Raw genomic sequence first — 56,221 nt, forward strand, 5'->3', positions numbered from 1 at the left:
CCAGCGCTGTCATGCCCATGGATTTTCTGAAGCGGCCTGAAGCGGTGGGATGCGACGCAGGGTGGGGCGGATGGGCTGTATTTGTTGTTGTATGCATTGCTGACTCCTGGTTCTGGATGCAGGACGCCGCAATATGCGAGCAGGCTCGATACTGTTGATGGCGTTGGATCAGGGGCAGAGCTTGAGGTGGGACGTGGGAATGCTCCCACACTCGCGGCGCACCCGAAATCACCCTTTGGGGGGAGCCTGTACGGTACCCACACGCAGGTGACGCGCTAGGCCAGCAGGCTTTCCAGGTTGTGCAGGATCGAGGCTGCGTCGTAGGGCTTGCGCACCACCGGCACATGCTTCAAATGGTCGGGGATGTTCATGCTGTCGCCATAGCCGGTGGCGAACAGGAAGGGGATGCCCAGGCTTGTGAGCGCTTCGGCCACGGCAATGGAGGTGCCGGTGCCCAGGTTGATGTCCAGCACTGCGACATCCGGCGTGTGGCTGGCAAGCAGCTTCAGGGCTTCGGCTTCGGAGCTTGCGGTGAGCACATCCTGCACCTGCGCATCGGCCAGAATCTGCTCAAGGCCAACCGCAATCACCAACTGGTCTTCGAGTATGAGCACACGCGCATTGACCAGGCTGCTGCAGTCTACCTGTGGCTGCTGTGCAACCGCCGGGGTATCGCTGGCGAGCTCTTCGGCCAGCGTCAGGTGCTTTGCCGGAATCCGGAAGAACCCTTGCAGGCCCTCTGGCCGGTATTCAAGGGTGCTGCTGCCACCGAGGTCGAACGGGATGCTTCGTTCGATCAGAACCGAGCCGAAACCGCTGCGCGTCGGTGCCCGTACGGTTGGCCCGCCGCTCTCGCGCCACGTGATGTCGCAGGCCCCGCCCGTGTCGACAACCCAGTTGACGGTCAACTTGCCGCCCGCCCTGGACAGGGCGCCGTACTTTGCCGCATTGGTCGCCAGCTCATGAAGCACCAGAGCCATCACCGAATAGGCGCGGGCATCGAGCAGCAGCCCGGGGCCCTTGAGCACCAGTGCATCGGCGCTGGTGCGGTACGGCGACAGCTCAGCCTCCAGCAAGCTGGCAAAACGGCCGCCACCGTCACCCCGGACCACCTGATCATGTGCCAGGGACAACGCCTGGATACGCCCCTTGAGCGTCGCCACATAACCACTGAGCGTCTGGTTTTCCGAGGTGGGGTGGGCGACCAGCGCACCGATGAGCGCAAGAATGTTCTTCACCCGGTGGTTGAGCTCCTCGTTGAGCATCCGCTGGCGAACATCCGCCCTGGAACGCTCATCGGCCAGCAGCTCACTGTTATGCAGCGCGACCTCGACCACCGCCGCACGGATGGCTTCGCCAAACTGGCGGTCTTGCTCGGACCAGGGCAGGCAGTGGTGGTGGACTGTCTGCTTCCACACGGCGAAGCTCTTGCGGGGGGTGAGGCGGTCACCCAGGGGGCCGTTCTCGTAGGTCTTGTTGGGGTCACCGGCCCAATCCAGGGTTTCGATCACCTCCTTGCGAAACAGCATGAGGTAGTCCCGTGGGTGCTGCGACATCGGGATGATCAGTACCCCCGAGACCTCCGTGGCATAGTCCTGGGCTGCAGGGTGCGCCAGCGACAGGCAGTTCGACGCCCAAGTGCGGCCTTCGGCGACACCCTCGGCGAAGCTGAGCAGCCCGGGCACCGCCTGCCTTGGCGGCGTCAGCCCGGCTACGGTCCATTGGCCTTGCAACGACATGCCAATGCCATCGCAGGGTATGAGGGCCTGGAAGTCGCTCAGGCGAGCGCGCAGCAGTTCATCGATGGCCGTTGTGCGGTGAGCATCGTGCAGCAGGTTGTCCAGCACCTGCCGGGCGTGGGCAGCGGCCTCCAGGGTTTGCCTGGCCTGCAGTGTCTGGATATGCAGGGAAAAGAACTCGCCGAACATTTCTGCGGCCACCCGTTGGCCCATGCTCAGCGTGCGTGGTGCGTAATGGTGGCAGGCGATCAGCCCCCAAAGGGCACCGTCGACGATCACTGAAATGGACATGGATGCGCCCACGCCCATGTTGTTCAGGTATTCGCAGTGAATCGGTGAAACGCTGCGCAGGTGCGCGTAGGACAGGTCGAGCGGCTCGCCAGACAAATCCAGCACCGGCTCGAGCGGCACGGTCTTGAAGTTGGCGTCGGCAATCACCCTCACAGGGTTGCGCAAATACAGTGCACGGGCCTGCTGGGGAATATCCGATGCCGGAAAGTATTGCCCCAGAAAGCTTTCAAGCCCACTACGCCGGGCTTCGGCTACAACCTTGCCCGCGCCGTCGGCGCCGAGCTGATAGATCATCACGCGGTCGTAACCCAGCAGTGCACGAACACGCTTGGCGGTATCGGCCACAAGCCTGTCGGAGCGGTCGATCTCGCGCAACTGGGCGATGACCGTGCGCACCAGTTCGATCGGTTCGGCGATGCTCTGGCTGGCGGGCTCGAACTCGAGGATGACAGTGCCCTTGAACAGGTGGGCAGACACATCGAACGCCTGGCCTGAAGCCAGCGGCACGCCGAATGACAGCGCTGGCCGGGAAGCTTCCTTCACACGTGCCAGGGAGTTGCGAACCGTGTGGGCAGCCTCTACACCGATGATCGCCTCCAGTCGTTGACCATTGACGCCGCCGGCCACGCTAAGCATTTGGGGGGTATTTGCGGAGTGGCGCAGGACCAGGCTGGCAGAGGCGTCGCAAGCGAGCAGACAGCCGTGTGGCTGAATGCTGCCCGGTATCTGGATCGGCTCGCGATCACAATTGGTCAAGTTGACGTGAGGTTGCAAGGTCATGGGTTCCCGCCGGCAGTGCATAGGCCGGCTGCCTGTGTGACCGCCGAGCATGTTCAAGCAAACGCAGTGTTTACAGTCGTATTCATGGGCGAGTCTAGCCTGCGCCTATGGCTTAGTCACCTTGGCGTCGTAGAGGTTTCGCGAGCTTTTGCCCAAATGGCCATCAGTGGGCACCGGTGTGTTGGCGTGGATGTGCAGGCTTGAGCCAAGCACGCCGGGGCGGGCCTACCTATGCCAGAAAGTCCGGTTCGTTGGGCGCATCATTGTGTGCATCCTGGCGGATGTCGAGGTAAACGGCAGCTCCACATACGCCGACCAGGCCTACCGTGGCGATCACGATGTCACCCAGCAACATGCCAGCGAGCAGGGTCAACAAACTCAGCCTACAGAACAGCGCCATGGCCACCTCCTTGGCAGTTGGGTTGCGCAATGCCCCGTACCTTACCGCCCAGGGCTCAGGGATGCAGCCTGGCCTGGCTGCCGTGGCACTCCTTGCGCCTGCTTTGGCAGAATGAGCGCCTTCGGGGCACAGCAGTGATGCTCCCATGTGATCCGGTATCCGGGTGGCCAACACGCCGATGCACATCATCACCGGGTGCTGCAGTTTTGCCATGAACCTTTGGTTCAGAAACCTTCCAGCACGACCTTGCCGCGGGCCTTACCGCTTTCGAGCAGGGCATGGGCGCGCCTGAGGTTGTCAGCGTTTATTGCACCGAAGTGCTCGCCTACGGTGGTTTTGAGCACACCCTCGTCGACCAGGGCCGATACGCGCTCGAGCAACTGATGCTGTTTGATCATGTCTTCAGTCGTGTAAAGCGAACGCGTGAACATCAGCTCCCAGTGCAGGGACAGTGACTTGCGTTTGAGCGGCACGACGTCCAGTTGTGCGGGGTCATCGATCAGCGCAAGCTTGCCTTGCGGCCGCAGCACTTCCACCAGTTGCGCCAGGTAAGTGTCGGTGTGCGTCAGGCTGATCACGTAATCCACTGGCTCCAGCTTGAGTTCCGCCAGTTGTTGTGGAATCGAAACCGTGTGATCGATGACGTGGTGGGCGCCCAGTTCGCTGACCCATTGCTGAGTTTGCGGGCGGGAGGCCGTGCCGATCACGGTCAGTTGGGTGAGCTGCCTGGCCAGTTGCACCAGGATCGAGCCGACGCCGCCAGCGGCGCCAATGATCAGCAGGCTTTGCCCCTTGCCACCGTGCTGCTCGACGCCCAACCGGTCGAACAGCAGTTCCCAGGCGGTGATGGACGTCAGCGGCAAGGCTGCAGCGCTGGCATTGTCCAGGCTGCGGGGTTTGCGCCCGACGATGCGCTCATCCACCAGATGATACTCGCTGTAGCTGCCAGGGCGGTCGATGGCACCGGCATAGAACACCTCGTCACCTGGCTGGAACAGTGTCACGGCATTGCCCACCTCGCGCACGATACCTACCGCATCCCAGCCCAGCACCTGGGGTTGGTCGGCGCTGCGTGACGCGCGCACTTTGGTATCGACCGGGTTTACCGCAATGGCCTTGATTTCGACCAACAGATCACGGGCACCCGGAGTTGGGTTGGGCAGGTCTGCCTCATACAGCGATTGCGGGTCTTGAATCGGCAAACCGGGTTGGGTGAAAACAATGGCCTTCATTGCCATTACCTCGATAGTGGAAGGAGTGCTGGTCAGGCTATCTGCATTGTGTTGAGTCAAAAACAGGGGGAATTGGATAAGACTTTCACTTTTGCAGTGAAAGTCAGGCGGGCCCCGCATGTTTCGCTTGGTGCGGATCAAAGCCTCTGCAGTGCCGGCGTTGGCTCACCGCAGAGTGACAGCACCCCTCGTTCTGGCGAGTTGAACATCGACTTGAGGTTGCTTTCGATATTGCGGCAAAAGTCTTCGGTGCGGATGCGGTGCTGGCTGTTGCCGAAAGGCGCCTGAAGGTCCGTGCCGATGCGCTCCATGGCCAGCAGCATGCAGCCCACGACCGTCGACACCACCGGTGTGAACCAGCCCAGGGAGGGGACGAGGCTCAGCGGCATGATGATGCAGAACAGCGTGCCGAACAGCCTTGGGAAATACACATAAGGGTAGGGCAGCGGTGTATTGGCGATACGCTCCATGCCACCTTGCCAGTTTGAAAGGTCTACCAGCGTCGACTCGATGCGCGCCAGCCTGATGCTGTCCAGCCGGCCTTCGTTGAACTCGCGCGTGATCAGTTCTGCCGAACCGCTGAGAATGTCGTTGGGCAAATTGCTGGTTCCCGCCAGGCGGGCCCGTTCACTTTCAGTGAGCAAAGCGGCCAGCGCTTCAGGGTTCCTGTCACCGCCAAGGTGCATGCGCAGGGCATGCAGGTAAGCCACATGCCGCCGCATGAGTTGGGCTTTTACCGGGTTCAGGTCATGGGTATCGTCGATGAGGGTAAGTACCTGCCTGCCCAGGCTGCGGGAGCTGTTGACCATCGAGCCCCACAGTGTCCTGGCCTCCCACCAGCGATTGTACGCACTGGAGTTGCGAAAGCTGATAAGCACCACCAGCGCGGAACACAAGAGCGTCAGGGGCATCAGGGGCAGCTCAAGCCCGTAGCCTGTGACCAGCATGGCATCAAACGTAACAACTACGTCCCACAGCAATAACCAGAGCAGCGACCAGCCGACGTATGTCACCGTCCTGGCCAGGCATTTCCATTTCATATCCAGTGCATGGGTCATGGCAGAACTCCTTGTAAGCCCAAAAAGGCGGGGGAAAGCGCCTTTGCTGGGGACAGGTTAAGGTGCCAGACTTAATCGCAGCTTAATCTTGAGCCTAAGTATGGTGAGCCTTCCGGCGCTTGGCGCAGGTATGCGACCATGGCCGACAGTTGCCATTAAGAGACAGGTTATGGATCGCGAACGTCCTGGCATTTACAGCCCTACTGGCGCATCTGCAGCGCAGAGCCAGGAACATGCGTTTCCAACCAATACTGCCGAGCGATTGCAGCTGGCGCTCGATGCAGGCGCGATCATCGGCACCTGGTTATGGGATATCCCCAATAACCAGGTCACAGCCGATGAACGCTTCTCCCGATCCTTCGGGCTGCCCGCCGACAGGTGCATGGCGGGCATACCGATCGAAGAAGCGTTTGCCTCGATTCACCCGCACGACCAAGAGCGTGTCTGGGCCGACATCCAGCAAGCGATGGGCCGCGGTGGTGCGTTCAGGTGCGAATACCGGGTTAGACACGATGATGGCGGCTATCGATGGGTCGAGGCCAATGGCCGTGCACAGCTCGACCCACAAGGTGTGGCAGTGAGGTTCCCTGGCATACTCATGGATATCGAATCGCGCCGCTCGGCAGAGGCTGAGCGCGACAGGATGTCGGCCCTGCTGCGAACATTCACGGCAGCGGTGCCAGGGGTTGTCTATGCCAAGGACCTGGCAGGACGCATGCTGGTGGCCAATCATGGTGCCACGCAACTGATCGGCAAGCCGCCGGAGTTCTACCTGGGAAAGACCGATATCGAGTTCCTGGAGGACAAAGCCCAGGCTCGCCAGGTGATGGAAACAGATCAGCGCATCATGCATGGTGGGGTAGCCGAGCAGATCGAAGAGCAGGTGGACATGCCCGATGGCTCGGCAACTTACTGGCTTTCCATCAAGGCCCCGCTGTTGAGCGACACCGGAGAAGTCATGGGGCTGATCGGGTCCTCTATCGATGTAACGGCCCGGAAAAATGCTGAATCCAAGTTACTTGAGCTCAACCGCACGCTGGAAGCACGCATCGAGCAAGCCGTTGCCGAACGTGAAGCGGCGCAGGCGGCACTTCGTCAGTCACAAAAGATGGAAGCGGTCGGCCAGCTGACCGGGGGGATTGCCCACGACTTCAACAACCTCCTGGCAGGTATCACCGGCAGCCTCGACCTGATCAAGCTGCGCCTGAAACAGGGTCGAGTCGCCGATGTGGAGCGCTACTTGTCGGTGGCGCAGGGGGCGGCGCAGCGGGCTGCCTCGCTCACGCACAGGTTGCTGGCCTTCTCTCGTCGGCAGACGTTGCTGCCCGAGCATACAGATGTGAATACGTTGATCAGCGACATGGAAGAGCTGATTCGTCGGACGGTCGGCCCTTCGATTCACCTTCAGGTGGAATTGGGTGCCCAGGCAAGCACCTGCCTGGTTGACCCGGCGCAAGTCGAAAATGCGCTGCTCAATCTTTGTATCAATGCCCGTGATGCCGGTGGCAGCGAGATAGCCGTCACTACTTCAAACCAGTTTCTGCCGCAGGGGCCTGGGCTGGATCCAGAGCTCAACGCCGGAATGTTCCTGACCATTTGCGTGGCCGACGATGGTATCGGCATGAATGCCGAGACACTCAGCCGCGCATTCGAGCCCTTTTTCACGACCAAACCAGTTGGCGCAGGCACCGGGCTGGGCTTGTCGATGATCTATGGGTTCGCCAAGCAGTCCGGGGGCCAGGTCAAGATTGAATCGCAGGAGGGCGCCGGCACACGCGTCTTCCTTCAGTTACCAAGCCACGCCGCCCAGGTCGACAGGGAGGTGTGTGAGCAAACACCGGTCAAGGTGCCAACAGCGTTGTCCGGTGAAACGGTATTGGTGGTCGACGACGAGCCCTCGGTGCGCATGTTTGTCAGCGAAACCCTGGGCAGCTGTGGTTACGTAGTGATTGAAGCCGCTGACAGCTTGGCGGGCCTGCAACTGCTGCGCTCGGATACCCGTATCGACCTTTTGGTTACGGACATTGGCTTGCCGGGCGGTATTGACGGTCGGCAGATGGCGCAGACCGTCCGCCTTTGCAGGCCTGGGTTGCCGGTGTTGTTCATGACCGGGTATGCGCAGCCGAATGTGCTGAGCGACACGCCGATGGAGGCGAATACGGCAGTGCTCACAAAACCGTTCGCGCTCGACGCGCTGACACTGAACGTGAATGTTTTGCTGAAACAGACAGGCCGGTAGTTCTGCACTCGGGCAAACCAGGCTGAGTTATTTTCCCATGCCGACTTTTCTTGCCCGGGTTGTGCGCTAGTCTGATCACGCAGATGTAGGTGAATGGGATGTCACAAGAGTTCAAGGGGTAACACCAGTCAGCCAAACGATTTGGGGCCGCTCTGCGGCCCATCGCCGGCAAGCCAGCTCCTACATGTATAACGCAGACCTCAAGAACTGCGCGCTCCGGGTGGGAGCTGGCTTGCCAGCGATGGGCTGCGTAGCAGCCCTGATAACCCTGACTGACTGGCATTGCGCCCAACGGGCCGTTTTGAGCATTGACCGTGGAGCTTAAGGATGGGGCGTTGCAACGAAGGGAAAGGCGCGTTTTGGTATTTTGGTATTGGCTGGTGTTTGGCTGTTGTGATCACGCTGTTGCTCGGCCCGAACGCGATAGCGGTTGCGGCTGAAGGCCCTGGCCAGTTACCGGGGCTTGCAAAGGAAACCGAAGGCTATGTGGCGACCGCTACATGCCTTGGCTGCCACACCACGCAGGCCCAGGCCTGGAAAGATTCGGACCACGGCTGGGCCATGCGCGAGGCTACCGAGACCAACGTGCTGGGCAACTTCAAGGACGCCGCCTTCGATGAGGCTGGGGTAAAGGCCCGCTTCTTTCGCAAGGCAGACGGTTTTTTCGTCAATACCGAGGGTGAGGATGGGCAGCCGGCAGACTTCCAGATCCTCTACACCTTCGGCCACTACCCGTTGCAACAGTACCTTGTGGCGCTGCCCAGAGGGCGCCTGCAGGCTCTGACCATCGCCTGGGACAGCCGGGCACAGGGCGAGGGCGGGCAGCGCTGGTTCTCACTGTATCCAGGGCAACGTTTTGCCCCCGACGACCCCTTGCACTGGACCGGCCGCTATCAGAACTGGAACGGTATGTGCGCTGACTGCCACTCCACGCAGTTGCTGAAAAACTACGATGATCGTCAGGACAGCTTTGCCACCACCTGGAAAGAGCAGAATGTCGGCTGCCAGAGCTGTCACGGGCCGGGGCAGGCGCATGTCGACTGGGCGAAGCAGGCCGCGCCGGGCGACCATGCTCAAGCGTCGGCCAAGGACATGGGCCTTGCGGTGGACTACAAGGCATTGGGCAGCCAGGGCCAGGTCGAACAGTGCGCATTCTGCCATAGCCGCCGGCAAACGCTGGGCGTTGGCCAGCTGCCCGGCCACCCGCAGCTTGACCAGAGTTTGCCGGCCACCTTGCGCACCGGCCTCTATCATGCCGATGGGCAGATTGACGGTGAGGTATACGAGTTCGGCTCGTTCACCCAAAGCAAGATGTACGCCGCCGGGGTGGGGTGCACCGATTGCCACAACCCGCACACCAACAAGGTGAAGGTCGAAGGCAACGGCCTGTGCCTGCAATGCCACAACGGCAATCCACCGGTGGCGCGCTTCGCCTCCCTGCAAGCCAAGGACTACGACACGCCGGCTCACCATCATCACGCGCCAGGCAGCCCTGGCGCACAGTGCGTGAGCTGCCACATGCCGACCAAGACCTACATGGTGGTCGACCCACGGCGCGACCACAGCCTGCGCATCCCGCGGCCGGACCTGGCAAGCAAGGTCGACAGCCCCGATGCCTGCACCGCCTGCCACACGGACCAGCAACCGGCCTGGGCAGCCAAGGCCATCGAGGGGTGGTTTGGCGAGCCGCAGCGGCCGGTGCTGTTTGGCGAGGCTTTCCAGGCGGTACGTAATGGCGACGGCATCCCGTTGAGCCTGTTGGGCACGGTGCTGGCCGGCAAGGGCAAGCCAGCCATCGTGCGCGCCACTGCTGCCGAACAGATGGCCGACCTCGGCCCACAGGCTCTAATCAGTCTGGGCTGGGCGTTGAAAGACCCGAGCCCGCTGGTGCGTGCCTACGCGGTGTCGGGGTTTGTCAGCGTGCCTGCGGAGCAGCGCCTCAAGCCGCTGTTGCCATTGCTTGAAGACCCCGCCCTGGCGGTACGCGATGAGGCCGTCCGGGCGTTGGCCGATGTGCCTAAGGCGCAGGTGCCTGCCCAGTCTCTGGACGCGTTCAGCACTGCTCTGGCCGACTATGAGACGCGCCTGCGTGGCAATGCGGACCTGCCCGGCGGGCGCTTGAACCTGGCGGTGCTGCTGAGCAGGCAGGGGCGGCAGGGCGAAGCCATGGACCAATACCGGCAGGCTCTGCGGCTGGACCCGTACTTTGTGCCTGCGCGCGTCAACCTGGCCAACCTTGCAACGGGCGAAAATCAGCTGGATGAAGCGGAAAAGGTCCTGCGCGCAGGCGTGGCACTGGACAAGATGCCGGCCACCGATCGGGGCAACCTGGCTTACATGCTGGCCTTGCTGCTGGTGGAGCGACGCCAGCCCGAAGAGGCGCTGGGCTGGATGGAAACCGCGGCTGTCGCGCTGCCGGGCAACACGCGCATTCGCTACAACCAAGGCCTGTTGCTGTCACGCATGAACCGTCGGGATGAAGCGTTGGTGGCTTTGGAACGGGGCCTTGAGCAGGCACCGGACAACGCCGACCTGCTGTACTCGCTGATCTACCTGCATGCCTTGGCCGGTGAGCGCAGTGAGGCCTACGCCTATGTGCAGCGCATGCGCAAAGTGGCCCCCGATGACCCGCGCCTGCAAGGCATCGAGCCCTATTGGCAAAAATATGAAAGTACCAACTGAACTGGCGCGGGCGCCGCAAGCGTCTAGCTTTACCTCGTCACCTGCAGCAGTTGCAAACATCCAGGGGCCTCCTGCCGAGACCCCGACTGACTAGGATCGGATCAGTGGATATACGTGAGCAGATAGCAGCGCTTGAAGCCAGTGTGGCCCAAAGCGTACTGGGCCAGGCAGATACCATCCGCCATGTGATCCTCGGCTTGCTGGCCAACGGTCACGTATTGCTGGAGAGCCTGCCGGGGCTGGCCAAGACGCGCACGGTCAAGGCCTTGGCCACGCATCTGGAAGCCAGCATGCGGCGCATCCAGTTCACCCCCGACCTGCTGCCATCGGACATCACCGGTGGCGAGATTCTGCAGCAGACCGCGCAGGGCAACGAAATCAAGTTTCAGCCCGGGCCGTTGTTCGGCAACGTGATTCTTGCCGACGAAATCAACCGCGCACCGGCCAAGGTCCAGGCTGCATTGCTGGAGGCCATGGAAGAACGCCAGATCACCGTGGCCGGGCAGAGCTACCCGATGTCCGGGCTGTTCATGGTGCTGGCAACCCAGAACCCGATCGAGCAAGAGGGCACGTACCCGTTGCCCGAGGCGCAGATGGACCGGTTTCTGATGAAGCTGCAACTGGACTATCCCAAAGTCGAGGATGAGACCCAGGTGCTGCGCCTGGTGCGCAACGAGGAACAGCAGGCCGGCCGCCCGCAGCAGGCACCTGAGCGCCTGGCCCAGGAGGTGGTGTTCGCAGCGCGCAGCGCTATTGCTGGCATACAGGTAGCGCCTGCGCTCGACCGTTACCTGATCGACCTGATCAATGCCACACGCCACCCCGCTGAGCATGACCCTGACCTGGCGCGCTGGATCAAGATCGGCGCCAGCCCGCGTGGCGGCATCAGCCTGGACCGGGTGGCCCGGGCCCATGCCTGGCTGGCTGGGCAAGACTTCGTCACCCCTGATGACGTGCGTGCGGTGGTGCACCCGGTGTTGCGCCACCGCCTGCAACTTTCTTACGACGCGGTGGCCGATGGTATTGGCCCCGACCAAGTGATCGACCGGTTGCTGGACACAGTGGCGATCCCGGCCTGAACGGAGCAAGCCGATGCAATCGACCCAGGACGGCTTCGTCCATGCCTCGCTCAGCCAGTTGATGGCGTTCGAACACCACGCGCGCGGCTTGAGTTTCGTTGCCCGCCAACCGCTGGCAAGCATCCTGGCGGGCAACCATGCTTCGCGCCTGCGTGGCCGGGGCTTGAGCTTCGACGAGCTGCGCCGTTATATCCCGGGTGACGACCTGCGCCATCTGGACTGGCGTGCGTCGTTGCGTTACGGCAAACCGTTCGTGCGCACCTTCACCGAAGAGCGCGACCGGCCAACGCTGCTGCTTGTCGATCAACGCATGAGCATGTATTTCGGTTCACAGCGCAGCTTCAAGTCGGTCACCGCCGCAGAGCTTGCGGCGTTGTCGGCATGGATTGCCCTGCAGGCCGGTGACCGGGTAGGCGGGCTGGTGTTCGATGATCAGCAGGTGGTGCACATCAAGCCCTTGCGCAGCCGCGCACGGGTACAAGCGCTTTGTGCGGCCGTGGTGCGCAGCAACAACCGCCTTAGCGCAGATGGCCCGGACAGCGAGCATGAGGGGCAACTCGACAACATGCTGCGCACGGCCATCGGCATCGCTGGGCATGATGCCCTGGTCTGCATCATCAGTGACTTTGCCGGGGTGTCGGAGCAGACCTTGAAGCTGCTGCGACAGTTGAGTGCGCACAATGATGTGATCGCCATGCAGGTGTACGACCCTATCGCGCTTGATGTGCCGGACAAGGGGCGGTTGAGCGTGACCCAGGGTGAAATGCAAGTCGAGCTTGAAGTCGGGCGCCGCCAGGTGCACCGGCCATTGGGCGATTTCCTCTCCGGGCGCCTGCAGGCAGTGGCCCAGTTGCTGCGCCGCAGCCAGATCCCCCTGATGATGATCAGTACCGGCGAAGAGGTGCTGGGCCAGGTGCGACGCGAACTGGGGCGGCTGTCCGGAGGTGCCCGATGAGTGTCCGGCCGCCGCCTCCCGCCATCGACCAGCTCAAGGAGCTGCCACTGCCGGTGCCGCCGTTCAGTTATACCCCGCAAACCTGGGGCTGGGCGGTAGTGCTGGCGATCGTGTTGGTGGCCGGGCTGGCCTGTGCCGCCTATGCCTGGCGCCGTTGGCAGCGCAACCGTTATCGGCGTGAAGCGTTGCTGCGGCTGGACGCGCTCGTGGCGGCACTCAACACCCCCGAGCAACGCTTGCCGGCCCTGCGTGAGTTGCCGGAACTGCTCAAGCGGGTTGCGCTTTCCATGCCAGATGCGCCGCCGGTGCAAAGCCTGTCAGGCCAGCATTGGCAGGGCTTTCTTCAGCAAAGGGCACGCTTTGCCTTGCCGGTGCAGTTTGCCGCGCAACTGCACACCTTGGCCTATGCACCTGACCTGCAGGTGCAAGCGATTGACGATCAAGAACTCAGCACCTTGGTGCACACCTGCAGGCGCTGGATCGAGGTGCATCATGTGGCAGTTTGACTACCTCTGGGTGTTTTTGCTGCTGCCCTTGCCTTGGCTGGCCTACCGCTTCATGCGGCCTTATCGCGAAGCGCACAGCGCACTGCGGGTGCCGTTTTTCTTCGCCATGAGCCGTGCAGTGAACCAGTTACCGGGCACCTCGCAAAGGTCCGGCGGGCGCTGGCAGGCGCTCATGAACCTGTTGGTATGGGGGCTCCTGGTGGCCGCCTGCGCGCGGCCGGTGCTGGTGGAGAAGGCTATCGAACACAACCAGCCGATTCGCGACATGCTGCTGGCGATCGATATTTCCCAATCCATGCAGGCCAAGGACTTCACCGATGCCAATGGCCGGCAGGTGGACCGGTTGACGGCAGTCAAAGCGGTGGTGCGCGACTTCATCGCCAAGCGCAAGCAAGACCGCATTGGCCTGATCGTCTTTGGCACCGGTGCCTACCCGCAGGCACCCTTGACCCTGGACCACGCCAGCCTGTCGCTGCTGCTGGATGAGGTCGGGGTCGGCATGGCCGGGCCGAATACCGCGATCGGTGACGCCATTGGCCTTGCCATCAAGCTGCTCGACCAGGCCAAGGAGCAGGAAAAGGTGATGGTGCTGCTCAGCGATGGCAATGACACCGGCAGCGCGATCACGCCCGAACACGCAGCGGCCTTGGCCCGAGAACGGGGTATCGTGGTACATACCATCGGTATCGGCGATCCGCAGGCCAGCGGTGAGGACAAAGTCGACCTGCAGGCGCTTGAAGGCATCGCGCGCACCACCGGTGGCAGGTTCTTCCGTGCCGATGACCGGGGCGCGCTGGCCCAGGTATATGCCACGCTCGACCGGATAACCCCGCACACGGTCAAGACCTTCAGCCATCAGCCCAAGCGTGACCTGTTCTGGTGGCCGCTGGGCGCCGCCCTGCTGTTGCTGGCCCTGAGCCACAGCCTGGCTGCGATAGCCAGCACTGTGCGGGCGCGGCCTGCGCAGGGGAGGCCGTGACATGGACATCGACCTCAGTGCATTGCATCTGCTGCGGCCATACTGGTTGTTGCTGTGGATTCCGGCGGCGCTGTTGCCTTGGGCCTGGCAGCGGCGCCATGACCTGAAACGGCAATTGCAAGGCGTCATCGCCCCGCACCTGGTGCAGCATTTGATCATCACGCCTGAACAACGCCAGCGCGTGCGGCCTGTGCATTTGCTGGCAACACTGCTTGGCCTGGGCGCCTTGGCCGCTGCCGGGCCGACATGGCAGCGGGATATCCCGGCGTTCGTCGACAACCGTGCGCCGTTGATTCTCGCGCTGGACCTGTCGCCGTCGATGGACGCCGACGATGTCCCGCCGAGCCGTCTGCAAGCGGCCAAGCACACCCTGCACGACCTGGTGATGCGCAGGGCGGGTGCGCGCACGGCGCTGATCGCCTATGCCGGCAGCGCGCACCTGGTACTGCCGGCTACCGAAGACCCGCACTTGCTCGACACGTTCTTGCAGGCGCTGAGCACTGATTTGATTGCCAAGCCCGGCAAGGACGTGGCGGGGGTGATCGAGGTAGCCAAACGCTTGCTGGCGGCCGAGCAGGTACCCGGCACGCTGGTATTGCTCACCGATGGCGCTGATGCAGGGCAATTGCCAGTGCTTGCGGACGCGCTCAAGGGCAGCGACCTGCAGGTGATGGTGTTGGCAGTCGGCAGCCACGACAGCGGTGTGCTGCACGACGCCCAGGGCCGTGCCCGAATTGCCGCCGACGGGCGCCCGCTGCAGGCCGATTTCGACCAGGATGGCTTGCGCCAGTTAGCCAAGGCTGTGAGCGCCCCGTTGGGTAGCCTGACCTTGAATGACGATGACCTGGACTGGATCGAACTGCATGCGCAGCAGCATTTTCAGGCGGCCCAGGGCGACCCGCAGCAGGTGCACTGGAAGGACGCCGGGTACTGGCTGTGCTGGCCACTTGCACTGATTGCACTGTTGTGCTTGCGCCGTGGCTGGCAGGTGCACTGGATGGCCACTGTGCTGCTGGCGCTGTTGCTGGGCATGCAGCCGCAAACGGCGCGGGCCGGGCCTGTTGCCGACGCGTTCTTCACCCCTGACCAGCAGGGGCGCTGGGCCTTTGAGCATGGTCATTACCCGCAGGCTGCCGCGCACTTCAGCGACCCTTACTGGAAAGGCCTGGCCGCCTACAGCGCCGCCGACTATGACGTTGCCTTGGCCAGCCTGGGCAAGCTCGACACCGCACAGGCGTTTTTCTACCGGGGCAACATCTACGTGCGCCAGTTCAAGTTTCCCCAGGCGGTCCAGGCGTATGAGCAGGCGTTGAAACGGCAGCCGACGTTTGCCGAGGCCAGTGCCAATCTTGCGTTGGCGCAGGCGTTGCTCAAAGACTACGAAGAACAGCAGAAAGCGGGCACGCCGGACGAAAAAGCCGACAAGGTGGTGGAGGACCAGACACCCTCCACAGGCGCCAAGCAGAAGCAGCAGCTAACCCCGCAGGCGGCGTCAGATCAGGTTTGGCTGAATAACCTGACCACCTCGCCGGCACAGTTCCTGCGACGCAAGTTCCTGCTTCAGGATGCCTCGCGGCAAACCGCGGAGGGCACACCATGAGGCGCTTGCTATTGCTGTTCACACTCTGCCTGCCATTGCTCGCGGTGGCTGCACCCGAAGCGCGGGTGCAGGCTCGCCTGGTGCCGGCCGGCGACACGGTGGTGGGTGCCACGCTCGAGTTGCAAGTCGACCTGCTGGTCGACACCTGGTTCACCCAGCCGGCGGTGCTGCCGGCCATCGGGTTGCCGGGTGCCGTGGTGAGCGCGCCTAGCGGCGAAGCGCAGCATTTGAACGAACAACTCGATGGCAAGACCTTCTTCGGCCTGCGTTATACCTACCAGATCACCCCGCAAACGGCCCAAGCCTTCACATTGCCTGCTCAAGCTTTTCAGGTATTTCCGGGCCAGTCGGACACGCCGGTCACGCTCACCAGCGAGCCGCTGGCATTCGTTGCCAAGGCCTTGTCCGGTGACACTGCCGTGCACCGCCTGGTCGCGCGCAAGGTCAGCCTTGAGCAACAGACGCAGCTGTCGCATTCACCGTTGCGTGCAGGTGACAGCATTACCCGCCGGGTGCTGACGCGTGCCGAGGGCGCCCAGGCGATGCTGATACCGCCGCCGCCACTGGTGGAGATCGAGGGCCTCAAACGCTATGTGCAAACCCCCCGTATTGCGCCGCTCAGTGATGGCAGAGGGGGCTCGAACGGTGGCCAGCGTGAAGACAGCGTGAGCTATGTGGTAGCCGCCGCAGGTGACTACCAGCTGCCCGCGATCGAGCTGCAGTGGTGGGACGCTGCGACCGGTGAGCCCAGGCGGGCGACGCTGCCCGCGATCGATGTCACCGCCATTGACGGCGGCTACAAGGCACCATTTTCCATCGACCAGGACCTGCGCGCGCTCGGCCGCGAGGCACAGTTGCGCCTGCCCGGCCACTGGCTGTGGGCGGCGGGTTTGCTGGTACTTGGCGTAGGGCTGAGCTATTTCGCACGGCCTTGGCTGCAGGCGGCATGGCGGTATTTCAAGGGCTGGCAAGCCGCGCGGCGCGAGGCGCGGTTGCAGTCGGCGGATTACGCCTGGCAACTGGCCCGCGATCAGCTTGCAGAAGACCCACCTCAACTGGGTGGCCTGTACTTGTGGGTTCGGCGCGTTACGGGGCAGCGCACGATGTCAGAATTTTCCTCAATTTTGCCGTCCTCATTGCGAATACGTCTACTAGACTGGCTCCAGAACCGCTACGGCAAAGGTCGCGAAGGCCAGCAGGCCACACCGTCGCTGAGCCCGATTCTGCCAGCGCTGCGGCGAGTGCCAGTGAGTGAACGGCAAGTCCGTCATCGCAAGGGTTTGAAACCACTCAACCCATGAGCATTTGGGCTGGACAGGGTAGGCAGCACAGAGGAGGGATACTTCATGCTCGACCTGCAACGCACACGCTGGTGGATTACGCTGTTGCTCCTGCTGCCCCTGACGGTGCAGGCCGCGAACCCGTTGCCCTCCTGGCGCGAAGGCACTTCACGCCAGGCCATCGAAGCCTTCGTCACCGCCGTGACCACCGAGGGCAGCAAGGATTATGTGCCTGAGGCCGAGCGCATTGCCGTCTTCGACAATGACGGCACCCTGTGGAGCGAACAGCCGCTGTATTTCGAAGTGCTGTTCGCCCTCGATGAGGTCAAAAGGCTGGCCCCGCAACACCCGGAGTGGGCCACCCAACAACCGTTCAAGGCGGTGCTGGAGGGCGACCAGAAGGCCCTCACTGACAGCGGTATGGATGGCATTCTGAAGATCGTTGCTGCTACCCATGCCGGGGTCAGTACCGAAGACTTCATCGCCAACTCCCGGCGTTGGCTGGCAACGGCCGTGCACCCTCGCAGCCACAAGCCGTACACCGAAATGGTCTTCCAACCCATGCTCGAACTTTTGCAATACCTGCGGGCGAATGGCTTCAGGACGTATATCGTGTCGGGCGGTGAAGTGGCCTTCATGCGTGCTTTCGCTCAAGAGGTCTACGGCGTGCCGCCCGAGCAGGTGATCGGCACCACACTCGATGCCCGCTTCATCGATGACAACGGCAAGCTGGCCATTGAACGGCTGCCCAAGCTGCTGCACAACGACGATGGCCCGGGCAAACCGGTGAGCATCGACGCCCGCATCGGTCGCCGCCCGATATTTGCCTTCGGCAATTCCGACGGCGACCTGCAGATGCTGCAGTGGACCATGGCCGGTGACGGCAAGCGCTTTGCCGGCCTGGTTCACCACACCGACGCAACACGCGAATGGGCCTATGACCGTGACAGCCAGATAGGGCGCCTGGACAAGGCCCTTGACGCTGCCAGGGCCGGTAACTGGACCGTGGTCGACATGGCCCGGGAATGGCAGCGCATTTACCCATTCGATAGCAACCAGGCTCAGTGACAAAGAAGCCGCAGGGGCACAGGGACCAGCCGAGCAGTAGGTCGAACGTGCACGTAGTCGTGGCACATGCCAGCAAACGTGATACGGAGAGATCGCCTAATGAAGTCCAGCAGAAGATGGATAACCACATTCGCACTAGCCGCCACAGCGGCGATGGGCGTGTGTACGGCCAATGCCGCGGAAAAACCCAACATCCTGGTGATATTCGGTGACGACATCGGCCAGACCAACATCAGCGCCTATGGCAAAGGGGTAGTCGGTTACCAGACGCCGAACATCGACCGCATCGGTAAAGAAGGCATGATGTTCACCGACTATTACGCAGAGAACAGCTGCACCGCCGGCCGGTCGAGCTTCATTACCGGCCAGACGCCTTTGCGCACCGGGCTGTCCAAGGTGGGCATGCCGGGCGTGCCGGTGGGCCTGCAGGACCGTGATGTAACTATCGCTCAGGCGTTGAAGGCGCAAGGTTATGCCACCGGCCAGTTCGGCAAGAACCACCTGGGTGACCGCGACGAATACTTGCCTACCAACCACGGTTTCGATGAGTTTTTCGGCAACCTCTACCACCTCAATGCCGAAGAGGAGCCAGAGCGGCCATTCTGGCCCAAGGATGACCCGGACTTCGTCAAGGCCGCCTCACCACGTGGGGTGATCAAGTCCAGTGCGGACGGCAAGATCGAGGACACCGGTGCCTTGACCCGCAAACGCATGGAGACCATCGACGATGAAACCACCCAGGCGGCGATCAATTTCATCGACAAGCAGGTCAAGGCCGACAAACCGTTCTTTGTCTGGATGAACACCACACGCATGCATGCCTTCACCCATGTGCGTGAATCGATGAAAGGCCAGAGCGGGATGATCGGCAATGAATACGCCGACGGCATGCTCGAGCACGATGGCGATGTGGGCAAACTGTTGAAGACCCTGGACGACCTGAAGGTTACCGACAACACCATCGTGGTCTACACCACCGACAACGGGCCAAACCAGTGGTCGTGGCCGGACGCGGCAACCACGCCGTTCCGCAACGAGAAAAACTCCAACTGGGAGGGCGCCTATCGCGTGCCGGCGATGATTCGCTGGCCAGGCAAGGTCCAACCCGGGACGATCTCCACCCAGATGTTCTCCGGGCTGGACTGGTTCCCGACACTGCTGGCAGCAGCAGGCGATACAGGCATCAAGGACCGCCTGCTCAAGGGCACCGATGTGGGAGGCAAGAACTTCAAGGTTCACCTCGACGGCTACAACCAGCTCGATTACCTGACGGGCAAAACCGACAAGAGCGCGCGTAAAGAGTTCTACTACTTCAACGATGACGGTGTACTGGTTTCCATGCGCTTTGCAGACTGGAAACTGGTGTTCTGCGAGCAGCGGGCACCCGGTGGGCTGCAGGTCTGGAGCGAACCGTTCACCTGTCTGCGTGTGCCCAAGATGTTCAACCTGCGTATGGACCCTTACGAGCGTGCTGATATCGTCTCGGACCAGTACTACGATTGGCTGACCAAGAACGACTATCTGATCTTCCAAGGTACCCGCAAGGCTGCAGCGTTCCTGCAGACGTTCGTGGAATACCCGCCTAGCCAGCGTCCGGCGAGCTTCAGCATCGACCAGATCCGTGCTGACGTGGACAAGAAAATCGAAGAGAAAATGAAGAAGTAACGGCAATGCCCCGCGCCCGCCCTTGGCGGGCGCATTCTTTCCTATCCGTTGCGGACCGGGCTTCAGGTCCGCTAAGGCTTAACGATGCCAGCAGCTGTGAACTCCGCTCGCGCTCATGCCCCTGAAACCACGGTAAAACAGACGCCGCTACAGCTGATGCTGCCAGCGGCGCTGTTGTTCGTCTCTGGCGGCGCGGCGCTTATCTACCAGGTACTGTGGGTCAAGCAGCTGTCACTGGTGGTGGGGGTTGAGGTGTATGCCATCACCGCTGGTATCAGTGCATTTTTCACCGGGCTGGCCCTGGGCGGCCTGGTGTTCGGGCGCTGGGCCGACCGGCTGCGTCGCCCGGTCAAGCTCTATGCTGGCCTTGAATTGGCGGTGGCAGTGCTGGGAGTAGGGGCAACCCTGGCCCTGGCGCACAGCGCCGCGATGTTTGCCCGCCTGGAGGCAGGCGCAGGCCTGCTGGCCTGGTTGTTGCCCTTCACCTTGGTAGGGCTGCCGGCCTTCTTGATGGGCGGCACCTTGCCGGTACTGGTGCGTGCGCTGACCCCCACCGAGGGGCAGATGGGCGAGGCGGGCGGTTGGCTGTACGCCGCCAATACCGCCGGGGCAATCTGCGGCACCTTGTTGGCAGCATTCGTCCTGCTGCCGCTGCTGGGGGTTACCGGGGCCGCGTGCGTGGCCGCCGTGCTGAACCTGTTGGCCGCACTGGGCGCCTGGCTTGGGCGGGCGAAGGATGAGCGTGACCTGGCCCCTGGCGCAGCGGCATTGCAACCGCGCACGCCCAAGGCCAGGCTGGCCATCGCCCTGTATTGCGTGGCAGGCGGCGTGGCGCTGGGGTACGAGGTGGTGTGGACACAATCGATCGTGCAGTTCATGAGTACCCGGGCTTTTGCATTTTCCGTGGTGTTGGCCACTTACTTGACCGGGCTGGTACTGGGAAGCGCCGTGTACGCCCGGCGAGCGGACCGTATCCGCGACCCTTGGGGGTTGTTCGGGCTGCTGATCGCCGCCGCAGGCCTGCTGGCGTTGCTGCAGGTCGCCGGGCTCGGGCGTTGGCTGATCGTGCTGCAGACCGCCCTGGAAGCACAGGTCGTGCAACTGACTGGCAACCAACTTGCAGGCATGTGCGCGCGCTTTGCCGCGGCGGCGCTGTGCGTGGTGTTCGTGCCTACCACGCTACTTGGTGCGGCATTCCCCCTGGCCTTGCGCCTGGCCGTGGACAGTGGCCAAGTGGGGCGGGACGTGGGCACGGTCGTGGCGCTCAACACGCTGGGCGGTATTGCCGGGGTCATGCTCACCGGGTTTGTGCTGGTGCCTGAAGTTGGGCTGGTACGCACGCTGTTCGTGCTCGCCGTTGTTGCGGCAGCCGTCGGCATGGTGGCGGTATGGCGTGGCCAGGCCGTGGGCAAGGGCATGCGGGTGGCCGTGCTGGTGGTTGGCGCAGCAACCGTGCTCACTGGCGTGCTGACCCCGCCACAGCGGTTGGCGCAGCTGTTGCCCGGAGCCCGCAGTGGCGAGGTGGTGTTCTACGAAGAGGGCCGGGGAGGCACGGTGGCGGTGGTCAACCAGCAGCGCCAGGGCCAGGCCTTCAACCGTTTGTACATCCAGGGGGTATCCAATACCGGTGATGCCATGCCTTCACTGCGCTACATGCGCCTGCAGGCATTGCTGCCGCTGCTGATACACCGCGGCGAACCCCGCTCGGCGCTGGTGATCGGTTTTGGCACTGGCATCACTGCCGGGGCAATGTTGCGCTACCCCGGCCTGGAGCACCCGGTGGTGGCCGAACTGTTGCCGCAGGTGCTGGCAGCGGCGCCGTTGTTTTCCGGCAATTACGATGCGGTCAACGACCCGCGCCTGGACATCCGCCTGCGCGATGGGCGCCGCGAACTGCTGCGCAGCGCACAGCGCTACGACCTGATCACCCTGGAGCCGCCACCGCCGTCCGCAGCCGGGGTGGTGAACCTGTACTCGCGTGATTTTTATCAGTTGGCGGCATCGCGCCTGGAGCAGTACGGCCTGGTTGCCCAATGGTTGCCGTTGCCTACCCAGAACGACGAGGATAGCCGCTCGCTGGTGCGCAGCTTCCTTGATGTGTTCCCCCATGCGTCGTTGTGGACCACCGAGTTTCACGAAATGCTGCTGATTGGCTCGGCATCGCCGATGGCACTGGATGTGCCGCGCATCCGCCAGCGTTTCGAACAGCCTGAGGTTGCCGCTGCACTGGCGCAGGTCGGCGTGGGCTCGGTCGATGCGTTGCTGGCCACCTGGGTGACCAACCGAGAGGGCCTGGAACGCTACGCGGGTGATGCCCAGCCGGTTACCGATGACCGGCCGCGCATCGAATATGCACCGTGGGTCCGTCCGCGGGAGATCACGCGGGTGCTCCCGGCGTTGCTTGCACTGCGCGTACCGCCGCCGCTGGAAAATGCCGGCCGCGCCCAGCAGGGTGCGGTGGAAGATGAGTGGCAGCTGCTTCGGCGGTTCTATGGTTTGTCATTGCTGGCCTACAACGGTAACCGCCAGGCCTGGATGCGTGAGGCGCGGGCATTGGCGCCGATGACCGCGCAGAACCCCTACATGCGCTGGTTCACCGGCGGTGAGCGTTAACGCACCGCCGGTGCCTCAATGGCTATCAGCGTGAGGCGGGGCAGCCAGCGTTTGGCGACATGGCCGCCTGGCTGATCATGGCCACCAAGCGCTTCACGTTGGCCTGCTGGGCGATCACCACCTCATCGATGCTGCCGCCAGCCGCGGTTTGCAGGGTGCTGCGACAGGTCAGCTGAATATTGGCCTCCCGGGCCCGCAGGCGCCACCGGGCGTCCAGCAGCGCATACTGCCCAGGCACCGAATCGAAGCGCTGTACATCCACGCGCAAGGAGAGCTTGTGTGCGGCGCGCACAGTGCTCAGCTGGTCGACCAGGGCGCTGCGCAACTCATCCACCAGGGTGGCGCCCCACCATTGGGTTTCCAGGATGGCCAGGCTGCTGTCGCCTTGACGGATGACCAGTTGGGGCCGGTCAACCTGCGGCGGTACGCTGACACCTTCGATGAGGATCTCGTCTGGGGCCGTATGAGAGGAGGGTGCCGGCTGTGCCGGCGTGAGGGTGTGGAACTGGATAGGGTCGCTGCGGCAGGCGCCCAGCGCCATCAGCGCGACCAGCAGGGTAATCCTTGGCAACGGGGTCATGCTCAACACTCCTGTGGTCATTTGCGTGGCGGCCCTTGCAGGTCCATTGGCGCGGCGTTGTCCGGGCGGCCACGGATCAGCGACTCGGGGTTGCGGCCCAGGTAGTCGGCGAGTTCGCGCAGCGAGCGCGACATACGGCCGAGCTCGTCGAGGGTTTGCGTCAGTTGCTCCCGTTGCGGCGAATCTTCTGCCAGGGTCGAGTTGGCCGATTTGAGGGTAGTGCTGACTTCGGCCAAGGTGCTCTGTACCCCCGGCAATGTCTTGCCATTGAACTGTGTCAGGCTCTTGCGCAGCTCGACCAGGTTGGCGTCCAGGTTGCTGGCGATACGTTCCAGTGGCAGCCGGTTGACCTTATCGACCATAGTCTGCAACTGCTCCTGCAGCAGCTCCAGGCTGCCAGGAACGGTAGGGATCATCACAGGTCGGGCAGTCGGGTCGAAGGCCACTTTCTCCGCTTTGGGGAAGAAGTCCAGGGCGATGTACAGCTGGCCCGTTAGCAGGTTGCCACTGCGTGCCTGGGCTCGCAGGCCGTTGTCGATGAACGTCCCCATCAGTTTGGCGGAGGACGCTTCGTCATCAGGATCGTGCTGCAGGGCCTTGAGCATCTTCTCGTGCGCACGGCCCAGGCGCTGGGGGTAGATCACGATGCCGACATTGACCGGGAAACTGCGCTGTTTCTCATCGAAGTCCAGGTTCACTGAGACTACGCGGCCAATCTCCACGCCCAAAAATTCTACCGGTGCATCCACTTTCAGGCCGCGCATCGCCTGGTCGAAACGCAGTGCCAGGTACTGCGCCTTGCCGGCAGGCGGTGCCAGCGCGCTGGTCTGGTCGGCAAACAGCTCGAAGCGCTGGTCTTCGCTGGCGACGGTGTCGTTGGGGTTGAAGTCCGGTGCACGGAAGGCGATGCCGCCGACCAGAATGGAAGACAGCGATTCGGTCTTGAGCGCGAAGCCATTGGCGCCGACCTCTACGTCAATGCCACTTGCGTTCCAGAAGCGGGTGTTGGCAGTCACGAAGGCATCGTTGGGTGCGTGGATGAAGACCTCTACATCAACCCCTCTGCCATCCTTGTCCAGGGCGTAGGCGACCACCTGGCCGACCGGGATCTTGCGGAAATACACAGGGGAGCCGATGTCCAGCGAGCCCAGGTCCTGGGTGTGCAGGGTGAAATGCTTGCCGGGCTCGCCGTAGGTGATGGCGGGTGGGTTTTCAAGCCCGGTGAAATGTTTGACGCGCGTGTTCGACTGGCCAATGTCGGCACCGATGTAATCGCCCGATAGCAGGGTGTCTATGCCCGACACACCACCGGCACCGATGCGCGGCCGGACCACCCAGAACTTCGAGTCCTCACGGGTAAAGCCTTCAGCCTGCTTGTCGAGTTTTACGGTGGCGTTGACGTTCTTCTGGTCGTTACTGAGCGCCACCTCGGTAACATGGCCGATCACGACGTTGCGATAGCGCACTTCGGTTTTGTTGGCTGCAAGCCCGGCACCGGTCTTGAAGGTGAGGGTGATGGTCGGGCCTTCCTGCATAAGGTTGTGCACCACCAGCGAGAGGCCGACAAGTACCGCCACGATCGGCACGATCCACACCAGTGAGAAGCTGAACCGACGGGTTTTAACAGGTGCCTTGCCCGGCACTGCTGGGCTGTCATTGCTGGATGGATTCATCCATGAGCTCCTTGTCAGGTGGCGTATCCCAGATCAGGCGGGGGTCGAAACTCATCGCAGAAAGCATGGTGAACACCACCACCAGGCCAAAGAACAGAATGCCGGGGCGCGGCTCGATGTCACCAAGCGCCTGGAACTTCACCAGCGCCGCAACCAGTGCTACCACCAGCACATCGAGCATCGACCAATAGCCGATCAGTTCAACGAACCGGTAGAGCTTGGAGCGCTGCTGTTGCGCCCAGGTGCTGCCACGCTGGACCGTGATCAACAACATCGTCAATGCCATGAACTTCACGCCTGGCACGGCGATACTGGCGATGAAAATGATCAGCGCGATATCCCAGGCGCCGTGCTCCCAGAACTCGATCACGCCGCTCATGATGGTGCTGTCGGCACCGCTGCCGAGCATCGTGGTGTTCATCACCGGCAGCACGTTGGCCGGTATGTAGAAGGCCAGCGCAGCAAACAGGTAGGCCCAGGTACGGCCCAGGGAGTTGGTCTTGCGCCGATGCAACGGGGCTTCGCAGCGTGGGCACTGATGCGGTTCGTCGCGCATGTCGCAGGCCAGCCCGCAGCTGTGACACAGGCACAGGTTGAGCTCGGTAGCGGTTGGCGGCCGGTTCATGGCATGTCCCACAGGTCGCGAATGTCACGCCCGGCAATGCGGATCATCAGCAGGCTCAGTGCGGCCAGTGCAAGCAGGCCGATACCCGGCAGCACATCGAGCATGCCGGCGAGCTTGAACACGGCCACCATCGCGCCGAGCAGGCAAACTTCCAGCATGCTCCAGGGGCGCAGCGTTTCCAGCCAGCGCATGCACAGCTTGAAGGCCGGTGAACGGCGGGCGGTGAGGGCGTAACCCAGGACCCAGATAAGCAAAAGCACTTGGAAAGCCGGGGCGATGATGATCGAGATGGCCGCGACCATTGCCATGAACGTGATCGGCCCCTGGCTCAGTGCCAATACCGAATCCCACAACGTGGCGCTGTTCTTCAGCCCTTTCAGGCTGATGCTCATCACTGGGTAGAAGTTGGCGAACAGCCACAGCACTGCGGCCGTGAGCGTGAGCGCCAGGCGTTGCTCCACCGTCAGGCCGTTGTGCCGCTGCAGCACACCGCCACAGCGCGAACACAAGGTCTTCTGATGCTTGGCGAGCAAGGCTTTCTCATACACACAATCGCAGTGCTCGCAGATGATCAATTGCTCTGGTGGGGGCATCAAGACGCTCTGGTCAACTTGAAATCAGGCCTTTGTGAATATAGAAGCGCTCCTGTATTAGGCAAATGTTCAGCTAACAATCTGTAAATCTGTCGGCCAGTTCATTGCGCCGGGTCTATAACTACCCTTGCCTGATTGCACTGCATCAGTGGTAGGAAGTGGCCAGTGCCACGTTACATTTTCATGTCTGTCACGGCTTGCGCACGTGCGGCCATACAGGAGTTTCGGGAATGAGATTAGCGTTTTTGGCAAGTACGCTGTGTGTCGCTTCGCTTACGCTTGTGGGGTGCTCCAGCAAGTTGACCCAGCCGGATGAATATTCAGGTTTTCTAAAAGACTACAGTCGCTTGAAAGAAGCGGAATCACCTTCAGGCGCGCCGGTGATGCGCTGGGTCGATCCTCAGCTTGATATCAACAAGTACACCGCCTTCTATGTCGAGCCCAGCCAGCTGTATCCCAAACCGCAACCAACCGAGAAAATCCCCCAGAGCACGCTGCAAGGCATCACCAGCTACTACGACACGGCGCTCAAACGTGAACTGGGCAAGTCATTGCCGCTGGCCACCTCCCCGGGTGCCGGCACCATTATCGTGCGCCCGGCCATTACCGGGGTAAGCAGCAAGACCAAGGGTTTGCGGCCTTACGAAGTGATTCCGATCGCCCTTGTGGCGGCGGGGGTCAGCGCCGCTACCGGTATTCGCGACCAGGACACGACCATTGCCACGGAGGTGGCTTTCATTGACGCCCAGACCAACAAGGTCATCGCCCAAGGGGTGCGCAAGGGGGCTGGGCAGCAACTGGACAACAGCAGCCAGGTCATGCAGGCCTCGGATGCCAAGAAAGTGCTGGACAGCTGGGCATCCGACGTCCATCAGTACTATCTGCAGATGAAAGCCAAGGCCAAATAGCCCGCTGTTTGCAGTGTACCCAGGCCTGTACTTGGACGCCGTCAATGGGTGTTGGAGTGCAGGCCTTTGCGCTTCCAGGGAGGTGCGGCAATGATCGAATTCATACTTCACGCCTTGCGTGCAAACCCGGAAATTGCCGTGTTCCTGGCCATTGCACTGGGTGTGCTGATAGGCCGGATACGCCTTGGCAGCTTCCACCTGGGCTCGGTGGCCGGCGCTTTGCTCATGGGCCTGGCCATTGGGCAGATCGGACTGGACGTTCCGCATGAGCTCAAATCGGTATTCTTTGCGCTGTTTATCTATGCGGTGGGTTTCAAGAGCGGCCCGGAATTCTTCGGCAGCCTCAACCGCGGCACCTTGAAGCTGGTGCTGCTGTCTGTGGTGTTGTGCGGCACGGCGTTGGCCACCATCCTTGCTGCGCACAGTCTTTATGGTTTCGATGCCGGCTTTACTGCCGGGCTTGGCGCTGGCGCGCTGACCGACACGGCGATCATGGGCACGGCCAGCAGCGCCATTGCCCAGCTCGCGCTCGACGAAGCCGCCAAGGCACAACTGAACAGCCACATGGCGGTGGCGTATGCCATCACCTATGTATTCGGGACGATTGGGTTGGTGGTATTCGTGGGCAGCATCGCACCGCGCCTGCTTCGCGTAGACCTTGCCGCCTCTGCCCGTGAGCTTGAGCGCTCGCTGGGTATCGAACAGGAGGACGCTGCTTTGGGCGTGCCCTACACGCGGATCGTGGTGCGGGCCCACAAACTGGCGGTGGCTGAGGCGGAGGGCATGAGCATTGCCGATATCGAGGCCTTGCACCGCAACCTCAGTGTCGAGCGGGTGGTGCGCGACGGTCGGGTGCTTGAGCGCGAAGCACACGTGCGCCTGCAGCGTGGCGATGTGCTGGGCGTTTATGCATTACGTGAAGCCGTGCCAGCGCTCAGTCAGTGGATAGGCCCGGAGGTGGATGACCCGCTATCGATGTCCTTCGCTACCCGTACGGCGCAGATTGTGCTCACTTCGCGCACCTTTGCCGGCAAAACCCTGCGCCAGATCAAGCAAGAACTGGTCGGCGCCACGCGAATGGGCTGTTACATCGTCGACATCACGCGCCAGGGCCTGGAGCTGCCGCTGTTGCCCGAGACGGTGCTGCGCCGTGGCGATGTGATTACCCTGACCGGGCGCACGAGCAGTGTCGAGGCCCTGGCGGGGCAGGTAGGCCGGGTGCGCCAGAACCTTTACAAGAGCGATATCGCCATTCATGCGCTTGGTCTGGTCGTGGGGTCATTGCTCGGCATGCTGTCCACGCACATCGGTATCATCCCTGTCGAACTCGGTGTGGGTGGCGGGGTATTGCTGGTTGGCCTGCTGATCGGCTGGTACAACTCGCGCCACCCTGACTTCGGTGCGTTACCGCCGGCGGCGCAATGGGCATTTTCGGAGTTCGGCCTTACGGCGTTTGGCGCTGTGGTAGGGTTGCTGGCCGGCCCGGCCGCACTGGCCGCGATCGAAACGCAAGGCCTTGCGTTGCTGGTTTCGGGCGCGGCAGTAACCTTGATCCCGCCCCTGGTGACCTTGTACTTCGGTTATTACGTGCTTCGTTTGCACCCGCTGATCCTGTTTGGGGCCTTGGCCGGGGCGCAAACCGAAGCGGCGTCGATGAACAAGATCCTTGAGCAGTCTGGCAGCAACACACCCGTCATCGGGTTTACTGTGTGCTATGCCATTTCCAATGTGTTGCTCGCGGTCTGCGGGCCGGTAATCATTGCGCTGACGGTCAGCTGACCGGGCCTTGCCCAGGGATTTGGGGATTGGCCGGGGCGGTATGCCACTGCTCTTTGGGTACCCATTTGGCCTGTTCCGGGTCGCCCAGGTAATGCGGCGACATGATCTGCACGCCATATTCGTTGAACACGTCCTGGATGTTGGCGTGCAACAGGCTCAGCAACAGGGCGCGTGGCCGGGGTTCAGAGGGAATGGCCTGCGCGACCAGGCGGTACTCGGGGTAAAAATCCGACAGGGCCGTCTGGAACACCTGTGGTTTGGGCTCCTGTAGTACGCCTTCGGTGCGCCGTGCGGCTTCCAGCAGCATGGCTTCTACTTGGCGCCAAGGCGTGTCGTAGCCGATGGTGACAACCGTGTCCACCACATAACCTTGCCCTTGCACGATACGTGAGTAGTTCTTGGTCACCGCCCCAGTAATCATGGAATTGGGCAGCGTCAGGACCTCACCAAGCCCGGTTCTGATCGTTGTGGTGAACATCCCCACTTCGGTCACTGTCCCTTCGTATTCGCCCACCCGGACGAACTCGCCGACCCGAAGCGTACGGGTGTAGGTAAGGATCAAACCGGCTGCACCCTGGCCGATGACGCTGGTTGCACCCAGTGAAATCATCAAACCGATCAACACAGACAGCCCTTTGAAGGCATCGGTGCCCGAGCCGGGCAAATACGGGTAGGCCATCACCAGCGCGAACAGCCAGATGGCCAGCGAGGTCAGGCGCATGGTGGGTTGTAGAGTTTCGGCTGTGAGCCACGACAAGGTACCCGGGCGGGCCATGCGCCGTAGTACGCGCTTGGAGAAGGCGCTGATGCCGCGGGCGATGAAGAAGATCGAGACGGCCACGGCAAGGCCCGGCATGGCGCGCAGAATGCCGCTGACCAGATAATTGAACAGCTCCATCAAATGGACATTGAGGCTTTCGCCCCAGGAACGGGTGTACGGGAACTGCGACAGCACGAAACCCAGCCACTGGTAGCAGAGCAACAGCACGACCAACCAGTACAACAGCCACAGTGAGCGGTCGATCAGGTAGTAGAGATTCTGCATGTCGAACAGCTGGGTATGGCCGACCTTGAGGCGTTCGGAGTGCTTGCCCATCAGCTTGGGCAACAGCCCCAGGAGCTTGCGGCGACTAAGCCCTGCGGCCTTGAGCAACAGGAAAAACACCAGGGTGGCGGCCGCCGAGTAGCCAAGGGCCGTCAACAGAAACCTGAGGCTGCGTGCCTGGCGCGTTTCCTCGACCACCAGGCGCAGGTTCTCGGCAGCACGTTCGGCAGCCTCCCTTGGCGTGATGTCGTCGGCAGCGGCATCGAGCGGAGTAACGATGAATGCCCGACGGCCGCCCAGCAGCACCAGATAGCTGTTCAGGATAGGGTCGGTCCTGACCTTGAGATCGTCGTTCTCCTGCAGGGTTTCTTCGATCAGGCTCTTTGCGCGCTGGGCGCGTGCCTTGGGAGTTTCACCCAGCAAGGTAGACCGAAAGACGAACACAGTGCGGTTGATGACCGTGAGTGCGGCTGGTTCGGCGATGACGCCCTCGACGCCTGTGGCGGGCTGAGCGCTATCCGCATGGAGGAGGGGAGAGACTATCATGTGCAACCCCAGAATCAGCCAAGCCGACCATCCTGAACAACGCTTGATCCCCATGCTCCACTCCCGGCGCCCGCGTGCGAATTGCTTCCAGCATAGTCGGATTCGCGCAACCTTCAGTGGTGTTGCAAAGGGGCGGTTTTATTGACTGATGCGGACGTCACCACGCTATAGAATGTTCATCACTGTCTTACGTGAAGGAATCAAGATGCCGTTGCACGATATGCCCCCTGCAAGCGCTGCTTGTCACGCGTTGTGCGAAGCATGAGCCGCTCGCTGTTCATTTCCATGGACGGCCCCAAGGGCACCGGCAAAACCACACTGTTGGAGGCCGTCACCCAAGCACTACGGGCTGACGGCCTGAAAGTCATCCGTATCTGTGAGCGCAAGAGCGATCCCTTCAGGGCGCAAACCATGGCCCTGGTCAACCAGTTCGTCAGAAGCCCCAGCCCGGACCTTGAGCTGGCGGTTTGTGAGCGCTTTGCCCAGAGCCGTGCCTGGATATCCCAGCAGGTGCTGCCCAGACAACCGCCGGGCAGCATCATCCTGATCGACCGCTGGTACCCGTCGGAAGCCGCGTTTCGCCGGCTGATCCCGTTCCCTGAGATCCTGCGCCTGAACATCGCCAGTAATGTGCGTGTACCCGACCTGAGTGTGGGGGTCGTCACCGCCCCGGATATTTCATGGGCGAGGGCGACGGCACGCACGCGCGGGTTGAGCAGCACGGTGATGCACAGGTTCGAAGAGCATGTGGCCTGTACCCAGGCCTTCGAGCGAGCCGTCGCAGAGAACGGCTGGCTGTTGTGCCGCAATGAAGGGACGATCGAAGACGCTACGCTGCAGGTGGTTTCAGCGATTCAAGGCGTGCTTCGATGCCCTTAGAGCGTGCCTGCTTTCAGGCGTCCAGCACCAGGCGCGCACTGCGCGACGCCGAGACGCACGGCGTGATCCATTCGCCGCTGCTGCGTTGAACTTCAGTCAGACACTCGTCACGGTGCTCTGGCTCGCCCTCGATAACCCGGCACATGCACGCACCGCAAATGCCCATCCCGCACGAGATGGGCAGGTCCACCCCGACCCGCGCAGCGGCCTGCAGCAGGCTTTCGCCGGCTTGCACCTGGACCTCACGCCCGCTGCGCTGCAACACCAGTGTGCAGCTGGAGTCGGCCTGGGCTGCAGGTTCGGCAGGCTTGAAGTGCTCGCGGTACAAGGCCGACGCTGGCCAGCCATGGGCGAAAGCGGCCTGCTCCACACTGTCCATGAACCCTGCGGGCCCACAGCAATACAGGCTGGCTTGGGGCTGCCAAACGGGCAAAAGCCCGCTCAAGGCTTGCTTGACCTGCGCGGCGCGCAAGCCGCTGAACACTTCGATCGGCAGGTTCTGGCGCTGGATCAGCGGCAGCTGTCGCGCGTCCTTGGTGAAATACAGCAGGCGCACCGCGCGCCCTTGCGCCAGGCATTGGCGGTACATCGGCAGCAGGGGCGTGATGCCGATCCCGGCCGCCAGCAATGTCACTGGGCCCGCCCCCGGTTGCAGGGCAAACAGGTTGCGCGGGGTGCCGACCTCGATCCGTGCGCCCAGACGCAGGTGCTCGTGCAACCACTGTGAACCGCCGCGCGAGGCAGGCTCACGCTTGATGCCCAGGTACAGATGGCCCTCTTCGGGCAGGCTGACCACGGAGTATTGGCGGACCAGGCCGTTGCCCAGGCGCAGGTCGACATGGGCGCCGGCCGCCCAGCTCAGCGGCAGCGGTGCGCCGCCCGGAGTGCCGAGTTCGACACCCAGCACGTCGTCAGCTTCCAGGCGCAAGGCGCGTACCTGCAACGAGGTCCAGCTCATGCGCGCATCCCCGCAGCCCGCTGCAGGCGCAGCACGGCCTCACGGGCTTGGCTACCCAGTTCGGCGAGGTCCAGGCCGGGGATCGTGTCGTTGTCCACGCTCAGGCGCCCACCTACCAACAAGGCGCGCAAGGTCGGCCGGCCACCGCCCACGACGGGCGCAATTCCCGGGTCGTGCAAGCCGAAGTAGCGGGGCTGGTCCAGGCGGTAAACTGCCAGGTCCGCTGCCATGCCAACCTCCAGCGTGCCAAGCGCGTTCAGCCCCAGCACCTGCGCGCCACCGGCGGTTCCCCACCGCACCACGTCTTCCACGCTGGCGGCATGGGCGCCGCCTTCCAGCTCGCCGCCTGCATAGGCGGGCAAAGCCCGCTCGCCAGCCTTGGCCCGTTGCATCAGCCAGGCGGCGTGGGTTTCGCTGATCATGTCGCAGGCTTCGTTGGAGGCTGCGCCGTCCACACCGATCGAAATCGGCATGCCTGCCGCTTCCATGGCAAGGATATCGGCAATGCCGCTGCCCAAGCGCCCGTTGCTCTGCGGGCAGTGGGCAATGCCGGTACCGGTGGCGCCCAGTAGCCGGATTTCCTCGGGGCTGAGCTTGACCAGATGGGCGAACCACACGTCTGCGCCGAGCCACTCGTGCTCCGCGCAGAACGCCACAGGTGACAGGTTGTAGCGGCGCTGGATTTCGTTCTGGTACTCCACCGTTTCGCTCAGGTGGCTGTGCAGGCGGATGCCCAGCTTGCGTGCGGCGCGGGCGGTTTCGCGCAGGTGCTCTGGCGGCATCGAGTAAGGCGGGCTGGTGGGCGCCATCACCACCCGGCGCCAGGCGTCGGGGGCGGGGTCGTGGTAACTGCGCACCAGCCGCCCGACGTCATCAAGGTATTGTTCGAGGGTTTCTGGGCCGGCACTGGCGGCGCCTTCGGCCTGGCGCACCTGGGTTGCGCCGCCCCGGCACAGCACGAAGCGCAGGCCCAGCCGTTCTGCCTCCTCGAACAGAATCTGCGCACTGTCGAAGGCCATGCCTGGCAGGTACAGGTAATGGTGGTCGGCGACCGTGCTGCAGCCGGAGCGGGCAAGCTCTACCAGGCCGATACGCGCGGCCAGGCGGAAACTGCGCTCATCGAACAGGCCACGGTAGCGATAGGGTACCGCGCCCAACCACGCCCCAAGGCTTTGATCGATGCCCGCCGGGATCCCCTTGAGCAGCGACTGGAACAGGTGGTGGTGAGTATTCACCCAACCTGGGTAGACCACGCAGTCGGTGGCATCGAGCACCTGCTCACCCGCCAGCGGTTGCAGGGCACCGAGGGCAGCGATGCGCCCTTGGCTGATACGGATGTCCGGCCCGGCGTGGCGGGCGGCTGGCCCGCGCAGGCCGGTGAGGATGGCACTGGCGTTGCGGATCAGCCAGCTGTCGGAATGCTTCATAGGGGGCTCCAAGGGCTTAACCCAGTTCACTTTCGTGCCAGTGGCGCAGGCTCAAGCGAGCCAGCAGGGCCATCAGGCTGAACAATGCGACGCCGGTCAGGGCGATCAGCACCAGGGCGGCGAACAGCCGCGGAATGTTGAGCTGAAAGCCCGCTTGCAGTATCTGGTACGCCAGCCCGGCGCCGGTGCCCCCGGTGCCGGCCACGAACTCGGCCACCACGGCGCCGATCAATGCCAGGCCACTGGCGATCCGCAGGCCGGCGAAGAAGCACGGCAAAGCACTGGGAATACGCAGGCGCAGCAGTACCTGCCAGCGGCTTGCGCGATTGAGGCGGAACAGGTTGAGCAGCCCCGGGTTGACGCTGCGCAGGCCCAGCACGGTGTTGGCGATGATCGGAAATACCGCGACCAGGGTGGCGCAGATCACCAGCGCCAGGGTGGTGTCGCTGCACCAGATGATGATCAGCGGTGCGATCGCCACCACGGGCGTCACCTGCAGCAATATCGCGTAGGGGAACAGGCTGGCTTCCACCAGCCGGCTCTGCACGAACACGAATGCGGCCAGTGTGCCGATGACGACTGCGAGGGCGAACGAGAGGAAGGTGATCTTCAGGGTCATCCACAGCGCACCGAGCAACATGGGGCCGTCGCTGATCAGCGTGCGGCCAATGTCGGCGGGTGACGGCACCAGGTAGACCGGTACTTGCCAGGCGATGCAGGCCAGCTGCCAGAGGCACAGCAGCACCGCGCCGACCAGCAGCGGCGAAGCGATGCGCAGTACCGTGGGGTTGTGTAGCCAGGGGGTAGAAGGTCGACTCATGTCAGGGCTCTCAGGTTGTGCTCTGAAGTTGGGCGCTCAAGCAGGTTCGCCGTTGGCCTGGGCCAGCAGCCGGGACAGGTGGGCGCACTGCGCGATGAAGGCCGGGGAGGTGCGGTAGGCCTCGTCCCGCTCCAGCGGGCCGTCGATGGGCACATCGGCGATCACCCGCCCGGGCCGCGCGCCCATCACCACCACCCGCGACGACAGATACACCGCCTCGAAGATGCTGTGGGTGACGAACACCACAGTCAGGTCGCGTTGGGCCCAGAGCTGGCGCAGGTCGCTGTCGAGCTTGTTGCGGGTGAACTCGTCCAGGGCGCCGAACGGCTCGTCCATCAGCAGCAGGTTAGGTTCGGTGGCCAGCGCCCGGGCGATCGATGCGCGCATCTGCATGCCGCCAGACAACTCGCGCGGGTAGGCCTGGCCGAACGCGCCCAGGCCTACCAGTTCCAGCGCAGCCTGTACCTTGGGCTGGCTGTGGGCTTTGGGCGTGCCCGCCAGGTCCAGCGGCAGGCGCACGTTGTCCTGCACCCTGGCCCAGGGCATCAAGGTCGCCTCCTGGAACACCATCGCCAGGCTGCGGCCCGCACCGCTGGCCTGTGGATCGCTGCCTGGGGCGTCCTTGCCCCACCAGCGCACATGGCCGGCCGAGGGTTGTTCGAGGCCGGCGAACATTTTCAACAAGGTGCTTTTGCCGCAGCCGGAGGGGCCCAGCAACGACACGAACTCGCCGCGCTGGATCGCCAGCTTGACGCGGTGCAAAGCAACGGTGCCATTGCTGTAGGTCTTCTCGACCTGGTTGGCGAACAGCGGCGTGTCGCTACCCAAGGCGTCGGCGTTGGGTGGTGCCTGCAGCTGGGCGCAGGTTTCGGACAGGGTCTGCATCAACATGGCGCTCTCCCCAAAGGTCATGAGCGGTTGTGTATGCCCCGGCACACCAGGGCGCGGAACAGGCGGTCAGTGGCTGGCGAACACTTCGCTTTCGCCATGGGCTTCGAGCAGGCCCAGCAGCTGCCGGCGGATCACCAGGCCTGGCTTGTCCGAGGGCATGTGCAGCTCGACACGCCGCCGGGTATCGACGCAGGCGTCCGGGTCGGTGGCCTCGAGGATGTCACGGTCTTCGGCGGTGATCGCCGCGTCCCAGTCGATCAGTGCCTGGGTCGGGCAGTCTGCTTCGCTGTCGTTGCGATAGAGCCACTGCACCAGCATCAACCGGCCGTCATCGATCGGTGTGGCGCAGTTGTAGATGATGTGGTGGATGCCGCTGTCCGGGTACATGCAGCCAAAGCGTCGGGAGAACGGCAGGTAGTAGCGATTGACCAGGTGACGCTCGGTGATCGGCGCGCGGGTGCCGGTAATGGCGAAGCTTTCTTCAGGGTTGCGGATAGGCACGCGGGTTTCGGCTTCAAAGCCATAATCGGTTTCGCGAAACTCATAGCTGGCCGGTTGCGGCTGGTCGAACAGGCCGAAGTTGGCCTTGTGCACGAAGGAGAAATGCGAGTTGTCGAAAGAGTTTTCCATCACCCGCAGCGGGCTGGTTTTCCACTCTTCGTAGAACTGGAAGATGCGCCGGTAGCCGGGGGCGCCGTCTTCCGGGAAGTCGGGGATCGGCTGCAGCGGATCGTCCAGCGCGACCCAGGCATAGCCATACTTTTCCTGGCAATGGTAGGCCTTGACGGCCGCGCCCGGCGGTATCGCCCCCGTCGGGTTCTGCGGGATCTTCACGCAGGTGCCGCTGCAGTTGTATTCCCAGCCGTGGTAGCCGCAGGCGATATTGCCGTCTTCGCTGACAAAGCCCTTGGACAGTTTGGCGGTGCGGTGGCAGCAACGGTCGCGCATCGCTACCGGGGTGCCATCGGGGCGCTTCCAAAGGACCAGGGCTTCACCGAGCAAGGTGAAGGGTTTTGGCCCGTCGTCCAGGGCTGTCATGGGCAGCAGGGCGTACCAGAAGCGTCGCAATACAGGTTGTTTGGTGACCAGCATGATCCAGTTTCCTCACGGTATTAAGTGTTGTTATAAGGCTCAGCGGCTAGCGGCCTGGACAGTGTCGGGCTGCACGTTCAGGCCTTGCACGAAGCGGGTGGTATAGGCCTTTTGCCAAGGGGCGGCGGCGCCGAGCAGGCCGGCCTGGACCATGAAGTCGCGGGTGGCTTGCCAGCGGGCGTCGTTCATCGTGCCGATGCCGTGGCTGGCAGCGTCGCCCCCTGTGACCAGCTGGTATTGCTTGAGCGTCGAGACGCCCCACGCCAGCAGCTCATCGCTCATGTTGGGGTTGTCGCGCTTGATCAGCGCATTGCCCGCAGCGGGGTTGTCCAGGTAGCGCTTCCAGCCCTCGAGCGAGGCGCGGACAAACCCGGCGACGCGCTCGGGATGCTGGTCGATGACGTCCTGGCGGGTGACCACGGTGGAACCGTAGGGCGGGTAACCTGCATCGGCGAACAGGAAGAAGTTGGGTTTCTGGCCTGCCTTGATGGCCTGGAACAGTTCCGAACTGGCGTAGGCTTGCTGGGTGGTGTCGGCGCCGGCGAGGAAGGGCTGCAGGTTGAAGGTGTAAGGCCGTGCCTGGCTGTCCTGAAGCTGGTACTTGCCTTTGAGCCAGGGCCACCAGGTTTGCTGGCCGGACGTGGACACCAGCACCTGCTTGTTTTGCAGGCCGTCCAGCCCGTTGACATCGGCGTGCGTCATCAAGCCCTGCGGGTCGCCCTGGAAGGGCGCAGCCACCGCGACCACCGGCAGCCCTTGCTCCACGCTCTTGAGGATCTGCAGGTCGTAGTTGACGATGAAGTCGGCTTGCTTGCTGACCAGCAACTGCATGCCATTGACCTGCGGGCCGCCCATGCGGATGGACACATCCAGGCCTTCTTTCTCATACAAGCCATCGGCCACGGCCTGGTAAAAGCCGCCCTGTTCTGCCTGGGCGTACCAGGAGGTGAGCAACACGACCTTGTCGTTGGCCATGGCCAGGGAGGCGCTGCTCAGCACTGCTGCGCCAAGCAGCGAGCGAAGCGGGTAAGTCAAAGCAAAGCGGTTTTTCATGATTGTTCTCCACCTCGATTCGAAATGCGCCAGGTGTTCGGGAACACGCCAGCGAAAACCGAGCGGAGAGAGAACGCAGCAGGAGGAGGGTGCACATAGCATGCAGCAGCCACGGCCGACATTTCTCTACTTGCCCAAGGCCGTGAGGCCGCGCGCAAATCACCCGCTCGGATGTACGCCCAATTCAAGGCGCAAGAGCAATGCCCCATGCCATTTCTGGCACTGACCGCTTCTACTCGAAGGCAGATGTAGCGAGAAGCGTGCCAATGTGCGCAAACCGCCAAAGCCGGGCTGTTCAGGGCCGGGGGGGTATTGCAAGGGCAGAGCAGTGATCCGGGAAGGTGCAAGGCAGGAGCGCTCGGCGCCATTAAAGTGCGCAATGCTGAGCCGGCTTGGTGCTCACTAATCCATTAAATTGGCCACAATCACTGAGCTAGACTGTATTCGATCAGTTGGCACGCCCCCTGCTAGGGCACAGTCGAGTAGAAGCGGTCAGTGCCGAAATGGCATGGGACATTGCTCTGGCGGCATCACGCCGCACACCCGGCAAGGGTGGCGCCACGGTTTGCGACGTGGCCAGAGGAGAGGTCTGTCCGCTGAATCCCTTGCTGGTGAATCTCACCGACCTCGACCCAAGGGATGCACATGAAACTCAACCCTCTTGCCTGCCTAAGCTACTGCTTCCTGCCCCTCTGCGCCCTGGCCAGTTCCGGCGCGCAGGCCGGCCCGCTGATGTGGTACGACAACAGCCTGAGCTACCTGTACGGCCACAACTACAAAGTCGACGGCACCGGCAACGACATTCAGCAAACCGTCACCTTCGAACACGCCAGCGGCTGGACTTGGGGGGATGTATTTCTGTTCGTCGACAACAAGTGGTCCAACGGCTTGTCGGGCAATGACGGGCACAGCTACTACGGTGAGTTCTCCCCGCGGTTGTCGCTGGGTAAGGTCAGCGGGCAGAACCTGCGCTTTGGCATCGTCAAGGATGTACTGATTGCCGCTACCTACGAGCGCGGCGAGGGGCGCACTCGCAGATACCTGTTGGGGCCTGCCGTGGACTTGACTATCCCGGGGTTCGATCGCTTCTCGCTCAATACCTATTACCGCAAGCCTGACGGGATTACCGGCAAGGCATCGGGGCAATGGCAGATCAACCCGACCTGGGCAATGACCCTACCGCTAGGGCGATCGGACATCCTGTTTGACGGGTACCTGGAGTGGTATGTGAATGACGTTGGCAGCAAGGGCACGTCGGATTACGTGGCCAAGAGTTTCCACTTCAATCCGCAGTTCAAGTACGACGTGGGCAAGGCCCTCGGGCACACGCCGAAGCGGCTTTATGCGGGGCTGGAGTGGGATTATTGGTCGGACAAGTACGGGATCGAGGATAGCCACGGATTCCCGACGGATCAGAATGCGGTGAGTGTGTTGGTCAAGGCGCATTTCTAAGCAATTACATCAGAATATTACTGTATCTCCATGTTTTTATAGGATATGAAGATCGAGCGTCGTCCGTGCGGCGCTCGATGCCTGCCACCGCAAAACCAATAATGTTCGATTATCGGGCGCTAACTCCCTTCAAGCACTCAACATTGGCCTCTGCATGCCGAACGTAATGGGTAGTACATCCCACTGCCACCCGGATATGTCCTCATGCGCTTGCGCCATCTCAACATCGCTACCCGCTCTTACCTGAGTTTCAGCCTGATCGCCGCCCTGGTCGTGGTGCTCGGGCTGTTTTCCATCAACAAGATCTCCAGCATGCGCGAAGCCGTGGTGTACACCGAGCAGGTGACCAACGTCGGCACCCGCTACCTGGGTGAAGTCCGCAGCCACATGCTGGGCCTGCGCATCATCACCCTGCGCATGGCCATTGCCCGCGAGCCCGCGCAGTTGACGCCTACCCTGGCGCGCCTGGAGGTGCTCAAAGGCCTGCTCGACAAGGGCGTCGAGGGCTACGGTGCGGTAGTGCCGGCGGCGGGCAAGCCGGCCTTTGCCGAGATGCAGCGGTTGATCGACCAGTACCGTGTGCTGCTCGACCAGTACAAGGGGTTGTCCGAGCAAAACCAGGTACCGCAGATGCAGGCGATGCTCAGCGGCGCCATGCAGGACATCTCCAACCGCATCGGCGAGCTGTACGACAACCTGGTCAAGTTCAGCAGCGACACCGCCGAACAGCACACCGCCCATGCCCGCGCCGAGTACCAGCGTGCCCTGTACCTGACCTTCAGTGTGATCGGCCTGGTGCTGGTGCTGACCATCGGCCTTGCCTGGTTGCTGACCCGCAGCATCGTCAGCCCGCTGCGTGAAGCCATTGGAGTGGCGCAGAACATTGCCGACGGCGATCTATCCCATACCGTAAATGCCACCGGCCGCGACGAGGCGACCCAGTTGATGCATGCCCTGGCGGCCATGCAGGCCAGCCTGAAGGATGCCCTGCGGCTGATCGGCGATTCTTCTCATCAGCTGGCCGCAGCCAGCGAGCAGATGTCGGCGATTACCCAGCAAACCTCCCGCGACCTCAACCGCCAGAACGACGAGATCCAGCAAGCCGCTACCGCCGTCACGCAGATGAGCGTCGCGGTGGAAGAGGTGGCGCGCAACACCGTCAGCACCTCCGAAATCTCGCGTCAGTCCGAAGACGCGGCGCGTCGCGGCCGTCAGCGGGTCGGCGAGGCGATCAGTTCGATCGGCAAGATGAGCCACGATGTGCATGAGGCGTCGCGGCAGATCGAAGCGCTGTCGGTGCAGTCCCAGGAAGTGGGTAAGGTGCTGGATGTGATCGGTGCAATTGCCGGGCAGACCAACCTGCTGGCGCTCAACGCAGCGATCGAGGCGGCGAGGGCGGGTGAAGCGGGCCGCGGCTTTGCTGTGGTGGCGGATGAAGTCCGCGCGCTGGCGGCGCGTACCCAGAGCTCGACGCTGGAGATCGAGGAAATGATCAATGCCATTCGCAGCGGTACGGCGCGGGTGGTGGAGTCGATGCACAGCAATAGCCAGCAGGTGGGGCATACCCTGCAGGTGGCTGAGTTGGCCGGGCAGGCACTGGATGAGATCACCGATGGTGCGACAACGATTCACGAGCGCAATCTGGTGGTGGCCAGTGCCACTGAAGAACAGGCACAAGTGGCTCGAGAAGTCGATCGTAACCTGTTGAATATTCGGGATCTTGCGGTGCAGACCTCCGAGGGTGCGGGCCAGATCAGCACGGCGAGCCAGGAGCTGGCCAGCTTGTCGATTGGCTTGAACGGGATGATGAAGCGGTTTCGGCTGTGACTACTTCGCAATGATGTCGGCCTGAGTCGAACCATATGCTGACCCATTGGTCAGGATACTTACCTATCCAGCATCATTGAGGTCAGCATGCACACTTACAACCTGACGTACCTGTTCAAGGGCGAACCGCGTGACCACCGGTTCGCGCTCAAGCAGCCTGGGCTTTCGCTTCATGAAGCAGCGTTGCACTTGATCCTGTTGCATTACGGGGATGGCGAGAACAGCCTGGTAATGCCTGCAGCAGACGCCTCCCCGACGGAGATTCTGCAGCAGGCCAGATCGCTTGAGATTACCCGGGTCGAAGTACATCCTGGCGAGTAGGCCCTGTGAGCGGGTTACGGGAGAGCAGGGTGCTCAGCCTGCCTTCAACCCGGCCAGCTGCTGCTGAAGCTCGGCCAGCAACCGTCGACCCGCTGCTTCCAACAGATCACCATACTGAGCGATGGCATTGCACTCCCGACAGGTGACGATCGATTTTCTGTGGAGCCTGCCCGGCTTTACCAAATCTTGCCCATCGCACTTGAGGCATTTCAGGGTGACACTCATGATCTTCCTCTCCATGGAACACGCGCAGGATCCTTCATCGCGCCTTTGAATCGACCGGCAATGATGGCGCGGTACATGGAGTGGTCAAGTGGGTAAAACGTTCATTCCGGGGGCAACGAAAACAGGGTGGCGCCTTCAAGAGTTGCCGGCGGACGCCCTGCACGTCTCTAACCCCCCAACAGAATCGGAGATCGCGAAGTGATTGACCATCTGGACCACCTGGTGCTGACCACTGTCGATGTCGACGCTTGTAAAGACTTCTATATCCGCGTGCTGGGCATGCGCCTGGAGACCTTCGGCCAAGGACGTCTCGCGTTCTGTTACGGCAATCAGAAGATCAATGTTCATGTGCGGGGGCATGAGTTCGAGCCAAAAGCCCATCTGCCTGTTCCTGGAGCATTGGATTTGTGCTTCATCGCCAGTGTCAGCCTCGAAGAGGTTATCGAGCACCTTGAGGGTCAGCATTGGCCAATTATTGAGGGCCCGATTCAGCGAACCGGTGCGACAGGCCCTATCCGTTCCGTGTACGTACGCGACCCGGATCTCAACCTGATCGAGATTTCCGAGCAGTTGTGACTGGACGTGGCAGTGGTTGAGGACGGCCTCAGCAAGCGTGACGAGACCAACGCCCGGCAAGGGTTTGAAGCGGTTGAAAAGGGTCGCTGGAATAGCGCAGTAGGAAACCGCTTTGGCGGCCATGGGCATTTTCGGCCCCTTCGCCGCCAGGCGGATGCAGACAGTTTGCGTGGCTTACTTGATCAGCGGCACACCACTGAGCTTTTGCAACTCGTCGAAGTCGATGTCAGCGCAGATCTCTACCACTTTCAGGCCGTCGGACGTCACTTCCAGCACGGCCAGGTCGGTATAGATGCGGCTGACGCAGCCGATGCCGGTCAGCGGGTAGGTGCACTCAGGCACGATCTTGCTTTCGCCGGACTTGGTCAGGTGGTCCATCATCACGAACACCTGGCGCGCGCCGGTGGCCAGGTCCATCGCGCCGCCTACGGCCGGGATCGAACCTTCGGCGCCGGTGTGCCAGTTGGCGAGGTCGCCCTTGACCGACACCTGGAAGGCGCCCAGTACGGCGATGTCCAGATGGCCGCCACGCATCATCGAGAAGGAGTCGGCGTGGTGGAAGAAAGCACCACCGGTGAGCAGGGTCACGTGCTGCTTGCCGGCGTTGATCAGGTCATCGTCTTCCTCGCCCGGCGCGGGGCTCGGACCCATGCCCAGCAAGCCGTTTTCGCTGTGCAGAAACACTTCCTTGTCACCCAGGAAATTGGCCACCAACGTAGGCGCGCCGATGCCCAGGTTCACGTATGCGCCTTCCTGGATGTCTGCGGCCACGCGCTGGGCCATCTGGGTGCGGGAAAGTTTTGTGGTAATGGTCATGGCAGGCCTCAGACAGCGTTGGCGATCGAAGAAGCAGCAGCGCCGGTAACGGCGACCACGCGCTGCACGAAGATGCCCGGGGTGATGATGTGTTCCGGGTCCAGTTCGCCGAGTTCGACGATCTGGTCGACCTGAGCGATGGCGGTCTTGGCGGCCATGGCCATGATCGGGCCGAAGTTACGCGCGGCCTTGCGGTAGATCAGGTTGCCCCAGCGGTCACCCTTGTACGCCTTGATCAGCGCGAAGTCGGCGTGCAGCGGCATTTCCAGCACGTACTGGCGGCCATCGATCTCACGGGTTTCCTTGCCTTCGGAGAGCAGAGTGCCGTAGCCGGTCGGCGAGAAGAATGCACCGATACCCGAGCCCGCTGCGCGGATGCGTTCGGCCAGGTTGCCTTGCGGCACCACTTCCAGCTCGATTTTGCCGGCCCGGTACAGTTCGTCGAAGACGTAGGAGTCGGACTGGCGCGGGAAGGAGCAGACCACCTTGCGCACGCTGCCTGCCTTGAGCAGGGCGGCCAGGCCAATCTCGCCATTGCCAGCGTTGTTGCTGATGATGGTCAGGTCGCGGGTACCGGTATCGATCAGAGCATCGATCAGCTCGGACGGCATGCCGGCAGTGCCAAAACCACCGACCATGATGGTCGACCCGTCGGTGATGCCTTCCACCGCGCTGGCGATGGACTCATAGGTTTTATTGATCAAAGCGAGCTCCTGGTTGTTCCTGGAGTATGGGTTGTGGGCCTGCCTGGCGCGCCCTTTGACATGGGGGCCAGTCAGCGCTTGGGAAATGTTTGCTGACTGTGCTAAGCGTGCCGCAAGATCGGGCACAAGTAGAGAGGGGGGAAGCGGATGGTGTGCGATTATCGAACTATTGTGCGATCTACGAGCGGTTGTTTGCATCGCGTAGTGGACGGTTTCCTGAGCGCTGGGCTCAGGGCACGCTGGGTGTGGAGGCAGCTGATCTTTCCGCGCTCAGGCGCAGTTCTGCGATATCGCGCTTTGGCGGTGTGCCGAACTGGCGCCCGTACTCGCGGCTGAACTGCGAGGGGCTTTCATAGCCGACCTTGAAGGCCGCGGTGGCGGCATCCAGATGCTCGTTTAGCATCAACCGTTTCGCTTCGTTCAACCTCAGCCACTTCTGGTACTGCAGGGGGCTCATAGCGGTCAGCTGACGAAAATGCTGGTGGAAGGTCGAGAGTCCCATCTGCACCTGGGAAGCCAGCTCGTCCACCCGCAGCGGCGCGGCGTAGTTCAGCTTCATCCAGTCGATGGCCTTGGCGATCCGGTGGCCCTTGCTGCCCACGGAGGCGATGTAGCGCAGGAGGGGGGCCTGGTCACTCAGCAGCAAACGATAGTGGATTTCCCGCTGAATGAGCGGCCAGAGCACAGGTATCGCGTCAGGCTCCTCGAGCAGCTCGATCAGGCGGCTGAAGCTCTCCAGTAACTTCGGGCCTAATTCACCCACTCCAGCGCTGGTGTGAAAGGACTGACCACTCACCGCCAAACGACCATCTTGTGCGATCAATTCCGCCAGTGTGCGCAGGTCGAGCTTGAATACCAGGCCGAGGCAAGGGGCTTGCTCGCTGGCCATCGTCACCGCCGAGTTAGCGGGGATGTTCAGCGAGGTGACTAGAAAGCGGCTCGTGTCGTAGGGGAAGACCTCGCTACCGATGACCATTTCCTTGGCGCCCTGTACCACCAGCACGACACTCGGCTCGACGATACAGGTAATCGGTGGGGCCGGTGCGTTACGTCGGTAGACGCTGAGATCTGCGATGTGTGTCGTGAAGTCGCCAGCTGTGGGCGCGTGTGCGCCTATTACCTCGCACAGCGTGGCCAGCGGGTTCGCAGGGGGGCGCGGTTGTGTGGTGGCAGGCATAGGAAGCTTCCGATCATCTTGTGGAAAACATTACGGTCGCGTTGCGTCATCTGTCCATGCCCAGCCGGTACGAGCTGGAGATTTAGGCAATAAAACTACCCGTTTGCTCTACTGATGAAGCGGTTTGTGCGACGAAGATGGCTATAGGCGAGGTGGCCAGTGTGCTGAGCAGAGCATGCCCCTCGCACCATTTCCATTTCGAGCAGACAGGAATGAGTGCATGAAGTCTTTGTTCGTAGCGTTTGCCTTGATGGCCAGTTCACTCACTGCAGGAGCCGCCGATATGTCCCATGGAGCCGACAATTTCTATAAGAGTGACCTGGTATCACTCGAACGGGTTTCCTTCAAAAACCAGTTTCAGATGAATACGGTCGGGAACCTGTTCGTTCCTGAAAACCTGAAACCCAATACCCGTTATCCCGCCATCATCGTCGGCCATCCGATGGGCGCGGTTAAGGAACAAAGCGCGAACCTCTACGCCCAGAAGCTGGCAGAGCAGGGCTTCGTTACCCTGGCAATCGATCTATCGTTCTGGGGGGAAAGTGACGGGCGTCCGCGTAACCTGGTATCGCCGGACATCTATGCCGAAGACTTCAGTGCCGCGGTCGACTATCTCGGCGCTCAGGGTTTCGTTGATCGCAACCGCATCGGCGTGTTGGGCATCTGCGGCAGTGGCAGCTTTGCCATCAGTGCGGCGAAGATTGACCCGCGAATGAAAGCCATTGCCACGGTCAGCATGTACGACATGGGCGCCGCCAATCGCAACGGCCTCAAGCACGCGGTCACGGTCGAGCAACGCAAGAAAGCCATTGCTGAAGCAGCAGCTCAGCGTGATGTCGAGTTTGCCGGCGGTGACACCCTGTACACCAGTGGCACGGTCGACAAGCTGACCGAGCACTCCAATGCCATCGAACGCGAGTTTTACGACTTCTACCGCACGCCCCGGGGGGAGTTCACCCCCAAAGGGTTGTCGCCGCTTGTGACGACGCATCCCACGCTGACCAGTAATGTCCGGTTCATGAACTTCTACCCGTTCAATGACATCGAGACGATCTCGCCACGCCCAATGCTGTTCATCGCGGGAGAGGACGCACACTCCCGTGAGTTCAGTGAAGAGGCGTATCGCCTTGCCGGCGAACCCAAGGAACTGGTGATCGTACCGGGCGCTGGCCACGTCGATCTCTATGACCGCGTCGCATTGATTCCCTTCGGCAAGCTGACGTCGTTCTTTGGCGAACACCTCAAGTAACTGACGCCATCGCCAGGCCCAGCCTCTGCCCTGGGCCTGGGCACCTGCGTCTTTGAAATTGTTAAACCGAGATCCGTTATGAGCAGCCCTGCAATACACCTTCAACATACAAGCCGTCAGGTCTGGAGCGCTGTCCTGGCGATGTCGCTCTGTGCCTTCGCCCTGGTGGCTTCGGAGTTCCTGCCAGTGAGCTTGCTCACTCCGATAGCGTCCGATTTGTCACTGACTGAAGGCCAGGCTGGGCAGGCCATATCCATCTCGGGTTTCTTTGCCGTCATCACTAGCCTGATGCTGGCCCCCATGACCCAGGGGATCGACCGCAAGCCTGTCCTGCTGGCCACGACCGCGCTGATGCTGATTTCCGGGGGGATGGTGGCATTCGCCCCGAACTACCTGACATTGATGGTGGGGCGCGCCGTGCTAGGAGTCGCCATCGGTGGCTACTGGTCGATGTCCACCGCGGTGATGATGCGCATCGCCCCCGAACCGCTCGTTCCCAAGGCTATTGCCCTGATGCAGGGCGGTACCGCGTTGGCTACGGCAATCGCGGCGCCGGTCGGGAGCTACCTGGGCGGCATGATTGGCTGGAGAGGGGCGTTCTTTTGCGTTCTGCCGTTGGCCGCCTTGGCGTTGATGTGGCAAGCCTTCACGCTGCCAGCGATGCCAAGCGAGCGCAACGCGGCGTCAGCAACCGGATCCCTGCGTTTGCTGGCAGACTCCAGGGTCGCCCTCGGCATGGCGGCAGTTGCATTCCTGTTCATGGGGCAGTTCACACTGTTCACCTATCTGCGGCCCTTCCTGGAAACGGTCACGCATGTGGACGTGCCCAGGCTCTCGCTTCTGCTGCTGATAATCGGCGCCGCAGGGCTGGTCGGTACGATGGTAGTTGGCACGCTCGTTGGTCGACACCTGAACCGCGTTCTTCTGGGAGTACCGTTGATAATGACTGCCATCGCTTTCGCCGTGATCACGGTCGGTAGCTGGGTCGTTCCAGTCGCTGTTTTGCTCGGTATCTGGGGGCTGGTCTCCACCTGTGCTCCCGTGGGCTGGTTCACCTGGTTGGCCAAGGCATTGCCGCACCAGGCAGAGGCCGGAGGTGGCTTGATGGTCGCCGTGATTCAGTTGGCCATCACGGCGGGCGCAACTGCGGGCGGGGTGCTGTACGACGGATTCGGCCATCAAGCCACATTCCTGGCCAGCGGTGTGTTTTTGCTGGCGGCAACCGCGCTAAGCGTTGTTACTAATCGAGCGTTGCCTGGTACAAGCCGTATACCCAATGGCACAAGCCAGTGAGACGCCCCCCCGGCAGACGGCATGTGCATTGGGTAAACCCTGTCTGCTGATCAAGCAGGCCGAGAGTGGGCTCCTTGCGTCCTCTTTGACGCAATTTTGTTCTTCCGCCAGCCCCTAAGGTTCATGAGGCACAGCACGAGCTGCAGCACGATCAAAGCCCACGCTTGAGCGTGCAAGCCCCAGGCCGACCACAGCAGGTTACTGGCGATGAAGCAGCAGAATCCCACTTTACGCCGGCCGGGACGGCGCGAGCCTATACACCAGGCTGCCAATACCGTGACAGCCATGGCAGGCCATTCCAACAAATCGATCCAGTCTTCCATCAGGCACAATCCCAATCGTTTCGCTGCTGTTCACACTCTGCGCAGGTACGCGAAACTCAGCCTGCCAACGCTTTGATCAACTGTTCATTGAAGGCGGGGATATCGTCCGGCTGGCGGCTGCTGATCAGGTTGCCATCCACCACTACCTGTTCATCCACCCACGTGCCGCCGGCGTTGCGAATATCATCCTGCAAGGTCTTGTAGCTGGTCATCCGCTTGCCTTTGGCCAACCCGCTCGATACCAGCAGCCAGGCACCGTGGCAGATGACAGCCAGCGGTCTGCCTGCTGCGTCGTGGCTTTTAACCAGCTTTTGCGCGCCGGGAATCAAGCGAATCGTGTCGGAGTTCTGAACGCCGCCGGGCAGCACCAAGGCATCGTAAAGATCGAGATGGGCACCCTCGAAAGTCGCGTCCACGGCGAATTCGTCGGCGGGCTTGTCATGGTTCCAGCCACGGACCGTACCTTCCTTATCCCCCAGGATGTCGACCACCGCACCGCTGTTTTCCAACGCCTCACGAGGGCCGGTCAGTTCCACCTGCTCGAAGCCGTCGGTGACCAGAAAGGCCACGCGCTTACCGTTCAGTTGTGCACTCATCATTCATCTCCTTTACCGATAGACCTTAAATAGGGGCCCGCAATGGCGAGCAAAGTTCCTGCTCGTTGCTCGGTGGTGCGCTTAACGGCGCCTGCGTTGCGAGCGGGTGACGGCCAGCCCAGCGATGACTCCGAGGGCTGCCGCCACGCCCCACAACGGCATGTTGTCGTTGCTGGATTTCCAACCACCATCCACGCTGCGCCGGCCACTCGGTGGCTCGAACAGGTTGCCGGAAGAAACCTCTACATTGGGGCTGCGGTTCAAGGCCCTGCGTGTCAGCCACCCTGAAACCAGCGCCAGGCGCGGAACGACGTAGCTCGCCAGATGAGCAAGGCGAGCGGCAGCGCCCACCGTGGTGTTGGCGCGTGGGGAGATGGCGGTAGCTACCATGGCCTTGGCTACCCGCTCCGGATCGTAGATCGGCCCGGGTGGCGTGAGCGCATGGCCGGTGTAATTGCCGCCATCCCTGAAGCCTGGGGTGTCCATGACCGCTGGATAAATGTCGCAGACGTGGATGTCGGGGAACTCCGTCAATTCTCCGCGCAGCGCTTCGGTCAGGCCGCGCAGGCCGAATTTGCTTGCCGAATAGGCCGCCGCGTAGGGCTGGGCAACCCAGCTGCCCAGTGACAGTGTGTTGATGAGGATGCCGCTGCGTTGGGCCTTGAAATAGGGAAGGGCCACGTGGGCCCCGCGCAGGTAACCGATCAGGTCGGTCTGAATGACCTGTTCATGTGCCTCCAGGGGCGTTTGCTCGAAGTTGCCCACCGCGCCAACGCCTGCGTTATTGACCCAGATATCGATCCGGCCATGGCCAAATTCGGCCGCCTGGGTGGCCAGCGCTTGCACCTGGTCGCTACGGGTGACGTCGGTAATGATTGCCACGGCGTCTGTTCCACAGTCGGTGCATTCGTCCAGCACGTCGAACAACGCCTGCTCATCGCGTGCGGCGAGCACCAGCCGCGCGCCTTTGCAAGCGAAGGCATGCGCGGCAGCCCTGCCTATACCACTCGATGCGCCAGTGATGACCACGACCTTGCCGCGCAACGGGCCCTTTACCGGTGCTGGAGCTTCAGGTTCGTCAGGTTGTGAGGCTTGCTCGATGTTGCCAGCCGTAGGTAGGAGGGTATCACTGGCTGCTATCTTCGAGAGCTGCAGTGCAGTGCCGTCGACCAGCACCAGCTTCATGCCCTCAATGGTGCCCGCCACCCGCTCCGGGAAGACCGGTTCACCTTGCGCATCCAGACTGTCATAGATGAACTTCGTCCCTTCAAGCCAGCCGACTGCCGTGAGCAGCTCGGGGCCAAGGTAATACTTGCCGTCCTGAAAAAAACCAGGGAACTGATGAGCGCGTTCGACGTTCTCCACGCAGTAACGTTCGCCTGGTTTCATGCCTGTCGCTTGATCGATCATGGTACAAACCCCTTCGCATGAATGCCTGCAATATGCTGTGTGCCTAAGCAGCTGAATGCTGGAGATGCAGCAAAGTTCAGAGGAGAGGGCAGGCGGTATCAGCTAACGGTTGCGCACCGTATGCAGTGCTGGAGACCAGACAGCATGGCCACAGCGTTCACACGCGCTCGAATCGTGCGAATCATGGTAGCTAGGGGAGCCACAGCCCACGCAGCAATAGAGGCCAGCCTGGGGCGGTGTTGTGTATTCCGGCCGATGCTCGAATGGAAGGACTGACAGGCCCGCCCTGGTGTCCTCCGGCCCATAGAAATACACGCTGAGTTCACCGTCGGTTTCCAACAAGCCTAAACGTACCTGGCCCAAGTGCTCGACACCTCGCTGGCGTAGCTCCATGAAGAGCTCATTCGACGAAATGTTCATATTGCGCAGCGAGTGGATTTCGTAAATGCCGTCCTTCACTACTGTAATCGGCAATCCATCGATCCAGGCTTCGCAAGCCTTGCTTCGTTTCATGAGGTAGACGATACCCCGATACAGCAGCAGGAGCGTCAGGAACACCAGTGCCACCGGGAGCAGGGGGACGTCCTCGTAGAAGGTCACATCGCCGGCAGCGGAGCCAAGGGTCAGAATGACGACCAGCTCGAAGCGGGAGAGCTGTTTGATCCCGCGTCGGCCACTGAATTTGAGAAAGAAGAATACGGCCGTAAAAGCCGCCAAGACCCTGAAGGCGACTTCGAGAAGAAAGGCGAGAGGCAGCTCGCCGAGGAGCATCCGTTGAAGGTCGAACGGTACCATTCGAGTTCCTTTCCTGCAGGCTGGTGGGTCAAAGGTTTACGGTAAGGGCATCATCACCCATCCCTACCTGAGACACTTCAATGAGGATCAAGATCCCCACCGGGGTTCCAGCGAAGAACTGTAGAACTTTCGGAAAACTATACAAAGTATTGAGGTTGTATAGTTTTTCTGCCGATAGTCAGATTCAGTTCTCAATTCACGGACTTTCGATTGTCTGCCTGAACAGGTTCGCTATTTTAAGTATCTAGTAAGAAGGACAGGCCGAATACCGAGGGAGGCTTTATGAGAACTCGAGGACATGTGTACTGGGACTGGGCAGACCCTAGTCTTCACAATCGCAGCCATGACGAAATTCTTGACGATGGAACTCACATCGACGTGCAAGTCCGGTTATCCCGCACCGGAAACACGCAGATGTTCATAGGCGTCTACGCACCCTCTGGGGCCGCGCTGCACGAAGAAGCTTTCGACTCTCGGCCTGGAGAGTCGATGACCCGGGCATTGGCCTGGGGTGTGGGACGTGCCCGCGAATTTGCTTGCGAACCATCGCTTCTCAAACGTGAGTCAGCTTCGGCGAGTGGAAGATGAACTACGCGCTGCCAATCCACGCGCGGGATTGTCGATTCAATTGTTGACGGGCGATTTCATTTTGCAGTCTGACTGTAGTGCTCGCCCTGATACGGACAGAGTTTTGAACGTACCGAATATTCCGGTAGTCCACCGTTACTCAAGAATGGGTAAAGGAGGTGACCATGCCTAAACAAGGCGAGCTTCGAGCAAGAGCTACAGTGCTTTGCTTTCGCAGCGGCAGGCTATTGCTGGTGCGCCGCAAATCGCGCAAATGGAATTTCCCGGGGGGCGGCGTCAAACCGCACGAGCCTCCTCACAATGCGGCCATACGCGAACTCCAGGAGGAAACAGGTATTCGCCGCCGGCGTCTGGTAGCACTGTGCACTGTCCGTGCGGGTCGTATTGTCCATCACATCTTCACATTGCAGATCGATGAACAAGACCACCCTGTGCCGGGAAACGAAATCGTGGCGTGCAAGTGGGTGCCGCGCGACAAGTTGGCACCGTCCCGCCTCAAGCCTTCAGCTGCCGAACTGCTGGCACGCCAGCTTCCGGCCTTGATCGCCTGACCCGATTCATGGGCTTGAACGACTGTTCGAATCGTTGGCTGTCGGGAGGGCAGCCGGGGCATGATCGTGCTGGCCGGTCGGGTCGGTGATCTGGATGATATTGCCATGCTGCCAGCCATCCGCTGCGGGGTCGGCTGGAGGGATGGGGATGTCGGCGCGTAGGGCCTTGCTTTTGCGCATATCCAGCTGCAATCGTTGACTGCGTTGGCGAACCATGGCGGGGTCGGCCTGCCCATCTGCAGTGAACCCCATCATCAACTGCGGCACACCAAGGGGCAGCCGCTTGCCCTGATCGGTGTGCCAGGTATGCCACGTCTTGCCATAGGTATGGGCCAAGCGCTTCATCAAGGCATGCTCGGCGCTCGCGGGTATCGCCGGTGCGCTCAACTGGCCGGAGGATACCTCATAGCCATGGCTGTGCCACATGGGCTTTTCAGCGGCAGGCAGTTTGGCGAACAGGCTGGCGTCAATGATGTACTCGACGCCCATGATCTTGGCAGCCTGGGTATTGCCGTCGTAAATCACGCATTGAATGACGTCTTCGTTGAGAATCGCGCAGTAGTGATGAGCCTCCATTTGGGCGTCCGGCTGACCGTTATAAAAATGAAACCCGTTGAGGTAGGCGTTGAGCGCATCAATCGGGGGCTTGGCCTGAAGCACCGCAGCGCCTGCTTCGAGCAATTGAGTGCCAGTCGTTGCAGGCCTACCTGGTGCCTCTACGGGGGATTTGGTAGTGGCAGCGCTGCAGCCCCATAGACCAAGGCCGCAAGCAACAGGTAACACAGCGTAAAAGACTCTGAGTGCGCGCATGGAACATTTCCCAGGGGGCAGGTGATCAGCCATCAGACTGCTCTTCAGGTGGTACCTGATCATCAGGCCAATCAGGCGCCTCATCGTCCGGGCCAGGCTTGGGAGCTGGCTCCCCCGGGTTCTGAGGGACTTCATCGACATACGGGTCGGGTTGGTTGGAAGCTGCCATGTCGTGGCTCCTGCGCGGTGGGGTTGCCTCTGGTTAGGCAGCGATACCCCAGGCCTGTTCCATTTGATTGCCGGCAGATCCAGGGCCCCCGACGCGCAGGCCACCGGTTGTCACTTTTAGCGATCATTTCCGGTGTCGGTTCAGTCAATCGTAAAAATCCCAGGCATTCGGTGACTGAATGGACGCAATCAATAGCAATAGCAATGATCTGTCGACGCGCAGCGATGTGGTTCGACAGTTGATACTGGTGTTTTCCGGGCTGCTGATGCTGGTGCTGATCGTAGGGTTGGTGTCCCTCTATCGAATCGCGGGGTCACTGGATCATCGCGAAAGGGCGCAAAGCCGTTTTCATGCTGAATCTGCAATGAACCAGCTACAAAAAAATGAGCGCAGCTATGTAATTACCCATGCGATCTGGCAATCGGCATTTGATCACCTGGGTCGCGAAGCCGATGCGCAGTGGGCTTTTGATGAGGACAACGTTGGCCCCACGCTGTATACCGCTGATGGTTATACAGGCGTGTTCGTACTAGATGACAATGGCACCTCTTATGCCATGGTCAATGGCCAATTGAGCGGTGAAGGCTTCGCTCGCTACAGCCTTCAGGCAGACAGGATCATCAGCCAGGCGCGGCAGGTTGCTGCCAAGCAACAAGCCACCTCAGGTTACTTCCGGTTCGGTGAGCAACCAGCGATTTTCGCCGCTGCGGTCATTCAGCCGCCTTCTATGGCGCATCATCTACCCGCTCCCAGCGCAGTTATGGTGTTTGTCAGGGTGCTCGATGCCACCGTGCTCGAACCTTTGGGCCGTGCTGCTGGGCTGTCTGGCCTCGCCGTCACCGATCTGAACACCGGTGACGAGGCGAGGGGAGCCCTGCCACTGGAAGGCAGCGCTCATATTCTGACGTGGAACATCGTACGGCCGGGCAGTGAGCTGATTTCTACGGTGGTGCCAGCGCTAGCGTTAGCAGTCGTGCTCATTGGCGTATTGGTGACGCTGTTCGCCCGTTATGCCATGCGCGCCAGCACGGGTATCGACCGCAGCCACCAGCAGCTTGCCGCCTCCAAAGCGGCGCTGGAAACCAGCGAGGAGCGGTTCAGGGCTGTGGCCGAAGCTTCATCCGACTGGATATGGGAGACCGATGCCGATTTGCATCTGATCTACCTGTCGGCTCGATTTGCCGAGCTAACCGGGCACCCGGCAGGCGCTTGGCTGCATCGACCGATTACCGAACTGCTCGATTGCGATACCGCGCACCTGGAACATTGGCTGCACGGCTTGGCCGCCAGCCACGCTACGGGCAGCTTGCGCTGCCAATACCATGACCACCTCGGGCAGCAGCGTATTTGTCGCATTGCGGCACGGGCAAGTATCGATCATGGCCACTGTAAAGGGTTTCGTGGAACCTGCAGCGATATCACCGACGAAGTCGCCGCTCATGCCCAGATCCAGCACCTGTCGCTGCACGACGCCCTTACAGGGCTGCCCAACCGCAACAAACTTTTCCGATTTCTGGAACAGGCTGCACAGGGCGCTTCGCCACAGGCCGTAGCGCTGATTTTGCTGGACCTTGATAACTTCAAGCCCATCAATGACAGCCTTGGCCACCCGACCGGCGACGCGGTGCTCATTGAGGTGGCGAGGCGCCTTGATGAAATAACGCGAGAAAGTGACCTGGTGGCCCGTCTTGGAGGGGACGAATTCATCATCGTGCTCTCACGTCCCGGACAGCGAACAGAAGTGGATGGCTTCTGTGCCCGAGTGGTGGAGTCACTGCAACGACCTATTCTGGCGGAGGGCCATTGCGTTCAGGTCGGTGTCAGCCTCGGCGTAGCTCTTTCAGCTGATTATCCTGGCACTGCAAGTGACTTGATCCGATATGCAGACATCGCGCTATACGGCGCAAAGTCTGCTGGCAAGCATACCTGGCGCTACTTTTCTGCGCAGATGAACGAAGCGCTGCTGGAGAAACGCATGCTCGAACGGGAGCTGCGCGAAGGCATCGGCCGTGACGAGCTCGTGCTGCATTTCCAGCCGCGCTACAAGGTCGACGGTACGACGGTTGCCTCGGCGGAAGCGCTGGTGCGTTGGCAGCATCCGCGCAAGGGCTTGCTGCGCCCGGATCGATTCATTGCCTTGGCCGAGGAATCCGATCTGATCGTGCAGTTGGGTAACTGGGTCCTCCACGAAGCATGTGCCAAGGCCAAGACGTGGCCAATGGAGATCATGGTCTCGGTCAACATGTCGCCGGCCCAGTTCAGCCGCAGTGACGTAGTGCGTGATGTTGCCGAGGCGTTGCGACATACAGGGTTACCTGCCCATCGCCTGGAATTGGAGATCACCGAAAATGTGATGCTCAATGACGTCGAAGGTGCCCTGCAGACCATGAACGCGTTAAAGGAACTGGGGGTTCGCTTGAACATGGATGACTTTGGTACCGGTTATTCTTCCTTGGGCTACCTGCGAACTTATCCGTTCGACAGCATCAAGATAGACAAACGTTTCGTTCAATCTTTGGGCAAGAGCGCAAGTGACCGCAGTGTGGTTCAGGCGATCATCAACCTGGGCAATGCGATGGGCATGACGGTCACCGCCGAGGGCGTTGAGACCGCTGAGCAACTGGCGCTGCTCAGTGATGACCGGTGCCATGAAGTGCAAGGTTTCTTGCTCAGCAGACCGGTCGACCACGAAGTGCTGGTGCGGCTCATGGTTGCAAGTCAATCAAATGCTTAGATACCCACTCCTTCTTCACCCGTAACCTCGGAGAATTGAAGCGATGGCCAAGTACCTTTATTTGATCAGCTATATCCTCGACAACCAGCCTGGCACTTGCGAGTGTCGCAGCGACGAAGAAGACCTGAGCAGGGAGGCCGCCCGTGAGTACCTGCAGGGGCTTCATCGCAACGAAGCGTCTTCGTTCTCTGATGTGCAGGTACAGCGCCTGGAGCATGACCATGAGCCCGGCACGTCGCCGGGCCATTACCAACAGCCTTGAACCGAACCAGCTTCCCGCAGCAGGCCCAGGCATCAGCGCGTGCACCAGCACGCCTGCTGGAGTATCTGCTGCGGCCCGATCAGTCCTGAGGGATTATCGAAATCTTGCCGTTGCGTTCGACGATGGCAAATTTGATCTTGGCTACAGTTTCTATGCCCTGGCTGTCGCGAGCAGACTCAAGTATGTCGTCTTCTGTCAGCCGCGCTTTACGCATGCGGTGATGAAGAAAGCGTCCTTGTTCGACCACCAGCGTAGCGTGCCCGTCTAGCAGTCGCGCCAGCCGTTTGGAATTGAGCTTGGCCAGCGACAAGCCGACATCTAGCGCGATCAAGGTGGCGATGACCAGCATGGCGTTGGTGAAGGAGAAGTCATCGCCCAGTAAAGCCTGCTGAGTCGCTTCGCCAATTATCAGCAGCAACACGAAGTCAAAAGTGGTCAAGTCCGCCAGTGAACGCCGGCCAGCCACGCGAAACAGCAACATCAGAGCGAGGTACATGCCTGCCGCGCGAAGAATGGAGTCCATGGTCGCTCCTACGGATAAAGGAAGGTAGAGAAATGCACCGCGCTTTGCGGGCCGGCGCTGACGATCCCTTCAAGGGGGCCGACGTGTTCGCTGCGCAAGGTGAGGTAGAGCGTGGCCACTCCATCCTTGCTGGTGCCCAACTGCAGCAGCAGCGACTCGCCGTGCGAGAGCGACTTCTGCGGTTGTGGTTGCAGCATTTCGATACTCGCTTCGCGCAGCAAGTCGCCCCCGAGCAGTATCATCACCGGCTGCCCGGCAATCCCGTGAACAGTGATGCGCACGTTTTCAGATGTACCGCTGCGGCTGAGCCGCTGATACGCCACTGCCACTCGCCCATCTGTACTCACGAGTTGGGCATCACTGAGCGGGCCATTGCCGAACAGCCCCGCAAGCGCCATCAGCACGATCAACACCAGCGCATACCAGCCGACCCGTTCGAAGCGCCACACGCGTTGCTGCATAGGCATGTCTTCCTCGACGGGATGACGCCTGGAAACGCGCTCATCGTCGTTCATGGTGGTGCCCTCACGCGCGCTCACCGCGAAGCCAGCGCTGGTGATAATGCGCCAGACGCGTCAACCCGTAGAGCGCCCCCTCACGCATGACATCGGCGCGCTCACCAAAAAACCGTTGGCTGCGGGTGAACACCGCCAATGGCTCACCCGCAAATGCCCAGGCGAAACAAAGGGTGCCAGGCGCGATACCGTCATGAGGTTCCGGCCCGCTGATGCCGGTGGTGGCGATAGCAACGGTCGCGTCGCTGTGCCCGAGCGCGCCCAAGGCCA

53 protein-coding genes (2 of these 53 only partly in view) are annotated in these 56,221 nt (G+C 61.7%); 24 read left to right on the top strand and 29 right to left on the bottom strand.

Annotated features, from left to right (window positions below):
• The 5 genes from JOE27_RS03660 to JOE27_RS03680 all read right to left on the bottom strand — a co-directional run.
• Nucleotides 1–97, bottom strand: partial view of an APC family permease gene (locus tag JOE27_RS03660; RefSeq protein WP_115274942.1) — the 5' portion only. It extends 1,277 nt beyond the left edge of the window; the window shows 97 of its 1,374 coding nt (coding positions 1–97); its start codon is at nt 95–97; the stop codon falls past the left edge of the window.
• Between the two features lie 178 nt (nt 98–275).
• Entirely contained in the window at nt 276–2,810 is a 2,535-nt protein-coding gene (locus tag JOE27_RS03665) for an HWE histidine kinase domain-containing protein (protein WP_204917915.1), read from the bottom strand.
• Between the two features lie 229 nt (nt 2,811–3,039).
• On the bottom strand, nt 3,040–3,240 hold the full coding sequence (locus JOE27_RS03670) for a hypothetical protein (RefSeq protein ID WP_204920660.1): 201 nt from the start codon (nt 3,238–3,240) through the stop codon (nt 3,040–3,042).
• A gap of 194 nt (nt 3,241–3,434) precedes the next feature.
• Nucleotides 3,435–4,442, bottom strand: coding sequence for a zinc-binding alcohol dehydrogenase family protein (locus JOE27_RS03675; RefSeq protein WP_204917917.1), 1,008 nt, complete (start codon nt 4,440–4,442; stop codon nt 3,435–3,437).
• Nucleotides 4,443–4,579: 137 nt separating this feature from the next.
• Nucleotides 4,580–5,500 (bottom strand): bestrophin family ion channel, encoded by a 921-nt coding sequence (locus JOE27_RS03680; RefSeq protein ID WP_204917919.1) that lies wholly within the window; start codon nt 5,498–5,500, stop codon nt 4,580–4,582.
• Nucleotides 5,501–5,669: 169 nt separating this feature from the next.
• Between JOE27_RS03680 and JOE27_RS03685 the strand changes: the two genes are divergently transcribed.
• The 11 genes from JOE27_RS03685 (at nt 5,670) to JOE27_RS03735 (ending at nt 22,166) form a co-directional block, all read left to right on the top strand.
• Nucleotides 5,670–7,739 carry a PAS domain-containing sensor histidine kinase gene (locus JOE27_RS03685; RefSeq protein ID WP_204920611.1) on the top strand — a complete coding sequence of 690 codons (2,070 nt, stop codon included), beginning with the start codon at nt 5,670–5,672 and terminating at the stop codon, nt 7,737–7,739.
• A 327-nt stretch (nt 7,740–8,066) separates the two neighbouring features.
• Nucleotides 8,067–10,421: a tetratricopeptide repeat protein gene (locus tag JOE27_RS03690; protein WP_204917921.1), complete on the top strand. Its 2,355-nt coding sequence runs from the start codon at nt 8,067–8,069 to the stop codon at nt 10,419–10,421.
• Nucleotides 10,422–10,525: 104 nt separating this feature from the next.
• Nucleotides 10,526–11,500, top strand: coding sequence for a MoxR family ATPase (locus JOE27_RS03695; protein ID WP_115274936.1), 975 nt, complete (start codon nt 10,526–10,528; stop codon nt 11,498–11,500).
• 13 nt (nt 11,501–11,513) lie between these two features.
• On the top strand, nt 11,514–12,455 hold the full coding sequence (locus tag JOE27_RS03700) for a DUF58 domain-containing protein (protein WP_115274935.1): 942 nt from the start codon (nt 11,514–11,516) through the stop codon (nt 12,453–12,455).
• Nucleotides 12,452–12,961, top strand: a complete 510-nt coding sequence (locus tag JOE27_RS03705; RefSeq protein ID WP_204917923.1) for a DUF4381 domain-containing protein — start codon at nt 12,452–12,454, stop codon at nt 12,959–12,961. The genes JOE27_RS03700 and JOE27_RS03705 overlap by 4 nt, the downstream gene beginning before the upstream one ends.
• A complete protein-coding gene (locus JOE27_RS03710; RefSeq protein ID WP_119688996.1) occupies nt 12,948–13,940 on the top strand; it encodes a VWA domain-containing protein in 993 nt (330 codons plus the stop codon). Before JOE27_RS03705 ends, JOE27_RS03710 begins: the two co-directional genes overlap by 14 nt.
• Nucleotide 13,941: 1 nt before the next feature.
• On the top strand, nt 13,942–15,540 hold the full coding sequence (locus JOE27_RS03715; protein WP_204917925.1) for a VWA domain-containing protein: 1,599 nt from the start codon (nt 13,942–13,944) through the stop codon (nt 15,538–15,540).
• Complete coding sequence (locus JOE27_RS03720; RefSeq protein WP_204917927.1) at nt 15,537–16,841, top strand: BatD family protein; 1,305 nt, start codon at nt 15,537–15,539, stop codon at nt 16,839–16,841. Before JOE27_RS03715 ends, JOE27_RS03720 begins: the two co-directional genes overlap by 4 nt.
• A gap of 45 nt (nt 16,842–16,886) precedes the next feature.
• The gene (locus tag JOE27_RS03725; RefSeq protein WP_204917929.1) at nt 16,887–17,888 is read left to right on the top strand and encodes an HAD family hydrolase; all 1,002 of its coding nucleotides are present in this window, start codon (nt 16,887–16,889) and stop codon (nt 17,886–17,888) included.
• A gap of 99 nt (nt 17,889–17,987) precedes the next feature.
• On the top strand, nt 17,988–19,553 hold the full coding sequence (locus JOE27_RS03730; protein WP_115274929.1) for an arylsulfatase: 1,566 nt from the start codon (nt 17,988–17,990) through the stop codon (nt 19,551–19,553).
• A 156-nt stretch (nt 19,554–19,709) separates the two neighbouring features.
• Entirely contained in the window at nt 19,710–22,166 is a 2,457-nt protein-coding gene (locus JOE27_RS03735) for a fused MFS/spermidine synthase (protein WP_239539398.1), read from the top strand.
• Between the two features lie 25 nt (nt 22,167–22,191).
• Here the strand turns inward: JOE27_RS03735 and JOE27_RS03740 are convergent, their stop codons facing one another.
• The 4 genes from JOE27_RS03740 to JOE27_RS03755 are packed head-to-tail and all read right to left on the bottom strand — an operon-like array spanning nt 22,192 to nt 25,637.
• Nucleotides 22,192–22,746, bottom strand: coding sequence for a PqiC family protein (locus tag JOE27_RS03740; RefSeq protein ID WP_239539287.1), 555 nt, complete (start codon nt 22,744–22,746; stop codon nt 22,192–22,194).
• 17 nt (nt 22,747–22,763) lie between these two features.
• Nucleotides 22,764–24,419 carry an MlaD family protein gene (locus JOE27_RS03745; protein ID WP_204917935.1) on the bottom strand — a complete coding sequence of 552 codons (1,656 nt, stop codon included), beginning with the start codon at nt 24,417–24,419 and terminating at the stop codon, nt 22,764–22,766.
• A complete protein-coding gene (locus tag JOE27_RS03750) occupies nt 24,400–25,044 on the bottom strand; it encodes a paraquat-inducible protein A (RefSeq protein ID WP_115274925.1) in 645 nt (214 codons plus the stop codon). The genes JOE27_RS03745 and JOE27_RS03750 overlap by 20 nt, the downstream gene beginning before the upstream one ends.
• Nucleotides 25,041–25,637, bottom strand: a complete 597-nt coding sequence (locus JOE27_RS03755; RefSeq protein WP_115274924.1) for a paraquat-inducible protein A — start codon at nt 25,635–25,637, stop codon at nt 25,041–25,043. The genes JOE27_RS03750 and JOE27_RS03755 overlap by 4 nt, the downstream gene beginning before the upstream one ends.
• Before the next feature lie 230 nt (nt 25,638–25,867).
• Between JOE27_RS03755 and JOE27_RS03760 the strand changes: the two genes are divergently transcribed.
• Together JOE27_RS03760 and aspT are read left to right on the top strand one after the other, a co-directional pair.
• The gene (locus JOE27_RS03760) at nt 25,868–26,545 is read left to right on the top strand and encodes a DUF3313 domain-containing protein (RefSeq protein WP_125923164.1); all 678 of its coding nucleotides are present in this window, start codon (nt 25,868–25,870) and stop codon (nt 26,543–26,545) included.
• A gap of 90 nt (nt 26,546–26,635) precedes the next feature.
• Nucleotides 26,636–28,324 carry an aspartate-alanine antiporter gene (aspT, locus tag JOE27_RS03765; RefSeq protein WP_174141345.1) on the top strand — a complete coding sequence of 563 codons (1,689 nt, stop codon included), beginning with the start codon at nt 26,636–26,638 and terminating at the stop codon, nt 28,322–28,324.
• Here the strand turns inward: aspT and JOE27_RS03770 are convergent.
• Entirely contained in the window at nt 28,317–29,969 is a 1,653-nt protein-coding gene (locus tag JOE27_RS03770; RefSeq protein WP_115274921.1) for a mechanosensitive ion channel family protein, read from the bottom strand. The genes aspT and JOE27_RS03770 overlap by 8 nt on opposite strands.
• A 207-nt stretch (nt 29,970–30,176) precedes the next feature.
• Here JOE27_RS03770 and JOE27_RS03775 point away from each other — a divergent pair, with 207 nt between their 5' ends.
• Nucleotides 30,177–30,794, top strand: coding sequence for a dTMP kinase (locus JOE27_RS03775; protein WP_204917937.1), 618 nt, complete (start codon nt 30,177–30,179; stop codon nt 30,792–30,794).
• Nucleotides 30,795–30,807: 13 nt separating this feature from the next.
• Here JOE27_RS03775 and JOE27_RS03780 read toward each other — a convergent pair whose 3' ends face one another.
• The 6 genes from JOE27_RS03780 to JOE27_RS03805 all read right to left on the bottom strand — a co-directional run bounded on the left by JOE27_RS03780 (nt 30,808) and on the right by JOE27_RS03805 (nt 37,035).
• Nucleotides 30,808–31,752, bottom strand: a complete 945-nt coding sequence (locus JOE27_RS03780) for a PDR/VanB family oxidoreductase (protein ID WP_012314440.1) — start codon at nt 31,750–31,752, stop codon at nt 30,808–30,810.
• Nucleotides 31,749–33,179, bottom strand: a complete 1,431-nt coding sequence (locus JOE27_RS03785) for an amidohydrolase family protein (protein ID WP_204917939.1) — start codon at nt 33,177–33,179, stop codon at nt 31,749–31,751. The genes JOE27_RS03780 and JOE27_RS03785 overlap by 4 nt, the downstream gene beginning before the upstream one ends.
• Before the next feature lie 16 nt (nt 33,180–33,195).
• Nucleotides 33,196–33,924 (bottom strand): ABC transporter permease, encoded by a 729-nt coding sequence (locus JOE27_RS03790; RefSeq protein ID WP_348632630.1) that lies wholly within the window; start codon nt 33,922–33,924, stop codon nt 33,196–33,198.
• 111 nt (nt 33,925–34,035) lie between these two features.
• Nucleotides 34,036–34,890: an ABC transporter ATP-binding protein gene (locus JOE27_RS03795; protein ID WP_119689011.1), complete on the bottom strand. Its 855-nt coding sequence runs from the start codon at nt 34,888–34,890 to the stop codon at nt 34,036–34,038.
• A 66-nt stretch (nt 34,891–34,956) separates the two neighbouring features.
• Nucleotides 34,957–35,982 carry an aromatic ring-hydroxylating dioxygenase subunit alpha gene (locus tag JOE27_RS03800; protein ID WP_204917944.1) on the bottom strand — a complete coding sequence of 342 codons (1,026 nt, stop codon included), beginning with the start codon at nt 35,980–35,982 and terminating at the stop codon, nt 34,957–34,959.
• Between the two features lie 39 nt (nt 35,983–36,021).
• On the bottom strand, nt 36,022–37,035 hold the full coding sequence (locus tag JOE27_RS03805) for an ABC transporter substrate-binding protein (RefSeq protein ID WP_046786325.1): 1,014 nt from the start codon (nt 37,033–37,035) through the stop codon (nt 36,022–36,024).
• A 645-nt stretch (nt 37,036–37,680) separates the two neighbouring features.
• On the opposite strand from JOE27_RS03805, the gene JOE27_RS03810 reads away from it, so the two are divergent.
• From JOE27_RS03810 to JOE27_RS03820, 3 genes are all read left to right on the top strand, one after another.
• The gene (locus JOE27_RS03810) at nt 37,681–38,487 is read left to right on the top strand and encodes an outer membrane protein OmpK (RefSeq protein WP_080952116.1); all 807 of its coding nucleotides are present in this window, start codon (nt 37,681–37,683) and stop codon (nt 38,485–38,487) included.
• A 204-nt stretch (nt 38,488–38,691) separates the two neighbouring features.
• The gene (locus JOE27_RS03815; protein WP_119689014.1) at nt 38,692–40,314 is read left to right on the top strand and encodes a methyl-accepting chemotaxis protein; all 1,623 of its coding nucleotides are present in this window, start codon (nt 38,692–38,694) and stop codon (nt 40,312–40,314) included.
• Between the two features lie 87 nt (nt 40,315–40,401).
• Nucleotides 40,402–40,635 (top strand): hypothetical protein, encoded by a 234-nt coding sequence (locus JOE27_RS03820; protein ID WP_204917946.1) that lies wholly within the window; start codon nt 40,402–40,404, stop codon nt 40,633–40,635.
• A 33-nt stretch (nt 40,636–40,668) separates the two neighbouring features.
• Here the strand turns inward: JOE27_RS03820 and JOE27_RS03825 are convergent, their stop codons facing one another.
• Nucleotides 40,669–40,860 carry a hypothetical protein gene (locus tag JOE27_RS03825; protein ID WP_046786431.1) on the bottom strand — a complete coding sequence of 64 codons (192 nt, stop codon included), beginning with the start codon at nt 40,858–40,860 and terminating at the stop codon, nt 40,669–40,671.
• 198 nt (nt 40,861–41,058) lie between these two features.
• Between JOE27_RS03825 and JOE27_RS03830 the strand changes: the two genes are divergently transcribed.
• Nucleotides 41,059–41,436: a VOC family protein gene (locus tag JOE27_RS03830; protein WP_119689016.1), complete on the top strand. Its 378-nt coding sequence runs from the start codon at nt 41,059–41,061 to the stop codon at nt 41,434–41,436.
• Between the two features lie 174 nt (nt 41,437–41,610).
• Here JOE27_RS03830 and JOE27_RS03835 read toward each other — a convergent pair whose 3' ends face one another.
• The 3 genes from JOE27_RS03835 to JOE27_RS03845 all read right to left on the bottom strand — a co-directional run bounded on the left by JOE27_RS03835 (nt 41,611) and on the right by JOE27_RS03845 (nt 44,133).
• Nucleotides 41,611–42,252, bottom strand: coding sequence for a 3-oxoacid CoA-transferase subunit B (locus JOE27_RS03835; RefSeq protein WP_012314450.1), 642 nt, complete (start codon nt 42,250–42,252; stop codon nt 41,611–41,613).
• A gap of 8 nt (nt 42,253–42,260) precedes the next feature.
• The gene (locus JOE27_RS03840) at nt 42,261–42,956 is read right to left on the bottom strand and encodes a 3-oxoacid CoA-transferase subunit A (protein WP_039601534.1); all 696 of its coding nucleotides are present in this window, start codon (nt 42,954–42,956) and stop codon (nt 42,261–42,263) included.
• A 229-nt stretch (nt 42,957–43,185) separates the two neighbouring features.
• Complete coding sequence (locus JOE27_RS03845; protein ID WP_119689017.1) at nt 43,186–44,133, bottom strand: AraC family transcriptional regulator; 948 nt, start codon at nt 44,131–44,133, stop codon at nt 43,186–43,188.
• Nucleotides 44,134–44,353: 220 nt separating this feature from the next.
• Between JOE27_RS03845 and JOE27_RS03850 the strand changes: the two genes are divergently transcribed.
• The gene (locus JOE27_RS03850; protein WP_204917948.1) at nt 44,354–45,382 is read left to right on the top strand and encodes an alpha/beta hydrolase; all 1,029 of its coding nucleotides are present in this window, start codon (nt 44,354–44,356) and stop codon (nt 45,380–45,382) included.
• Nucleotides 45,383–45,460: 78 nt separating this feature from the next.
• Nucleotides 45,461–46,675, top strand: a complete 1,215-nt coding sequence (locus JOE27_RS03855; RefSeq protein ID WP_174141336.1) for an MFS transporter — start codon at nt 45,461–45,463, stop codon at nt 46,673–46,675.
• 50 nt (nt 46,676–46,725) lie between these two features.
• On the opposite strand, the gene JOE27_RS24760 is transcribed toward JOE27_RS03855, so the two are convergent.
• The 4 genes from JOE27_RS24760 to JOE27_RS03870 form a co-directional block, all read right to left on the bottom strand.
• Nucleotides 46,726–46,998, bottom strand: a complete 273-nt coding sequence (locus JOE27_RS24760) for a hypothetical protein (RefSeq protein ID WP_174141335.1) — start codon at nt 46,996–46,998, stop codon at nt 46,726–46,728.
• Nucleotides 46,999–47,054: 56 nt separating this feature from the next.
• Nucleotides 47,055–47,594: a type 1 glutamine amidotransferase domain-containing protein gene (locus tag JOE27_RS03860; protein ID WP_046786317.1), complete on the bottom strand. Its 540-nt coding sequence runs from the start codon at nt 47,592–47,594 to the stop codon at nt 47,055–47,057.
• Nucleotides 47,595–47,675: 81 nt separating this feature from the next.
• The gene (locus tag JOE27_RS03865; protein WP_174141334.1) at nt 47,676–49,004 is read right to left on the bottom strand and encodes an SDR family oxidoreductase; all 1,329 of its coding nucleotides are present in this window, start codon (nt 49,002–49,004) and stop codon (nt 47,676–47,678) included.
• Between the two features lie 102 nt (nt 49,005–49,106).
• Complete coding sequence (locus tag JOE27_RS03870) at nt 49,107–49,799, bottom strand: YetF domain-containing protein (protein WP_204917950.1); 693 nt, start codon at nt 49,797–49,799, stop codon at nt 49,107–49,109.
• A 282-nt stretch (nt 49,800–50,081) separates the two neighbouring features.
• On the opposite strand from JOE27_RS03870, the gene JOE27_RS24765 reads away from it, so the two are divergent.
• Nucleotides 50,082–50,387: a hypothetical protein gene (locus JOE27_RS24765; protein WP_168216571.1), complete on the top strand. Its 306-nt coding sequence runs from the start codon at nt 50,082–50,084 to the stop codon at nt 50,385–50,387.
• Between the two features lie 164 nt (nt 50,388–50,551).
• Entirely contained in the window at nt 50,552–50,938 is a 387-nt protein-coding gene (locus tag JOE27_RS03875; RefSeq protein ID WP_119689022.1) for an NUDIX domain-containing protein, read from the top strand.
• Nucleotides 50,939–50,944: 6 nt separating this feature from the next.
• On the opposite strand, the gene JOE27_RS03880 is transcribed toward JOE27_RS03875, so the two are convergent.
• Together JOE27_RS03880 and JOE27_RS03885 are read right to left on the bottom strand one after the other, a co-directional pair.
• On the bottom strand, nt 50,945–51,748 hold the full coding sequence (locus tag JOE27_RS03880) for an OBAP family protein (protein ID WP_204920612.1): 804 nt from the start codon (nt 51,746–51,748) through the stop codon (nt 50,945–50,947).
• Nucleotides 51,749–51,773: 25 nt separating this feature from the next.
• The gene (locus JOE27_RS03885) at nt 51,774–51,917 is read right to left on the bottom strand and encodes a hypothetical protein (RefSeq protein ID WP_158621126.1); all 144 of its coding nucleotides are present in this window, start codon (nt 51,915–51,917) and stop codon (nt 51,774–51,776) included.
• Nucleotides 51,918–52,095: 178 nt separating this feature from the next.
• On the opposite strand from JOE27_RS03885, the gene JOE27_RS03890 reads away from it, so the two are divergent.
• Complete coding sequence (locus tag JOE27_RS03890; protein WP_204917953.1) at nt 52,096–54,651, top strand: EAL domain-containing protein; 2,556 nt, start codon at nt 52,096–52,098, stop codon at nt 54,649–54,651.
• A gap of 43 nt (nt 54,652–54,694) precedes the next feature.
• Nucleotides 54,695–54,913: a hypothetical protein gene (locus JOE27_RS03895; RefSeq protein WP_046786312.1), complete on the top strand. Its 219-nt coding sequence runs from the start codon at nt 54,695–54,697 to the stop codon at nt 54,911–54,913.
• A gap of 79 nt (nt 54,914–54,992) precedes the next feature.
• Here JOE27_RS03895 and JOE27_RS03900 read toward each other — a convergent pair whose 3' ends face one another.
• The 3 genes in view from JOE27_RS03900 to JOE27_RS03910 are tightly spaced (at most 10 nt apart) and all read right to left on the bottom strand, a layout consistent with a single transcriptional unit that may run on beyond the window.
• Nucleotides 54,993–55,436 carry a YetF domain-containing protein gene (locus JOE27_RS03900; RefSeq protein ID WP_115274900.1) on the bottom strand — a complete coding sequence of 148 codons (444 nt, stop codon included), beginning with the start codon at nt 55,434–55,436 and terminating at the stop codon, nt 54,993–54,995.
• Between the two features lie 8 nt (nt 55,437–55,444).
• A complete protein-coding gene (locus JOE27_RS03905) occupies nt 55,445–55,951 on the bottom strand; it encodes a hypothetical protein (RefSeq protein ID WP_115275556.1) in 507 nt (168 codons plus the stop codon).
• A gap of 10 nt (nt 55,952–55,961) precedes the next feature.
• Nucleotides 55,962–56,221, bottom strand: partial view of a CinA family protein gene (locus tag JOE27_RS03910; RefSeq protein ID WP_204917955.1) — the 3' portion only. Its footprint extends 244 nt past the window's final position; 260 of the gene's 504 nt are visible here — the last part of the coding sequence; the start codon falls outside the window, past its right edge; its stop codon occupies nt 55,962–55,964.

Origin of the sequence: Pseudomonas sp. M5, assembly GCF_016907075.1 — a bacterium.
Classification (GTDB): Bacteria; Pseudomonadota; Gammaproteobacteria; order Pseudomonadales; family Pseudomonadaceae; genus Aquipseudomonas; species Aquipseudomonas putida_E.

Bases quoted from the DNA above. Each gene is read 5' to 3' on its own strand.
- JOE27_RS03665 (WP_204917915.1), bottom strand. From the start codon at position 2,810: ATGACCTTGCAACCTCACGTCAACTTGACCAATTGTGATCGCGAGCCG.
- JOE27_RS03675 (WP_204917917.1), bottom strand. From the start codon at position 4,442: ATGAAGGCCATTGTTTTCACCCAACCCGGTTTGCCGATTCAAGACCCG.
- JOE27_RS03680 (WP_204917919.1), bottom strand. From the start codon at position 5,500: ATGACCCATGCACTGGATATGAAATGGAAATGCCTGGCCAGGACGGTG.
- JOE27_RS03685 (WP_204920611.1), top strand. From the start codon at position 5,670: ATGGATCGCGAACGTCCTGGCATTTACAGCCCTACTGGCGCATCTGCA.
- JOE27_RS03690 (WP_204917921.1), top strand. From the start codon at position 8,067: ATGGGGCGTTGCAACGAAGGGAAAGGCGCGTTTTGGTATTTTGGTATT.
- JOE27_RS03700 (WP_115274935.1), top strand. From the start codon at position 11,514: ATGCAATCGACCCAGGACGGCTTCGTCCATGCCTCGCTCAGCCAGTTG.
- JOE27_RS03705 (WP_204917923.1), top strand. From the start codon at position 12,452: ATGAGTGTCCGGCCGCCGCCTCCCGCCATCGACCAGCTCAAGGAGCTG.
- JOE27_RS03710 (WP_119688996.1), top strand. From the start codon at position 12,948: ATGTGGCAGTTTGACTACCTCTGGGTGTTTTTGCTGCTGCCCTTGCCT.
- JOE27_RS03715 (WP_204917925.1), top strand. From the start codon at position 13,942: ATGGACATCGACCTCAGTGCATTGCATCTGCTGCGGCCATACTGGTTG.
- JOE27_RS03720 (WP_204917927.1), top strand. From the start codon at position 15,537: ATGAGGCGCTTGCTATTGCTGTTCACACTCTGCCTGCCATTGCTCGCG.
- JOE27_RS03725 (WP_204917929.1), top strand. From the start codon at position 16,887: ATGCTCGACCTGCAACGCACACGCTGGTGGATTACGCTGTTGCTCCTG.
- JOE27_RS03730 (WP_115274929.1), top strand. From the start codon at position 17,988: ATGAAGTCCAGCAGAAGATGGATAACCACATTCGCACTAGCCGCCACA.
- JOE27_RS03735 (WP_239539398.1), top strand. From the start codon at position 19,710: ATGCTGCCAGCGGCGCTGTTGTTCGTCTCTGGCGGCGCGGCGCTTATC.
- JOE27_RS03740 (WP_239539287.1), bottom strand. From the start codon at position 22,746: ATGACCCCGTTGCCAAGGATTACCCTGCTGGTCGCGCTGATGGCGCTG.
- JOE27_RS03745 (WP_204917935.1), bottom strand. From the start codon at position 24,419: ATGAATCCATCCAGCAATGACAGCCCAGCAGTGCCGGGCAAGGCACCT.
- JOE27_RS03750 (WP_115274925.1), bottom strand. From the start codon at position 25,044: ATGAACCGGCCGCCAACCGCTACCGAGCTCAACCTGTGCCTGTGTCAC.
- JOE27_RS03755 (WP_115274924.1), bottom strand. From the start codon at position 25,637: ATGCCCCCACCAGAGCAATTGATCATCTGCGAGCACTGCGATTGTGTG.
- JOE27_RS03760 (WP_125923164.1), top strand. From the start codon at position 25,868: ATGAGATTAGCGTTTTTGGCAAGTACGCTGTGTGTCGCTTCGCTTACG.
- aspT (WP_174141345.1), top strand. From the start codon at position 26,636: ATGATCGAATTCATACTTCACGCCTTGCGTGCAAACCCGGAAATTGCC.
- JOE27_RS03770 (WP_115274921.1), bottom strand. From the start codon at position 29,969: ATGGGGATCAAGCGTTGTTCAGGATGGTCGGCTTGGCTGATTCTGGGG.
- JOE27_RS03775 (WP_204917937.1), top strand. From the start codon at position 30,177: ATGAGCCGCTCGCTGTTCATTTCCATGGACGGCCCCAAGGGCACCGGC.
- JOE27_RS03780 (WP_012314440.1), bottom strand. From the start codon at position 31,752: ATGAGCTGGACCTCGTTGCAGGTACGCGCCTTGCGCCTGGAAGCTGAC.
- JOE27_RS03785 (WP_204917939.1), bottom strand. From the start codon at position 33,179: ATGAAGCATTCCGACAGCTGGCTGATCCGCAACGCCAGTGCCATCCTC.
- JOE27_RS03795 (WP_119689011.1), bottom strand. From the start codon at position 34,890: ATGTTGATGCAGACCCTGTCCGAAACCTGCGCCCAGCTGCAGGCACCA.
- JOE27_RS03800 (WP_204917944.1), bottom strand. From the start codon at position 35,982: ATGCTGGTCACCAAACAACCTGTATTGCGACGCTTCTGGTACGCCCTG.
- JOE27_RS03805 (WP_046786325.1), bottom strand. From the start codon at position 37,035: ATGAAAAACCGCTTTGCTTTGACTTACCCGCTTCGCTCGCTGCTTGGC.
- JOE27_RS03810 (WP_080952116.1), top strand. From the start codon at position 37,681: ATGAAACTCAACCCTCTTGCCTGCCTAAGCTACTGCTTCCTGCCCCTC.
- JOE27_RS03815 (WP_119689014.1), top strand. From the start codon at position 38,692: ATGCGCTTGCGCCATCTCAACATCGCTACCCGCTCTTACCTGAGTTTC.
- JOE27_RS03820 (WP_204917946.1), top strand. From the start codon at position 40,402: ATGCACACTTACAACCTGACGTACCTGTTCAAGGGCGAACCGCGTGAC.
- JOE27_RS03825 (WP_046786431.1), bottom strand. From the start codon at position 40,860: ATGAGTGTCACCCTGAAATGCCTCAAGTGCGATGGGCAAGATTTGGTA.
- JOE27_RS03835 (WP_012314450.1), bottom strand. From the start codon at position 42,252: ATGACCATTACCACAAAACTTTCCCGCACCCAGATGGCCCAGCGCGTG.
- JOE27_RS03845 (WP_119689017.1), bottom strand. From the start codon at position 44,133: ATGCCTGCCACCACACAACCGCGCCCCCCTGCGAACCCGCTGGCCACG.
- JOE27_RS03850 (WP_204917948.1), top strand. From the start codon at position 44,354: ATGAAGTCTTTGTTCGTAGCGTTTGCCTTGATGGCCAGTTCACTCACT.
- JOE27_RS03855 (WP_174141336.1), top strand. From the start codon at position 45,461: ATGAGCAGCCCTGCAATACACCTTCAACATACAAGCCGTCAGGTCTGG.
- JOE27_RS24760 (WP_174141335.1), bottom strand. From the start codon at position 46,998: ATGGAAGACTGGATCGATTTGTTGGAATGGCCTGCCATGGCTGTCACG.
- JOE27_RS03860 (WP_046786317.1), bottom strand. From the start codon at position 47,594: ATGAGTGCACAACTGAACGGTAAGCGCGTGGCCTTTCTGGTCACCGAC.
- JOE27_RS03865 (WP_174141334.1), bottom strand. From the start codon at position 49,004: ATGATCGATCAAGCGACAGGCATGAAACCAGGCGAACGTTACTGCGTG.
- JOE27_RS03870 (WP_204917950.1), bottom strand. From the start codon at position 49,799: ATGGTACCGTTCGACCTTCAACGGATGCTCCTCGGCGAGCTGCCTCTC.
- JOE27_RS24765 (WP_168216571.1), top strand. From the start codon at position 50,082: ATGAGAACTCGAGGACATGTGTACTGGGACTGGGCAGACCCTAGTCTT.
- JOE27_RS03875 (WP_119689022.1), top strand. From the start codon at position 50,552: ATGCCTAAACAAGGCGAGCTTCGAGCAAGAGCTACAGTGCTTTGCTTT.
- JOE27_RS03880 (WP_204920612.1), bottom strand. From the start codon at position 51,748: ATGCGCGCACTCAGAGTCTTTTACGCTGTGTTACCTGTTGCTTGCGGC.
- JOE27_RS03885 (WP_158621126.1), bottom strand. From the start codon at position 51,917: ATGGCAGCTTCCAACCAACCCGACCCGTATGTCGATGAAGTCCCTCAG.
- JOE27_RS03890 (WP_204917953.1), top strand. From the start codon at position 52,096: ATGGACGCAATCAATAGCAATAGCAATGATCTGTCGACGCGCAGCGAT.
- JOE27_RS03895 (WP_046786312.1), top strand. From the start codon at position 54,695: ATGGCCAAGTACCTTTATTTGATCAGCTATATCCTCGACAACCAGCCT.
- JOE27_RS03900 (WP_115274900.1), bottom strand. From the start codon at position 55,436: ATGGACTCCATTCTTCGCGCGGCAGGCATGTACCTCGCTCTGATGTTG.
- JOE27_RS03905 (WP_115275556.1), bottom strand. From the start codon at position 55,951: ATGAACGACGATGAGCGCGTTTCCAGGCGTCATCCCGTCGAGGAAGAC.